The organism is Streptomyces longwoodensis (assembly GCF_001514125.1).
In the GTDB taxonomy this organism is placed as follows: Bacteria; Actinomycetota; Actinomycetes; order Streptomycetales; family Streptomycetaceae; genus Streptomyces; species Streptomyces longwoodensis.
Genome location: NZ_KQ948550.1, coordinates 870,283 through 927,590 on the forward strand (window position 1 = coordinate 870,283; position 57,308 = coordinate 927,590).

Annotated in this window: 45 protein-coding genes and 3 pseudogenes (1 of these 48 running past the window's edge); 24 read left to right on the forward strand and 24 right to left on the reverse strand. The window is 73.5% G+C overall.

Features of this window, described 5'->3' with window-relative positions; genetic code table 11:
* From AQJ30_RS39260 to tkt, 5 genes are all read right to left on the reverse strand, one after another.
* A partial coding sequence (locus AQJ30_RS39260) for a glucose-6-phosphate isomerase (RefSeq protein ID WP_483855233.1) occupies positions 1-618 on the reverse strand: 618 nt, incomplete at its 3' end.
* Positions 611-1,546 carry a glucose-6-phosphate dehydrogenase assembly protein OpcA gene (opcA, locus tag AQJ30_RS08680; protein ID WP_067230666.1) on the reverse strand — a complete coding sequence of 312 codons (936 nt, stop codon included), beginning with the start codon at positions 1,544-1,546 and terminating at the stop codon, positions 611-613. The genes opcA and AQJ30_RS39260, both read right to left, overlap by 8 nt.
* Positions 1,543-3,075 carry a glucose-6-phosphate dehydrogenase gene (zwf, locus tag AQJ30_RS08685; protein WP_067230669.1) on the reverse strand — a complete coding sequence of 511 codons (1,533 nt, stop codon included), beginning with the start codon at positions 3,073-3,075 and terminating at the stop codon, positions 1,543-1,545. The genes opcA and zwf overlap by 4 nt, the downstream gene beginning before the upstream one ends.
* Positions 3,072-4,220, reverse strand: a complete 1,149-nt coding sequence (gene tal / locus AQJ30_RS08690; protein WP_067230671.1) for a transaldolase — start codon at positions 4,218-4,220, stop codon at positions 3,072-3,074. The genes zwf and tal overlap by 4 nt, the downstream gene beginning before the upstream one ends.
* Before the next feature lie 18 nt (positions 4,221-4,238).
* Positions 4,239-6,314, reverse strand: coding sequence for a transketolase (gene tkt, locus AQJ30_RS08695; protein ID WP_067230674.1), 2,076 nt, complete (start codon positions 6,312-6,314; stop codon positions 4,239-4,241).
* A 219-nt stretch (positions 6,315-6,533) separates the two neighbouring features.
* Between tkt and AQJ30_RS08700 the strand changes: the two genes are divergently transcribed.
* On the forward strand, positions 6,534-7,448 hold the full coding sequence (locus AQJ30_RS08700) for a helix-turn-helix transcriptional regulator (protein WP_067231045.1): 915 nt from the start codon (positions 6,534-6,536) through the stop codon (positions 7,446-7,448).
* 125 nt (positions 7,449-7,573) lie between these two features.
* Here AQJ30_RS08700 and AQJ30_RS08705 read toward each other — a convergent pair whose 3' ends face one another.
* On the reverse strand, positions 7,574-8,965 hold the full coding sequence (locus AQJ30_RS08705; RefSeq protein WP_067230677.1) for a glycoside hydrolase family 16 protein: 1,392 nt from the start codon (positions 8,963-8,965) through the stop codon (positions 7,574-7,576).
* Positions 8,966-9,185: 220 nt separating this feature from the next.
* Complete coding sequence (locus tag AQJ30_RS08710; protein ID WP_079083921.1) at positions 9,186-10,139, reverse strand: helix-turn-helix transcriptional regulator; 954 nt, start codon at positions 10,137-10,139, stop codon at positions 9,186-9,188.
* A gap of 138 nt (positions 10,140-10,277) precedes the next feature.
* On the opposite strand from AQJ30_RS08710, the gene AQJ30_RS08715 reads away from it, so the two are divergent.
* Complete coding sequence (locus AQJ30_RS08715; protein ID WP_067230680.1) at positions 10,278-11,057, forward strand: NAD(P)H-dependent oxidoreductase; 780 nt, start codon at positions 10,278-10,280, stop codon at positions 11,055-11,057.
* A gap of 47 nt (positions 11,058-11,104) precedes the next feature.
* On the opposite strand, the gene AQJ30_RS08720 is transcribed toward AQJ30_RS08715, so the two are convergent.
* Complete coding sequence (locus tag AQJ30_RS08720) at positions 11,105-11,710, reverse strand: cadmium resistance transporter (protein ID WP_067230682.1); 606 nt, start codon at positions 11,708-11,710, stop codon at positions 11,105-11,107.
* Between the two features lie 340 nt (positions 11,711-12,050).
* Here AQJ30_RS08720 and AQJ30_RS08725 point away from each other — a divergent pair, with 340 nt between their 5' ends.
* A complete protein-coding gene (locus tag AQJ30_RS08725) occupies positions 12,051-12,221 on the forward strand; it encodes a hydrophobic protein (RefSeq protein ID WP_067230685.1) in 171 nt (56 codons plus the stop codon).
* A gap of 160 nt (positions 12,222-12,381) precedes the next feature.
* Here the strand turns inward: AQJ30_RS08725 and AQJ30_RS08730 are convergent, their stop codons facing one another.
* Together AQJ30_RS08730 and AQJ30_RS08735 are read right to left on the reverse strand one after the other, a co-directional pair.
* Positions 12,382-13,146 carry an alpha/beta fold hydrolase gene (locus AQJ30_RS08730; RefSeq protein ID WP_067230688.1) on the reverse strand — a complete coding sequence of 255 codons (765 nt, stop codon included), beginning with the start codon at positions 13,144-13,146 and terminating at the stop codon, positions 12,382-12,384.
* A gap of 176 nt (positions 13,147-13,322) precedes the next feature.
* Positions 13,323-13,904, reverse strand: a complete 582-nt coding sequence (locus AQJ30_RS08735; protein WP_067230690.1) for a snapalysin family zinc-dependent metalloprotease — start codon at positions 13,902-13,904, stop codon at positions 13,323-13,325.
* A gap of 352 nt (positions 13,905-14,256) precedes the next feature.
* On the opposite strand from AQJ30_RS08735, the gene AQJ30_RS08740 reads away from it, so the two are divergent.
* From AQJ30_RS08740 to AQJ30_RS37800, 4 genes and pseudogenes are all read left to right on the forward strand, one after another.
* On the forward strand, positions 14,257-14,439 hold the full coding sequence (locus tag AQJ30_RS08740; protein WP_067230693.1) for an SflA family class IV lanthipeptide: 183 nt from the start codon (positions 14,257-14,259) through the stop codon (positions 14,437-14,439).
* 179 nt (positions 14,440-14,618) lie between these two features.
* Complete coding sequence (lanL, locus tag AQJ30_RS08745) at positions 14,619-17,279, forward strand: class IV lanthionine synthetase LanL (RefSeq protein ID WP_067230696.1); 2,661 nt, start codon at positions 14,619-14,621, stop codon at positions 17,277-17,279.
* 43 nt (positions 17,280-17,322) lie between these two features.
* A pseudogene (locus tag AQJ30_RS08750) lies at positions 17,323-17,517 on the forward strand (hypothetical protein); the annotation flags it as partial.
* 119 nt (positions 17,518-17,636) lie between these two features.
* A pseudogene (locus tag AQJ30_RS37800) lies at positions 17,637-17,738 on the forward strand (dienelactone hydrolase family protein); the annotation flags it as partial.
* A gap of 54 nt (positions 17,739-17,792) precedes the next feature.
* Here AQJ30_RS37800 and AQJ30_RS08755 read toward each other — a convergent pair.
* Positions 17,793-18,167: a hypothetical protein gene (locus tag AQJ30_RS08755; RefSeq protein WP_067230699.1), complete on the reverse strand. Its 375-nt coding sequence runs from the start codon at positions 18,165-18,167 to the stop codon at positions 17,793-17,795.
* Positions 18,168-18,366: 199 nt separating this feature from the next.
* Between AQJ30_RS08755 and AQJ30_RS08760 the strand changes: the two genes are divergently transcribed.
* The 4 genes from AQJ30_RS08760 to AQJ30_RS08775 all read left to right on the forward strand — a co-directional run bounded on the left by AQJ30_RS08760 (position 18,367) and on the right by AQJ30_RS08775 (position 21,328).
* Positions 18,367-18,672 carry a hypothetical protein gene (locus AQJ30_RS08760; RefSeq protein ID WP_067230702.1) on the forward strand — a complete coding sequence of 102 codons (306 nt, stop codon included), beginning with the start codon at positions 18,367-18,369 and terminating at the stop codon, positions 18,670-18,672.
* Between the two features lie 455 nt (positions 18,673-19,127).
* Positions 19,128-20,150, forward strand: coding sequence for an SH3 domain-containing protein (locus tag AQJ30_RS08765; protein ID WP_211278943.1), 1,023 nt, complete (start codon positions 19,128-19,130; stop codon positions 20,148-20,150).
* A 299-nt stretch (positions 20,151-20,449) separates the two neighbouring features.
* A complete protein-coding gene (locus tag AQJ30_RS08770; RefSeq protein ID WP_159052312.1) occupies positions 20,450-21,046 on the forward strand; it encodes a hypothetical protein in 597 nt (198 codons plus the stop codon).
* A 111-nt stretch (positions 21,047-21,157) separates the two neighbouring features.
* Positions 21,158-21,328, forward strand: coding sequence for a hydrophobic protein (locus AQJ30_RS08775; protein ID WP_067230707.1), 171 nt, complete (start codon positions 21,158-21,160; stop codon positions 21,326-21,328).
* A gap of 259 nt (positions 21,329-21,587) precedes the next feature.
* Here the strand turns inward: AQJ30_RS08775 and AQJ30_RS08780 are convergent, their stop codons facing one another.
* A complete protein-coding gene (locus tag AQJ30_RS08780) occupies positions 21,588-21,896 on the reverse strand; it encodes a hypothetical protein (RefSeq protein ID WP_067230709.1) in 309 nt (102 codons plus the stop codon).
* 524 nt (positions 21,897-22,420) lie between these two features.
* On the opposite strand from AQJ30_RS08780, the gene AQJ30_RS08785 reads away from it, so the two are divergent.
* From AQJ30_RS08785 to AQJ30_RS08795, 3 genes are all read left to right on the forward strand, one after another.
* A complete protein-coding gene (locus tag AQJ30_RS08785; RefSeq protein ID WP_067230713.1) occupies positions 22,421-23,116 on the forward strand; it encodes a hypothetical protein in 696 nt (231 codons plus the stop codon).
* A 507-nt stretch (positions 23,117-23,623) separates the two neighbouring features.
* On the forward strand, positions 23,624-24,961 hold the full coding sequence (locus tag AQJ30_RS08790; RefSeq protein ID WP_067230715.1) for a 6-phospho-beta-glucosidase: 1,338 nt from the start codon (positions 23,624-23,626) through the stop codon (positions 24,959-24,961).
* 65 nt (positions 24,962-25,026) lie between these two features.
* Entirely contained in the window at positions 25,027-28,113 is a 3,087-nt protein-coding gene (locus tag AQJ30_RS08795; protein ID WP_067230718.1) for an alpha-mannosidase, read from the forward strand.
* A gap of 309 nt (positions 28,114-28,422) precedes the next feature.
* Here the strand turns inward: AQJ30_RS08795 and AQJ30_RS08800 are convergent, their stop codons facing one another.
* Positions 28,423-30,111, reverse strand: a complete 1,689-nt coding sequence (locus AQJ30_RS08800; RefSeq protein WP_067230721.1) for a carbohydrate binding domain-containing protein — start codon at positions 30,109-30,111, stop codon at positions 28,423-28,425.
* A gap of 185 nt (positions 30,112-30,296) precedes the next feature.
* A complete protein-coding gene (locus AQJ30_RS08805; protein ID WP_067230724.1) occupies positions 30,297-31,424 on the reverse strand; it encodes an ATP-grasp domain-containing protein in 1,128 nt (375 codons plus the stop codon).
* 287 nt (positions 31,425-31,711) lie between these two features.
* On the opposite strand from AQJ30_RS08805, the gene AQJ30_RS08810 reads away from it, so the two are divergent.
* Both AQJ30_RS08810 and AQJ30_RS08815 read left to right on the forward strand, forming a co-directional pair.
* Positions 31,712-32,653, forward strand: a complete 942-nt coding sequence (locus AQJ30_RS08810; RefSeq protein ID WP_079083922.1) for a metallophosphoesterase family protein — start codon at positions 31,712-31,714, stop codon at positions 32,651-32,653.
* Positions 32,650-33,351, forward strand: a complete 702-nt coding sequence (locus AQJ30_RS08815) for a 4'-phosphopantetheinyl transferase family protein (protein WP_067230730.1) — start codon at positions 32,650-32,652, stop codon at positions 33,349-33,351. The genes AQJ30_RS08810 and AQJ30_RS08815 overlap by 4 nt, the downstream gene beginning before the upstream one ends.
* 59 nt (positions 33,352-33,410) lie before the next feature.
* Here the strand turns inward: AQJ30_RS08815 and AQJ30_RS08820 are convergent, their stop codons facing one another.
* From AQJ30_RS08820 to AQJ30_RS08830, 3 genes are all read right to left on the reverse strand, one after another.
* A complete protein-coding gene (locus AQJ30_RS08820) occupies positions 33,411-33,683 on the reverse strand; it encodes a hypothetical protein (protein WP_067230733.1) in 273 nt (90 codons plus the stop codon).
* Positions 33,684-33,896: 213 nt separating this feature from the next.
* The gene (locus AQJ30_RS08825) at positions 33,897-34,439 is read right to left on the reverse strand and encodes a toxin-antitoxin system, toxin component (protein ID WP_067231048.1); all 543 of its coding nucleotides are present in this window, start codon (positions 34,437-34,439) and stop codon (positions 33,897-33,899) included.
* A 32-nt stretch (positions 34,440-34,471) separates the two neighbouring features.
* Positions 34,472-35,116 carry a helix-turn-helix domain-containing protein gene (locus AQJ30_RS08830; protein WP_067230735.1) on the reverse strand — a complete coding sequence of 215 codons (645 nt, stop codon included), beginning with the start codon at positions 35,114-35,116 and terminating at the stop codon, positions 34,472-34,474.
* Positions 35,117-35,357: 241 nt separating this feature from the next.
* On the opposite strand from AQJ30_RS08830, the gene AQJ30_RS08835 reads away from it, so the two are divergent.
* The 4 genes from AQJ30_RS08835 (at position 35,358) to AQJ30_RS08850 (ending at position 41,747) form a co-directional block, all read left to right on the forward strand.
* Positions 35,358-36,026, forward strand: a complete 669-nt coding sequence (locus tag AQJ30_RS08835) for an MmyB family transcriptional regulator (protein ID WP_067230738.1) — start codon at positions 35,358-35,360, stop codon at positions 36,024-36,026.
* A 394-nt stretch (positions 36,027-36,420) separates the two neighbouring features.
* Positions 36,421-38,577, forward strand: coding sequence for a discoidin domain-containing protein (locus tag AQJ30_RS08840; protein WP_211278944.1), 2,157 nt, complete (start codon positions 36,421-36,423; stop codon positions 38,575-38,577).
* A 232-nt stretch (positions 38,578-38,809) separates the two neighbouring features.
* The gene (locus AQJ30_RS08845) at positions 38,810-40,861 is read left to right on the forward strand and encodes a phosphocholine-specific phospholipase C (protein ID WP_067230744.1); all 2,052 of its coding nucleotides are present in this window, start codon (positions 38,810-38,812) and stop codon (positions 40,859-40,861) included.
* A 43-nt stretch (positions 40,862-40,904) separates the two neighbouring features.
* Positions 40,905-41,747, forward strand: a complete 843-nt coding sequence (locus tag AQJ30_RS08850) for an LURP-one-related family protein (RefSeq protein ID WP_067230747.1) — start codon at positions 40,905-40,907, stop codon at positions 41,745-41,747.
* Between the two features lie 53 nt (positions 41,748-41,800).
* Here AQJ30_RS08850 and AQJ30_RS08855 read toward each other — a convergent pair whose 3' ends face one another.
* Together AQJ30_RS08855 and AQJ30_RS08860 are read right to left on the reverse strand one after the other, a co-directional pair.
* Positions 41,801-42,814, reverse strand: a complete 1,014-nt coding sequence (locus tag AQJ30_RS08855) for a DMT family protein (RefSeq protein WP_067230750.1) — start codon at positions 42,812-42,814, stop codon at positions 41,801-41,803.
* Positions 42,811-43,653 (reverse strand): phosphatase PAP2 family protein, encoded by an 843-nt coding sequence (locus tag AQJ30_RS08860; protein WP_067230753.1) that lies wholly within the window; start codon positions 43,651-43,653, stop codon positions 42,811-42,813. The genes AQJ30_RS08855 and AQJ30_RS08860 overlap by 4 nt, the downstream gene beginning before the upstream one ends.
* A gap of 253 nt (positions 43,654-43,906) precedes the next feature.
* Between AQJ30_RS08860 and AQJ30_RS08865 the strand changes: the two genes are divergently transcribed.
* Positions 43,907-44,521 carry a TetR/AcrR family transcriptional regulator gene (locus AQJ30_RS08865; protein ID WP_067230755.1) on the forward strand — a complete coding sequence of 205 codons (615 nt, stop codon included), beginning with the start codon at positions 43,907-43,909 and terminating at the stop codon, positions 44,519-44,521.
* Between the two features lie 180 nt (positions 44,522-44,701).
* On the opposite strand, the gene AQJ30_RS08870 is transcribed toward AQJ30_RS08865, so the two are convergent.
* Positions 44,702-45,778: a DUF2510 domain-containing protein gene (locus tag AQJ30_RS08870; protein ID WP_067230758.1), complete on the reverse strand. Its 1,077-nt coding sequence runs from the start codon at positions 45,776-45,778 to the stop codon at positions 44,702-44,704.
* Positions 45,779-46,109: 331 nt separating this feature from the next.
* Between AQJ30_RS08870 and AQJ30_RS08875 the strand changes: the two are divergent.
* Positions 46,110-48,800: pseudogene (locus AQJ30_RS08875) on the forward strand (ATP-binding protein).
* A gap of 153 nt (positions 48,801-48,953) precedes the next feature.
* On the opposite strand, the gene AQJ30_RS08880 reads toward AQJ30_RS08875, so the two are convergent.
* Positions 48,954-49,991, reverse strand: coding sequence for a DUF3048 domain-containing protein (locus AQJ30_RS08880; RefSeq protein WP_107119515.1), 1,038 nt, complete (start codon positions 49,989-49,991; stop codon positions 48,954-48,956).
* Positions 49,992-50,170: 179 nt separating this feature from the next.
* Between AQJ30_RS08880 and AQJ30_RS08885 the strand changes: the two genes are divergently transcribed.
* Complete coding sequence (locus tag AQJ30_RS08885) at positions 50,171-51,361, forward strand: zinc-dependent alcohol dehydrogenase (protein ID WP_067230760.1); 1,191 nt, start codon at positions 50,171-50,173, stop codon at positions 51,359-51,361.
* 13 nt (positions 51,362-51,374) lie between these two features.
* On the opposite strand, the gene AQJ30_RS08890 is transcribed toward AQJ30_RS08885, so the two are convergent.
* Positions 51,375-52,439, reverse strand: coding sequence for an ATP-dependent DNA ligase (locus AQJ30_RS08890; RefSeq protein WP_067230763.1), 1,065 nt, complete (start codon positions 52,437-52,439; stop codon positions 51,375-51,377).
* 74 nt (positions 52,440-52,513) lie between these two features.
* Between AQJ30_RS08890 and ligD the strand changes: the two genes are divergently transcribed.
* On the forward strand, positions 52,514-53,527 hold the full coding sequence (gene ligD, locus AQJ30_RS08895; RefSeq protein ID WP_067230766.1) for a non-homologous end-joining DNA ligase: 1,014 nt from the start codon (positions 52,514-52,516) through the stop codon (positions 53,525-53,527).
* Between the two features lie 27 nt (positions 53,528-53,554).
* Here the strand turns inward: ligD and AQJ30_RS08900 are convergent, their stop codons facing one another.
* Both AQJ30_RS08900 and AQJ30_RS08905 read right to left on the reverse strand, forming a co-directional pair.
* The gene (locus AQJ30_RS08900) at positions 53,555-55,774 is read right to left on the reverse strand and encodes an OmpL47-type beta-barrel domain-containing protein (RefSeq protein WP_067230769.1); all 2,220 of its coding nucleotides are present in this window, start codon (positions 55,772-55,774) and stop codon (positions 53,555-53,557) included.
* Positions 55,771-57,308: the 3' portion of a ThuA domain-containing protein gene (locus tag AQJ30_RS08905; protein ID WP_067230771.1), read on the reverse strand. It continues 937 nt past the right edge of the window; only the last 1,538 of its 2,475 coding nucleotides appear in the window; its start codon lies beyond the right edge, outside the window; it ends in the stop codon at positions 55,771-55,773. The genes AQJ30_RS08900 and AQJ30_RS08905 overlap by 4 nt, the downstream gene beginning before the upstream one ends.

Below are 57,308 nucleotides of genomic sequence, written 5' to 3' on the forward strand. Positions count from 1 at the left end.
CGCGACGATGAACAGCGTCTCCGCCGGGTCCAGGTCGCGGGTCGCCTCGTGCAGGTCGGCGCCGTCGACGTTGGAGACGAACCGGACCGTCAACTCCCGGTCCGCGTAGGGGCGCAGCACCTCGTACGCCATCGCCGGGCCCAGGTCCGAGCCGCCGATGCCGATGTTGACGACGGTGCGGATCCGCCGGCCGGTGTGCCCGGTCCACTCCCCGGACCGCACCCGCTCGGAGAAGTCGGCCATCCGGTCCAGCACCGCGTGCACCGCCGGGACGACGTTCTCGCCGTCCACCTCGACCACCGCGTCCGCGGGAGCCCGCAGCGCGGTGTGCAGCACCGCCCGGTGCTCGGTGATGTTGATCTTCTCGCCGCGGAACATCGCGTCCCGCAGCCCGAACACGTCGGTGGCGGTGGCCAGTTCCTGCAGCAGCGACAGCGTCTCGTCGGTGATCAGGTGCTTGGAGTAGTCGATGCGCAGGTCACCGACGCGCACCACATAGCGCTCCGCGCGGCCGGGGTCCGCCGCGAACAGCTCGCGCAGGTGCGCCTGCCAGTGCGCGCGGTGGTCCTCCAGGGCGGCCCACTCGGGCCGGTGCGTGAGCAACGGGGTCTCAGACATGGGCGGGGGTCTCCTCGTGGGCCTCGCCGCGCAGGGCGACGGCGTACATCTCGTCGGCGTCGAGGCGGCGCAGCTCCTCGGCGATGAGTTCGGAGGTGGAGCGCACCTTCAGCGCGAGGGTGCGCGAGGGCTGGCCCGGCAGGGACAGCGTGGCGAGCGGGCCCTCCGGCCGGTCGATCACGACGTCGCCGTCGGCGGTGCCCAGCCGTACGGCGGTGACGACCGGACCGTCGGAGACCACCCGGTCCACCGGCACCCGCAGCCGCGCCTCCAGCCAGCGGGCCAGCAGCTCGGCGGCCGGGTTCTCCGCCTCGGCCTCCACCGCGGCGGAGACGACCGGCACCCGGGCCTGGTCCAGGGCCGCGGCCAGCATCGAGCGCCACGGGGTGAGCCGCGTCCACGCGAGGTCGGTGTCGCCGGGGGCGTAGGAGCGCGCCCGGTCCTCCAGGGTCCGCAGCGGGTTCTCCACCGCGTACAGGTCGGTGATCCTGCGCTGTGCCAGGGCGCCCAGCGGGTCCTTGGAGGGCACCCCGGGCGCGTCCACCGGCCACCACACGACGACCGGGGCGTCCGGCAGCAGCAGCGGCAGCACCACCGAGTCGGCGTGGTCGGACACCTCGCCGTAGGTGCGCAGCACCACCGTCTCGCCGGTGCCCGCCTCGGAGCCCACCCGGACCTCGGCGTCCAGCCGCGACCGGGTGCGTTCCCGGGGGGTGCGGGCGTGCCGCTTGATGACGAGCAGGGTGCGCGAGGGGTGCTCGTGCGAGGCCTCCTCGGCCGCCTTGAGGGCGTCGTAGGCGTTCTCCTCGTCCGTGACGATGACCATCGTCAGGACCATGCCCACGGCCGGGGTGCCGATGGCGCGGCGGCCCTGCACCAACGCCTTGTTGATCTTGCTTGCCGTGGTGTCGGTCAGGTCGATCTTCATGGCCTGCGCCAGCTCCGTCCGTCTCGTGCGAGCATCTCGTACGCTTCCTCGGGTCCCCAGCTGCCCGACGCGTACTGGGCCGGCCTGCCGTTCGTCGCCCAGTACTCCTCGATCGGGTCGAGGATCTTCCAGGACTCTTCCACTTCCTGGTGGCGCGGGAACAGGTTGGCGTCGCCGAGCAGCACGTCCAGGATGAGGCGCTCGTACGCCTCGGGGCTGGACTCGGTGAACGACTCGCCGTACGCGAAGTCCATCGTCACGTCCCGGATCTCCATGGACGTGCCCGGCACCTTCGAGCCGAAGCGGACGGTGATGCCCTCGTCGGGCTGGACCCGGATGACGATGGCGTTCGCCCCGAGCTCCTCGGTGGCCGTCGAGTCGAACGGCGAGTGCGGGGCGCGCTGGAAGACCACGGCGATCTCCGTGACCCGCCGCCCGAGGCGCTTGCCGGTGCGCAGGTAGAAGGGCACGCCCGCCCAGCGGCGGTTGTCCACGTTCAGCCGGACGGCGGCGTAGGTGTCGGTCGTGGAGGCCGGGTCGATGCCCTCCTCCTCCAGGTAGCCGGGCACCTGCGCGCCGCCCTGCCAGCCGGCCGCGTACTGGCCGCGCACGGTGTGCTCGCCCAGGTCCTCGGGCAGCTTCACCGCCTTGAGCACCTTCAGCTTCTCGGTGAGCAGGGAGGAGGCGTCGAACGACGCCGGTTCCTCCATCGCGGTGAGCGCCATCAGCTGCAGCAGGTGGTTCTGGATGACGTCCCGGGCCGAGCCGATGCCGTCGTAGTAGCCCGCCCGGCCGCCGATGCCGATGTCCTCCGCCATGGTGATCTGGATGTGGTCGACGTACGACCGGTTCCAGATCGGCTCGAACATCTGGTTGGCGAAGCGCAGCGCCAGGATGTTCTGGACGGTCTCCTTGCCCAGGTAGTGGTCGATGCGGAAGACCTGGTCGGGCGCGAAGACGTCGTGCACGATGGCGTTCAGCTGCTGGGCGCTGGCCAGGTCGTGGCCGAACGGCTTCTCGATGACCGCCCGCCGCCAGGAGCCCTCCGGCGCCTTCGCCAGGCCGTGCTTCTTCAGCTGCTCGACGACCTTGGGGAAGAACTTCGGCGGCACGGAGAGGTAGAAGGCGAAGTTGCCGCCGGTGCCGCGCGAGGCGTCCAGCTCCTCGACCGCGTCGCGCAGCTGCTTGAAGGCGGTGTCGTCGTCGAAGTCGCCGGGGATGAACCGCATGCCCTCGGCGAGCTGCTGCCAGACCTCCTCGCGGAACTCGGTGCGCGCGTGCTCGCGCACCGCGTCGTGCACGACCTGCGCGAAGTCCTGGTCCGCCCAGTCGCGGCGGGCGAAGCCGACCAGCGAGAAGCCCGGCGGCAGCAGGCCCCGGTTGGCCAGGTCGTACACGGCCGGCATCAGCTTCTTGCGGGACAGGTCGCCCGTGACCCCGAAGATCACGAGCCCCGACGGGCCGGCGATCCTCGGCAGCCGCCGGTCGCCCGGGTCCCGGAGCGGGTTGGTCCACACGGGGGTGGTCATTCCGCGTCAACTCCCTTGCTGTCGAGCGACTTCGTGACCGCGTCCAGCAGCTCCTGCCAGGCCGCCTCGAACTTGCCGACGCCCTCGTCCTCCAGGCGCCGCACCACCTCGTCGTAGGAGATGCCGAGGCGCTCGACGGCCGCGAGGTCGGCGCGGGCCTGCGCGTAGCCGCCGGTGACGGTGTCGCCGCTGATGACGCCGTGGTCGGCGACCGCGTTCAGGGTGGCCTCCGGCATCGTGTTGACGGTGCCGGGCGCGACCAGCTCGTCCACATACAGGGTGTCCTTGTACGCGGGGTCCTTCACCCCGGTGGACGCCCACAGCGGACGCTGCTTGGTGGCCTTCGCCCCCGCGAGCGCGAGCCAGCGCGGCCCGGAGAAGACCTCCTCGTACGCCGCGTAGGCCAGGCGGGCGTTCGCCAGGGCCGCGCGGCCCTTGAGCGCCAGGGCCTCCTCGCTGCCGAGGACGGTGAGCCGCTTGTCGATCTCGCTGTCCACCCGGGAGACGAAGAACGAGGCCACCGAGTGGATCGTGGACAGGTCCAGGCCCCGGGCGGCGGCCTTCTCCAGACCGGCCAGGTAGGCGTCCATGACCTCGCCGTAGCGCTCCAGCGAGAAGATCAGCGTCACGTTCACGCTGATGCCGAGGCCGATGACCTCGGTGATGGCCGGCAGGCCCGCCTTCGTCGCGGGGATCTTGACCATCACGTTGGGGCGGTCCACCAGCCAGGCGAGCTGCTTGGCCTCGGCGACCGTGGCCCGGGTGTCGTGCGCCAGGCGCGGGTCGACCTCGATGGAGACCCGGCCGTCCCGGCCGCCGGTCGCGTCGTACACCGGGCGCAGCACGTCGGCGGCGGCCCGCACGTCGGCGGTCGTCATCATGCGGACGGCCTCGTCGACGGTGACCCGGCGCGCCGCCAGGTCGGCCAGCTGCTCCTCGTAGCCCTCGCCCGAGCCGATGGCCGCCTGGAAGATCGACGGGTTGGTGGTGACGCCGACGACGCTGCCGGTGCGCACGAGCTCGGCGAGGTTGCCGCTCTCGATGCGCCGGCGCGACAGGTCGTCGAGCCAGATCGACACACCCTCGGCGGACAGCCGCTCGAGGGGCCCCGCGGTCGGCGCGGTGGATTCGGTCACTGTGATCATCTTCTTTCGGCGGTCGGATCAACCGCGGGTGGCGGCCAGGGATTCCCGGGCCGCGGCGGCGACGTTCTCGGGGGTGAAGCCGTACTCGGCGAACAGGGTCTTCGCGTCGGCGGAGGCGCCGAAGTGCTCCAGCGACACGATGCGGCCCGCGTCGCCGACGTAGCGGTACCAGGTCAGGCCGATCCCGGCCTCGACGGCGACGCGCGCCCGGACGGCGGGCGGCAGGACGCTCTCGCGGTAGGCGCGCGGCTGCTCCTCGAACCACTCCACCGACGGCATCGACACCACGCGTGTGCCGGTCCCCTCGGCCTCCAGCAGCTCACGGGCGGCGACCGCCAGCTGCACCTCGGAACCGGTGGCGACGATGATCACCTCCGGGGTCTCGGTGGACGACTCGCGCAGCACGTAGCCGCCCTTGGCCGCGTCCGGGTTCGGCGCGTACGTCGGCACGCCCTGGCGGGTCAGCGCGAGCCCGTGCGGGGCCGGGTGCGTGGCGTGCCTCTTCAGGATCTCGGCCCAGGCGGCGGCGGTCTCGTTGGCGTCCGCCGGGCGGACGACGTTCAGGCCCGGAATGGCCCGCAGCGCGGCCAGGTGCTCGACCGGCTGGTGCGTCGGGCCGTCCTCGCCGAGGCCGATGGAGTCGTGCGTCCACACGTACGTCACCGGCAGCTGCATCAGCGCCGACATGCGCACCGCGTTGCGCATGTAGTCGGAGAACGTCAGGAAGGTGCCGCCGTAGATCCGGGTGTTGCCGTGCAGGGCGACGCCGTTCATCTCCGCGGCCATGGAGAACTCGCGGATGCCGAAGTGGACCGTACGGCCGTACGGGCTCGCCTCGGGCAGCGGGTTGCCCTCCGGCAGGAAGGAGCTGGACTTGTCGATGGTGGTGTTGTTCGAGCCGGCCAGGTCGGCGGAGCCGCCCCACAGCTCGGGCAGGACCGGGCCGAGCGCCTGGAGGACCTTCCCGGAGGCGGCCCGGGTGGCGACGGACCCGCCCTCCTCGAAGACCGGCAGGGACTCCTCCCAGCCCTCGGGCAGCTGACCGGCCACGACCCGGTCGAAGAGGCGGGCGCGCTCCGGCTCGCCGCTGCGCCACCCGGCGAGCTGCTTGTCCCAGGCCGCGTGCGCCTCGGCGCCCCGGTCCAGGGCCCGGCGGGTGTGGGCCAGCACCTCGTCGGCCACCTCGAAGGTCTTCTCCGGGTCGAAGCCGAGGACGCGCTTGGTGGCGGCGACCTCGTCCGCGCCGAGCGCGGAGCCGTGGGCGGCCTCGGTGTTCTGCGCGTTCGGGGCGGGCCAGGCGATGATCGTGCGCATCGCGATGATGGACGGCCGGCCGGTCTCCGCCCGGGCCGCCGTGAGGGCCGCGTACAGGGCGTGCACGTCGACGTCGCCGTTCTCGGCGGGCTCGATGCGCTGGGTGTGCCAGCCGTACGCCTCGTACCGCTTGAGGACGTCCTCGGAGAAGGCGGTGGCGGTGTCGCCCTCGATGGAGATGTGGTTGTCGTCGTAGAGGAAGACCAGGTTGCCCAGCTTCTGGTGGCCGGCCAGCGACGACGCCTCGCCGGAGACGCCCTCCTGGAGGTCGCCGTCGGAGACGATCGCCCAGATCACGTGGTCGAAAGGCGACTCCCCGGCCGGGGCCTCCGGGTCGAACAGGCCGCGCTCGTAGCGGGCGGCCATCGCCATACCGACGGCGTTGGCGGCGCCCTGGCCGAGCGGTCCGGTGGTGGTCTCCACGCCGGCGGTGTGCCCGTACTCGGGGTGGCCGGGAGTCTTGGAGCCGTGGGTGCGGAAGGCCTTCAGGTCGTCGAGGCCGAGCTCGTACCCCGCGAGGTAGAGCTGCGTGTACAGCGTCAGCGAGGTGTGGCCGGGGGAGAGGACGAAGCGGTCACGGCCGGTCCACTCGGGGTCCGCCGGGTCGTGCCGCATCACCTTCTGGAAGAGCGTGTACGCGGCCGGGGCCAGGCTCATCGCCGTCCCCGGGTGGCCGTTGCCGACCTGCTGGACGGCGTCCGCCGCGAGCACCCGTGCGGTGTCGACGGCACGCCGGTCGATATCGGTCCACTCCAGGGTGTCGGGCGTCTGCGTGCTCATCTGGAAGCAGTCCCCTTCAAAAGGTTGTGGAACAGTGCGGTCTTGCTGGTCAGACGCGTTCGACCTTAAAAGTCAGACTTTTCGTTCGGTAGGTCGGGGTGTGTCAGCCTGTGGTGAAAGTGGGACACCCCCGCACCCGGACCCCGGCCGCACGGCGGCCCGAGCCCGTGCGAGGCGGTACGAGCGGCGTGAAAGCAGCGTGAGACGGATATGGCGGACATGGCGGACAGGCCGGGCTCCCGTGGGACCGCCCGGCCCGGCGGCCTCGCGCCTGACGGTGAGATCAGGACCTTCCCCTTCCCGGCCGACCTCAGCGTCGGCGGCGTCGGCATGCACGTCGGCCCGATGGGCACCGGCCGCACCTGGCGCGCCGCCGACGCCGCACCGGACCGTGTGCACCGGATCGACTTCCACGTCGTCATGCTGTTCTCCGCGGGACCCGTCCGGCACATGGTCGACTTCGCCGAGTACGAGGCGACCGCCGGGGACCTGCTCTGGATCCGGCCCGGACAGGTGCACCGCTTCTCCAACAGCGGGTACCGCGGAACCGTCCTGACCATGCAACCCGGCTTCCTGCCGCGCGCCACCGTCGAGGCGACCGGCCTGTACCGCTACGACCTCCCGCCGCTCCTGCGCCCCGGCCCCGACCAGCTCACCGCGCTGCGGGCCGCCCTGGCCTACCTGCAACGGGAGTACGAGGACGCCGCCACCCTCCCGCTCAGCCTGCACACGGCCGTCCTGCGCCACGCCCTGACGGCCCTGCTGCTGCGCCTCGCGCACCTCGCGGCCAGTTCCGCCGAGGCGGAGCGCCGCGCCGACACCACCTTCAGCCTCTTCCGCGAGGCCGTGGAGGAGGGCTTCCCCACCAACCACAGCGTCAGCGCCTACGCCGACGCGCTCGGTTACTCCCGGCGCACCCTGGTGCGCGCCGTGCGCGCCGCGACCGGGCTGACCCCCAAGGCGTTCATCGACCGGCGGGTGGTCCTGGAGGCCAAGCGCCTGCTCGCGCACAGCGACCTGCCGATCGGCCGGGTCGGCGCGGCGGTCGGCTTCCCCGACCCGGCGAACTTCTCCAAGTTCTTCCAGCAGCACACGGACCTGACGCCGGCGCAGTTCCGCGCGGAGATGCGCTGAGGGTGCGGCCGGCGGGAGTGGCCCCCGTACGCGCGGAACGGGCCCCGCTTCGGTGAGCGGGGCCCGTTCGGTGTGCGGGGAAGGGGTGCGGCGCCGGTGGGTGACCCGACGTCGGCCGCGGGAGGTCAGTGGCCGAAGGTGAACCAGTTGACGTTCACGAAGTCGGCCGGCTGGCCGCTGCTGAAGGTCAGGTAGACGTCGTGCGTGCCGGTCACCCCGCTGATGTTGGCCGGGACCGTCTTCCAGGTCTGCCAGCCACCGGTGTTGCCCACGGCGAAGCTGCCGATCGGCGCGTTGCTGCGGCTGTCCAGGCGCACCTCGACCAGACCGCTGACACCGCTCGCCGCGCCGCTCGCGACCCGGGCGGAGAACTGCCGGGCCGCGCTGGAGCCGAAGTTGACGCCCTTGTACAGGGCCCAGTCGCCGTTGGCCGCCCAGCCCACGTCCTGGCCGCCGCCGCTGTCGCTGGTGGTCTCGGTGCTCAGGCCGGACTGGCTGTCGTAGGACTCGGCCTGGATCGTGCCGTAGGCGTCACGGTTGCCCGACGGGGGAGGAGTGGTACCGCTCCCACCGCCGCCGGACTGGAGCACCTGCACGTAGTCCACGACCATCGGGTGGCCCGGCTGGGTGTCGTTGTCCAGGCCGCCGCCGAAGGCGTCCGGGAAGCCGCCGCCCATCGCCACGTTCAGGATGACGAAGTAGCCGTGGTTGGTGGCGTTGGCCCAAGTCGTCGCGTCCACCTGGTTGGCCGTCACGGTGTGGTAGGTAACGCCGTCGACGGAGAAGCGCAGCGCCTCCGGGCTCACCGAGCGGTCCCACTCCAGCGCGTAGGTGTGGAACCCGGACTGGCACGTCGTGTTCGGGCAGGCGACGTTGTTGCCGATGCCGGTCGTCTCGTTGCACGGGCCGCCGGGGTTGGTGCCGCAGTGCAGGGTCGCCCACACGCGGTTGAGGCCCTGGACGTTCTCCATGATGTCCATCTCGCCGACGGACGGCCAGTTCTGGTAGTTGCCGCGGTAGGGCGCGCCCAGCATCCAGAACGCCGGCCAGTAGCCCTCGGCGGCCGTGCCGGTGACGTTGGGCATCTGGATGCGGCCCTCGACGCGGAGCTTGCCGCCGGCCGGGGGCTGGAAGTCCGTGCGGACCGTCTCGATGCGGCCCGAGGTCCAGCGGCCCGAGGAGTCGCGCAGCGGCGTGATCTTCAGGTTGCCGCTGCCGTCGAGCGCGACGTTGCTGGTGCTGTTGGTCATCGTCTCGACCTCGCCGGTGCCCCAGTTGGGGGCGCCGCCCGGGTACGACGTGCCCAGGTCGTACTGCCAGTTGGAGGTGTTGACGCCGGTGCCGGCGGCGCCGTTGAAGTCGTCGAGGAAGACCTGCGTCCAGCCCGAGGGCGGGGTGGGGGCCGAGGCGTTGGCGGACGGGGTGACGCCGGTCGCGACGGCGGCCGCGAGGCCGAGCGTGGACAGCACGGCGACGAGGACGCGCCGCCGTCTGGGGGTGCGGGAGCTTGCGGACATGGGGAGTGCCTCCCGGTACGGGTGGGGTGCGCGGGTGGCTCGGAGAGCGGCCTGAGAGCGCTCTCAAAGCGACGCCAATGTGCTCCCCGACGGGCCGGTCGTCAAGACTTGAAACAAGGAAAGTGCCGTGGGGCGGGGCGAGTTCACCCGATGAAGGGCCGTATCGACCTGTTGCGGCACCGCGGCGCGGCCGGGCGCGTCACGCGCGGCAACGGAGCCTTCACCTGGGACTGCGGGTGGGGGGCGCGGGCACGTCGGCGGTGTCGGTCGTGCCGGCCGTGTTGGCCGGGCCGGTCGGGTCGGTCGGACCGGTCGGGTCGGTTCTGCCGGTCGGGCCGGTCGGGTCGGTCCTGCCAGTCGGGCCGGTCGGGCCGGTCGTATCGAGGCTCGCGAGCAGGCGCAGTCCGTCCTCGGCGGGGCTGCCGGGGGGCGCGGACAGCACGACCAGTTCCATGCCCGCCTCGTTCGGCAGGACGAAGTTCTCCTGGTGCAGTTCCAGCAGCCCGACCAGCGGGTGCCGGTAGGCCTTGCGCCCGTAGGTGCGGGCGCGCACGTCGGCGCGGGCCCACAGGCGGCGGAAGCGCTCGCTGCCCATCGCCAACTCGCCCACGCGGGATGCCAGTCGGGGGTCCTCGGGGTACTTCCCGGCGGCCAGGCGCAGGTGCCCGACCACGTCGAGGGTGCAGGTCTCCCAGTCCGCGTGGAGCCCGCGCTCGGCCTCCTCCAGGAAGAGGTGCCGTGCGGTGTTCAGGCCCGGCACCGGCCGGCCGTAGAGGAGCCCGGCGAGGCGGTTGGAGGCGAGCACGTCGAGGCGGTGGTTCGTGATCAGCGCGGGTCCGTCGGCCACCAGGTCGAGGACGCGCAGCAGTTCGGGGCGGACCCGCCCGCCCGGCACCTTCGCGCGGCGGCGCTGGCAGGCGAGCCGGTGGAGGTGCTCGCGCTCGGTCTCGTCGAGGGCGAGGACCCGGGCGAGGGCGTCGAGGACCTGGTCGGAGGGCTGGGTCGCCCGGCCCTGCTCCAGGCGGACGTAGTAGTCGACGCTGACGCCGGACAGGTGCGCGACCTCTTCGCGGCGCAGCCCCTTGACCCGGCGCCGGCTGTCGGTGGGGATGCCGACGGCCGCCGGGTCGACGCGGGAGCGCCGGGTCCGCAGGAAGCCCGCGAGATCGTCCATGGCCCCAGTATGGCCGCGGCGTCGCGGGTGAAGGTGGTCCTGCCGGTACCAGGAAGTCCCGTCCGACGGAACGCGGGCCCCTGAACGCCGGGCGCCGCGGCGTCCAGGATCGGAGGCGTCCGATCCGAAGGAGTTGCCATGAAGACGCTGATCGTCCACGCCCACCCGGAGCCCCGCTCCCTGAACGGCTCGCTGAAGGACCTCGCGGTGTCCACGCTCGAGGGCGCCGGGCACGAGGTGCGGGTGAGCGACCTGTACGCGATGAACTGGAAGGCGGTCGTCGACGCGGAGGACTACGGCCCGCACGCCTCCCGCCCGTTGCGGGTGGCCCGGGACTCGGGCCGCGCCTTCGACGCCGGGACGCTCACGCCGGACGTCCGTGCCGAGCAGGAGAAGCTGCTGTGGGCCGACACGGTCATCCTCCAGTTCCCGCTGTGGTGGTACTCGATGCCCGCGATCCTCAAGGGCTGGGTGGACCGGGTCTTCACGTACCACTTCGCCTACGGGGTCGGCGAGCACAGCGACACGCACTACGGCGACCGCTTCGGCGAGGGCACCCTCGCGGGCCGCAGGGCCCTGCTGTCGGTGACCGCCGGCGGCCCCGAGTCGCACTACGCCGCTCGCGGGATCAACGGCCCCATCGACGACCTGCTGTTCCCGATCCAGCACGGCATCCTCTACTACCCGGGCCTCGAGGTGCTCCCGCCGTTCGTGGTGTACGGCACGGACCGCGTCACCGACGAGGCCTACCCGGACATCGCCAAGGCGTGGCAACAGCGCCTGCTCACCCTGGAGTCGACCGAGCCGATCGCGTTCCGGCGCCAGAACGCCGGCGACTACGAGATCCCCTCACTGCAGCTGAAGGAGGGACTGGAGCCCGCGGGGCGCACGGGGTTCGGACTGCACGTCCGCGGCTGACCGGCCCCGCGGCGACGGGCAGCGGACGGGCCCGCCGCGCGGGGATCTCACAGGCCGAAGGCGCCGCCCTCGACGAGGATGAGCAGGCCGATGGTGACCAGCACCAGGGGCAGCAATACGTGTCCCCACCGGGCGAGGGCCGCGGCGACGACGGGGCGCGTGGCGAAGAACCGGCCGGCGGCGCACCACACCCCCACCAGGACGAGGAACACCACGGCGTACACGCTCATCCCGCCGGTGCCGGCCGTGGCGAACACCGGCACGTAGACGCCGATGTTGTCGCCGCCGTTGGCGAACGTGACGGCGGCGACCTCCAGGGGGCCGGGACCGCCCGCCCCGGACCGCCCGTCCCCTTCGTCCGTGCCGCCCTCACGGTGGTCCTGCCACGCCCGCCAGGCGGCCTTGAGGCCGAGGGCGAGCGGCAGCAGCCCGAGGTAGGGGAGGGCCGCCCCGGGGAGGAAGGTCGCCCCGAAGGCGGCGGCCACCGCCACCGCGAGGATCGCGGCGAACCCCAGGTACTGGCCCAGCACCACACGGCGGGCCGAGCCGCGGTGGCCGGCCCCCTGGGCGAAGAACAACGCCAGCACCACGAGGTCGTCGACGTTGGTGACGGCGAACAGCCCGACGGCCCGCCCGACGATGCCCAGGTCCACGAGCGGATGCCTCCTCCTGCGACGCCGGTGTCCCGGTGACGCTACCGGGAGCCCGGTCCGCGTCCTGCGCCGGGCCGGGACCGAGCAGCGCCGTCGGGCACGCCGACCCCGCGGACCGTCGTCGTGGCCGGCGTCCTGCGTCCTGTCCCGCAACCGCGGCTCACGGCCGGACCGACGCCCTGACCAGCCGGTCGCCGGTCGTGGTGCGTGCGGGGCGGGACCCGGGGAACGCTGCACAGCGGGCCGGCTGCATATGCCCCGAACCTCGTTCAACTAACTCACGTTTTATGTGCTTGTAGGGCCGAAGTAAGGGCATCCGAGGGCCAGGAGGTTGATAACGATGGTTCCCTTGCTTCTGGTTCTGCTGCTGGCCCTGATCCTCTTCGGTGCGGGCTTCGCCCTGAAGGCTCTCTGGTGGATCGCGGTGCTCGTCCTGGTCGTGTGGCTGCTCGGCTTCGTCGTCCGTTCCGCGGACGGTGCGGGCCGCAGGGGCCGCTGGTACCGCTGGTAGGGGCGGGACGCCCCGGCGCGAGGAGCGCGCCACGCACGACACGTGAATACGCACGACACGTGAAGGGGGCCCGGCCGGACACGGCCGGGCCCCCTCGGCGTGCGACCGCCACGTCGCCCCGTGACCGGGGAAGCGGGTCAGCCGCCGATCGGAGGGGCCGTCAGACGGGCGCGTTCCGCACCCCGTTCAGCACCTCCGCCGTGGCGTCCGGGTAGCGGTGCGGGAACGCGTGCGCCCCGCGTACGACCACGGCGCGGCCACGGGTGGCCCGCCCGGCCAGGTACCGCACCCACCCGGGCGGGCTGAGGACGTCGTGCTCGGCCCCCACCACGGTCACCGGGCAGGTCACCCGGTGCAGCACCTCCTCGGGGGCGTCCGCCTGCGCGGAGCGCGTACAGGCCAGCAGCCGCCGGGGCCCGGCCGCGAGGTACGACGGCAGCACGGCCGGTACGACGCCGGGCGACTCCTGGACGGCCGTGTGGAACGCAGCGCCCACCAGCGGGCCCATGCGGCGCAGCCGGGGCGGGAACGTCGGCGCCATCAGGACGAGGGCCCGTACGCGCCCGGGACGCAGCGCGGCGGCGTGCAGGGCCACCTGGGCGCCGGTCGAATGCCCGGCCAGCACCACGGGGCCGCCGGGCACGTCCGTCAGCCACCGGGCCACCGTGTGCGCGAGCGCCCCCAGCGTGTCCCCGCAGACGCGCCCGGCGGGGTCCCGGTGACCGGGGACGTCCAGCAGCCGCGCCGGACCCGACCGGGCACAGCGTTCCAGCGTCCGCAGCAGGTAGCCGGGCGCGCCCAGCCCCGGAACCAGCACCACGGGAACGCCCCCGGCGCCGAGTTCCGCGGTGCCCATGCTGCGCACCGCGGACGTCCCGGCCCGGTCGTGCGTGACGTACAGAAGTGTCTGCCCGTGCTGCGTCATGATCGACGAGTACCCGGTGGCGGGCGGTTACGGCGGCCTCGGCCTCCAAGTCGTCCGGCTCGGCGCCCTACGGCTCGGACCCGGGTCCACGGCAGCCGCGCCGCGCGCGACGGTCACCGCGCCCCGGGGACCTGCTCGCGGTCCCCGGGGCGCACGTCCGCTCGACGGCCGTGTGGTCAGGGCGCGTCGACGAGGGTCCGCCCGTCCACGGCCGCGAGCGCGGCGACGGCGCTCGCGTAGGTGGACTGCACGCGGGAGCGCTCGGCGGCGTTCGGTGTGGCGTTGGTGCAGGCGGTGCCGGCGCTCGACCCCGACATCAGCTGGGTGCAGGGGCCCGGCTTGGTGTCCGGCAGGCCGAGGCTGTGCCCCAGCTCGTGGGCGGCGATCCGGGTCTTGTTGTAGCCCTGGTCCACGGCCTGGCTGCCGAGTTCGACACGGACCTGGCGGCCCGGACGGACGGGACCGAGCGTGGCCTGCGGCCAGCCCGTGGTGGCGACGATCACGATCTCGGCCGCGGAGCCGGGTGCCGCCTCCACCAGACGGACGCTGCTCACGTTCGCGTTCCACGAGGCGACCCCGGCCGCGATCGCGGACTCCCAGCCCGCGGCGCGGCTGTCGTCGTAGCGGAGGGTCACCACCGCCGCCTGAGCGGTGGACGGCGTACTCGCGGGAACGGTGGCGGCGGTCGCGGTGCCCGCCATGCCGAGGACGAGCGCCGCGGCGGACGTACCTGCTCTGAACCAAGTGCCCAGGGGCATTGCTGCTCCTTCATCCGTGGGGGAGTCCGGCCCCGGCGGGGCCGGGTGCGCGAAGGAGCGGCACGGGTCGTCCGGTGGGGAGCCGGACACCGTGGACCGCCCCTCCGGGGCGCTGCGATGCTATGCCCCGCCCCGCTTCTCCGCCATGTACCTGCCACGCCGCACACCGGCCGTCACGTCCCGACAGGCGGTTCTCGGACAGGTCCAACTCGCCTGAGACCAATGTCATCTGACCTCTTGTCAGTCACTCGGCGGCCTCCCTACCTTGGTCCAGCGAGTCCTTGGCCAGGGGTCCGCCGCCCCCGTCGGCCATGCCCACTCTTCAGCGCACGACCGACCATGGAGGCGCCCGATGCCCGTAGCCGTGCCGCATCTTCTGGAAGCCGACCGATTCCGCGACGAGGGTCCGCTGGAGATCGACGACGAGGCGATCGTGTTCGAGGACGACGACCGCGAGGACCGCGAGCCCACGGCGTGTCTCGCCGACCCCTGGGTGACCGCCACGACCCGCTTCGCCTGTGATCTGAACTCCTAGGCCGTGTCCGCAAAGTCCCGCCTGCCCCGCGACGCCCGGCACGCACTCTCGCCGCACCGCGCGAACACCCGAGTACGACCAGTACGCGGGTGTCCGCCCGGCACGCCGAGAGCACGCACCGGACGCCGCAGGGCCCGCCCTCCGGGCGGACGGCGGGACTTTGCGGACACGACCTAGCGGTGACCGTGTCCCTCGCCGGCCGCAGCGGTGGGTCCGACGACACCTGGTCGTACCTGAACGATCCGCGGATGCCGGCGATGGAACACGGCTGGAAACTGCACGTCTCAGCCCGTCCGGGCGAACTCGACGAGGTGGTCCGGCTCGTCCTGCCGGTGCTGTCCCGGCACGTCTGCCACGCCAAGTTCGCCCGTGACCCCGACACGCTGCGCCGCCTCAACTCCGGGACGGCCGGCGCCGGAGCGGTCGGCAAGGCCGTCACCGTGTACCCCCTGGCCGGCACCGTGGTCCAGGTCGCCCGGGAACTCGCCGCCGTCCTGCGGGACCGGCAGGGCCCGCGGATCGTCAGCGACCGCCGGGTCGACCCGCGCGCCCCGGTCTACTACCGCTACGGCCCCTTCACGGGCGACTACCGCACCGGCCGGAGCGGGCGGCTCGAGTCCGTCATGACCGGACCGGACGGCCAGGTCTTCGACGGCCTGGCCGTCGGCCGCTACCGGTGCCCGCCCTGGGCCGAGGACCCCTTCACGCACGGCTCCGGGCCCGCCGAGTCGTCCGGACCCGTCGACGAACCGTCCGGCCCCGCCGCCGAGTCGTCCGGCCCCGCCGCCGAGTCGTCCGGCCCGGCCGCCGTGCCGTCCGCCGCCGGCTTCGGCGGTGGCCGCTACGAGGTCACGGCCGGCATCACGCGCTCCCCGCGGGGCAACGTCTACCGCGCGTACGACCGCACCCTCGGGCGGCCGGTCGTGGTCAAACAAGCGAGGGCCTTCGTCGCCGAGGACGAGGCGGGTACCGACGCCCGCCACCGGCTGCGCAACGAACGCACGGTCCTGACCGCGCTCGACGGCGTCACCGGCGTGCCCCGCGCACTGGACTACTTCGCCCACCGGTCGGACGAGTACCTGGTGATGACCAGCTGCGGCGACCGGGACCTGCGCCGCGAGGTCCTGCGCGACGGCCCCTACCGGGACGACGACCCCCGGCCGGGGCGCTCCCTGTCCCTGCTGGCGTCCCGGCTCCTGCACGTCCTCGACGCGATCCACGCCCGGAACGTGGTCGTCCGCGACCTCAAGCCCGACAACGTCGTGCTGGACGACTCCGGCCCCGGCCACTGCCACCTGATCGACTTCGGGATCAGTGAGCTGGACGGCGCCGGCCCGGGCGGGGCGACCCCCGGGTACAGCGAGCCGGTCCTGCCCGCCACCGGACCCGCCGCCCCCGCCGACGACCACTACGCCCTCGGCGCGACCCTCTTCTTCGCCGCCACCGGCCTGGACCCGGTGATCATCGACGCCGACCACCGGGTCAACCGGGACCGGACCCTGGCCTGCCTGGCGGCGGCACTGCCCGGCCGCGCCCACCGGACCGTACGGTCCGCCGTCACCGGCCTCATGGACCTCGACCCGGCCGTCCGGACGGCCGCCGCCGACCGCCTGCGCACCGGCACGGTCACCACCGTCCGCCGGCCCGCGCGTCCCCGGATCGACGGGGACCTGCTGGAGGAGGTGATCGCGCACACGACCGCCTTCTGCGTCGCCGAGGCGCAGGCGATCGTGGACCCGGCACGGGCCGCACGGCTGGCCGTCCCCACCTCGATCGACGTCTACGGCGGCAGCGCGGGACTGGGACTCGAACTCCTCCACCATGCGCACCGCCCCCACGTGCGCCCGGCCGTCGAGGCGTTGGCGCGGTGGACGGCCGAGCAGGCCAGGAACCTGCCGCCCGGCTTCTACACGGGACGCACGGGCGTCCAACTCTTCCTCGCCGAGGCGGGGTTCGGGGGGCAGGAGGCTGTGGGTGCGGACACGGACGTCGAGGCTGGGCCCGCACACTCCGACCTGCCGGACCGCACCCCGGACGGTGGACCCCCGGAGGCGGACCTGATCGCGGGCGCCGCCGGAGTCGGCCTCGGACAGCTGCTGCTCGCCCGGCACGCCCTTCGGGCAGGTCACCGGCACACCGCGGACCGGCACCTCGCCCTCGCCGCCGGCTGCGACCGGCTGCTGGCCTCGGGCACCGCCCGGCTCACCGCCACCGGTGCGGACACGGCGGGCAGGGCCGCACTCGGCGAGGGCCTGGCCCACGGCGAGGCGGGCGTCACCTGCTTCCTGCTGGAGTACGGCGGCGTGACCGGCGACCCCGACGCGATCAGCCGCTCCGAGAAGGCCGCCGCGCGCCTGGCCGCCGTGACGCCGGACATCGTCGCGGCGGCGACCGAGCCGGGGGCGACCCGCCGCTACGGCTCGTGGTGCCGGGGCCTGGCGGGCATCGGGACGGTACTCGTCCGGGCCGCCCGACGCCTCGACGAACCCCGGTACCTCGACCTCGCCCAGCGGGCCGCACGCACCTGCGCCGCACTGGCCCCCCGGATGCCGCTGGTCACGCAGTGCTGCGGACTGGCCGGGGTGGGGGAGTTGATGATCGACGTCGCGGAGGCGTCCGCGTCCGAGGAGTTCCGCCGGGCGGCCGAGACCGTCGCCCTGCTCATCCTGAGCCGCAGCGGCGGCAGTTGGTCCCACCCCGTGTTCCCGGACACCGGCCTGGCCCGGTCGAGCGCCACCTGGGCGGGCGGCTCCGCGGGCGTACTGGCCTTCTTCCGACGCCTGCACGCCGGGGGCGGCCCGCGACTGGGCGGCCCGTGGCTGGGCGGTCCGGCCGCCTGACCGCTGCCACGGGCGGGAGCCGGGGCTCGGGTGAGAGGATCCGTTCCGACTCACCACGCTCAACGTCCGGCTGCTCCCGGACGGACACCTCGCCGTGAAGGCATACGGCCGTCCGGTCGCCGGTGGGCGGGGCGCCTACGTCTCGTTCCCGGTCCCCGAACACCCGAAGCCGGCGGCCCTGGTGGCCGACGCGGCCAGCCGCGCCGGAGCCTTGTGGGCGGCCCACCGCGGCCTGTAGTCGCGCCCGCTCCGCCGATCGGAGGACGGTCCCCCGGGCGTCGTACACACCACTCTGCCGGCGGCAGAACACCGGTCCCGCCGGGCCGGCCGATCGCTACGGTCGCTCACATGACGACGGTGACGACGGTGACGACGCGCACGGTGGAGTACCCGGCCGACGGACTGACCATGATCGGGCACCTCGCGGTCCCGGCCGGGGCCGGCCGCGCACCGGGGGTTGGGTGAACCGCCGACTGGGGAGCGGGGGTGCCGGCGAGTGGACCCCTGCCGGTGTTACGCCGACCCGTCTCCCGCACCCGCGACGATGACCTCCCGGAGTCGCGGCCAAGACTCCCCGTCAGCCTCGGAGCCCCCGACGTTGTCCCACTCGTCGAGGACGCGGACCACGAACCGCCACTGCTCCCGGGTCAACGTCACCGTGGCACGTCGGTCGTCCGGGGGCCATCCGCCGGACCCGGGCACCTCGGCCGACCAGCCGGCCACCTGGCTCCAGCCGGCCTCGCGGACGGCGTGCCCGGCCTCGACGTCGTCGTCGCGGCCGTCCACGGCAGCCATCGAGACCTCATTGTCCACACTGCCGTCGATGAGGTGCCACTGCAGCACCGTCATCTCCACAGCAACGCCCTTGTCCAGCTCATCAGTTGTCATCCCGCGTCATCCTCGCCACCGGCTCGGCCCCGCGTCAACGCGGACCCCTCACGCCTCACAACTCGGGCCACTCGGGGCGGGTTCGGCCCGGCGGGGTGCCGGCACCCTCCGGCTGAAGATTGTCATGGGCACGGGTTGACGCTGTTCTTACCCGCAGAGCGCTCCAGGAGCTTCGCACGATGCGAGAGGTGCCTCCTTCATGAGCGCTGTGAACCCGGTCGGCAACGCAGGCCACCACGCGGGCACCGATGCGGCCGTCCACCGTACGCGCCGGCTGTCGACCGAGACGAAGGCCGCCTTCAAGACGACCGAGTTCTTCTCCTACGTCGCCGCGGTCGTCGCGGTGCTGATCGCCTCCATGGTCGTCGGGGACAACGACGGCCACGCCGACTACTTCCGCGCCGACAAGGCGTGGCTGTACATCGTGGTCCTCACCGTCGGCTACATGATCAGCCGGGGCCTGGCCAAGTACGGCAGCCGCGACCCCTACGACGAGTCCCGGTGAGCACCGATCACCGGTCTCACCCCTTGCGCGCCCGGCAACGCGATGGACCGCAGCGCCCGTTGCGCCTGCTGCGGACGGTCCCCGTACTCCTCGAGAGGCGGGGACCGTCCGCATGTGCCGGGGAGAGGATGCGGGGAAAGGGGGCGGCCCCGCCACGGGGGGAAGGTGGCGGGGCCGTAACGCTCGGAGGGGGAGCCGAGCCGTCGATGTGCTGGTGCCCCGGGACGGCAGGGGTATGCCTGCCGTCGCGCACATCTGTCGGCCGCCCTCCCGCGCGTCGTAGCAGAAGCGCGGCACTTCCTCTCCGGGGCCGTGGCGCGGACGGCGCAAGGAGCAGCGGTGATGACCCGGACGGCGGCATCCGGAACGCCCCGGGATGGCAGCGCGCGACCCCGGCCGGTAGGGCTTCGATCAGAGCCATCCGTTCCCGCGAAGCCCGATTGGGGAGATCCCTCGTGCCCTCCACCACCCGCAGACTCATACGCGGACTGTGCGCCCTGCTCGTCGTCGCCGGCCTCCCGCCCGCCACCGCCGGGGCCGCCGACGGTCCCGGCGCACCGTCCGCCGCCACGCAGCCGGCGGACGACTGGCCCGTGGACCTCGACGCCGCCACGGCCGACCAGCACAACACCGGCCACCGCCCGGACGGTCTCACCATCGCCGACCGCCGGGCGAGCACCCGCTCCGCCGCCGGCAAGGCGTACGCCGTGTACACCGCGCCGGCCCAGAGCCTCGGCCGCGAGGCGAGCACCTTCACCGTCAGCCGGCAGGCCGAGGTGCCCGCGGGCACCCAGCTGGTGACCGAGGTGCGCGGCAGCGCCCGCCCGGGCCGGTGGACGCAGTGGAGCACCCCCGACGCCGACGGGGGTCTGCGGCTGCCGGAGGTCGTCTCCGTCCTCCAGGTGCGGCTCACCCTGCTCGGCAGCGCCACCGCCTCCCCGGTCGTCTCGGACGTCACCGTGCACGCCGAACCGGACCGGTCCGACACCCGGCCGAACGAGGACACGACCGGCACGGAGCCCGCGACGTACCGGCTCTTCGCCACCCGCGAGGGCCTGACCGGGCAGACCACCGCCAACGGCCACGTCATCCGCTCCCGCGACCACTTCGTGGCACTGCCGTCGCGGCGGATGCTGGCCTCCAAGGGCGGCACCGAGTACCAGGTGCGGCTGTGCTACGCGCGCACCGGCCGGTGCGAGACGGCCCCCGTGTGGGACGTCGGCCCCTGGAACACCCGGGACGACTACTGGAACCCGCCCACGCAGCGGCAGTCGTGGTACGACCTGCCCCAGGGCACCCCCGAGTCGCAGGCGGCCTACCAGTCCGGCTACAACGACGGCCTCGACGAGTTCGGCCGCAGGGTCGCCAACCCGGCCGGCATCGACCTGGCCGACGGCACCTTCTGGGACGGCCTCGGCCTGACGGACAACGACTGGATCGACGTCACCTTCCAACCCGCCGACAGCGGCGGCAAGTAGACCGGGCACGACGCAGGGCCACTGCGCGACCCACCGATGCCGTCGACCGGCCGGAGGGACGCCGTGCGCGATCTGGGGAGTCACCGTGCGCACCGTGGTGCCCACGGGTGGCGGGCCACGCCTAGCGTCGACTGTGCGACCCGGACCGGGCAGGCAGCCGCACAGCGGCACGGCCGCACAGCCGCACCGAGGCCGTCGACCGCGGTGACCGCGCCGCCGATCAGGGCCGTCCCTTCCGGCATCACCGGCACGACAGGCGGGACCGAGTGGCCGCTCGGTCCTTCCGGAGGAGTCCGCACATGATCTCTGGAGAACGACAGCACCCGGGCCGTCGAGGGCGAGTTCGCGCCCGGGGCCTCGTGGCCGCGGCGGCGGGTCTTTCCGCCGTCCTGGCACTGACCGGCACGGCCACCGCCGAGGCCGCGCCGGTCCCCGCGGGTGGTTTCGCCGCGCAGGCCGAGGCGCTGGGACTGACCGCCGCCGAAGCGCACACGCTGCAGGACCGCGCCGATGCGTACCTGGCCGAGGTGGGCGGCACGCAGGTCGCCGCCAACCGCATCCGACTGGGAGCGGGAGCCGTCCTGACGCTGGCCCTGCCGACCACGGCCGGCGCGCGTCAGGGCGTCTCGCCCGGGGCGGCGGCGTACACCTGCGGCTACGGCCACTTCTGCGCCTACAGCGACCCCTACCGCTCCGGCGACGTCATCGACATGTACGCCTGCGCTTCGTACAAGATCCCCTGGTTCGGCGACGGATCATGGGAGAACAACCAGACCAGGGGAACGCGGGCCCAGTTCAGGGACAACCAGTTCATCGTCCGCTGGACCGACCGCGGCGCGTACGACAACGACGACGTCGCCGACTGGTCGTGGGTCCACTACGTGACCAACTGCTGAGCACCGCCGGGGGGCCGCCCGCACCTGCCCGGGATCCCGCAGAACTAACGCGCGTCCTGCGTGCTTGTGGTGCGGAAGCAAGGGCAGTGGTGGGCCAGGAGGTTGATGACAATGGTTCCCTTGCTTCTGGTTCTGCTGCTGGCGCTGATCCTCTTCGGTGCGGGGTTCGCGCTGAAGGCCCTGTGGTGGATCGCGGTGTTCGTCCTGGTCGTGTGGCTGCTGGGCTTCGTCGTCCGTTCCGCGGACGGTGGGGGCCGCAAGGGCCGTTGGTACCGCTGGTAGCGGGAGGACGCCCGGCGCGAGGAGCGCGCCCCGCGTGAGTCGTACGAAGCGAAGGGGCCCGGCCGGATGACGGCCGGGCCCCCCTCGCGTGCGAGGGCGCCGACACGCCCGTCGGGAGGGATCGGGCGTATCGGGCGTACCGCGGGGTACCTGAGCCATGCACCGGCCCCGCGGGCCCGCAGGGGAACCCTGCACCTCCTGCCTGCGGGGCCGCTGCGCGGGCGGGGCCCCTCACCCAGGCCGGGGGCCACCCCTTCGGCTACGACCCGAGGCGCGCCCTCGCCTCCAGCGCCCTCCGCAGCACCTTCTCCCGGTAGGGGTTCGCCGTGTCGAGGGCCTTCGCCACCTCCACGGCCTCGTCGAGCAGGGCCAGCCTGCGTTCGGGCAGCTCCCGCACCGAGGGTGAGCGGCTCTCCTCCACCAGGACGTACGCCAGTTTCGATCCGTACACCTCGGGCTCGACCCGCGTCAGCAGACGGTAGGCCCACAGCCCCTCGGTGCCCCGCACCACCCGCCGGTTGGCGCTGAGCAGCCTGACCTTCGCCAGCATCACCATGTCCTGGTCCATCGATCCCCTTCGTCCCCGCTCCCTCCGGCCGGCGCACGTCCCACGGCGGGACGGCACGGCGAACGCGCCGGCAGCCGATGACGGATGCCGGCACCTGGGCCGGAGGGAGGATGACGACGAGTCTGCGGTCGCGGCACCGCCCGCAACAAGGCCGTTCGGGCGTGCCCTTCGTCCTACCGGGACCCGCCCCCCAGCAGGCATGATGGACCTGACACTCTCCCGAGGCCCGCCCGCACGCGTCACACGCGGTGCCCTTGGCTCGCACGCGGTGCCCTCGGCGGGCTCTCCCGGGTGGAAGAAGACCGCTCCCCGCCCACACGACCGCGCCGTCACGCTAGGGTCAGCGGGCGAAAACAGGCCACCGTCGGAGGCGAAGGCGACGCGCGGTGCACGGCGACGTCCGTCCGACGGACGGCCAGGCGTGAACAACCCGCGCAGCCGTGCAACTGACGGCGGCCGAAAGTCGTCCTTTGCGGCGAGCTGTCGAGACACACCAGTACTGGGGACACCAGGGGGGACACCACATGAACGTGACACCGAAGAAGAGCCGCCGCAGACCGGGCGCCGTCCGGGCGGCCGCACTGGCTGCCTGCGCGGTGGGGGCGCTCGTCCTCACCGGCTGCAACGGCGACGACGTGGCGGGCGCGGGCGTGGACGCCGGCACGACCGCGAGCCCGACGAAGGCGGGGGGCGCCGGCACCAGCCCGACCGGGTCGGCAGGCACCGGCGGCAAGGGGGCGGCCACCGCCGCGGCGAGCAAGAAGCCGGCCGGCGGGGCGACTTCGGGCTCGGGGGGCGGCGCCGCCAAGTCCCCGGCATCGAGCCCGACCGCGTCACCCATCGCCGCGGGGTCCGGCGGGGACGACGACGGCTGTGACCACAAGATGCCGATCTCGCCCGACGAGGTCGCGGTCTACCGCTACACCCCCGAGGGCGGGTCCCTCAGCCTGATCGTCAAGCACGGCAACTGGGGCTGCGGATCGCCCGACTCCGACGGCCCGCCGTTCGAGACGGTCGGCAAGGAGACGTTCATCCCGATGGACCAGGCCGCGTACGTCACCGTGACCAACCCCATCGTGGAGAGCACCGAGAACCAGCACATCGGCGTGCAGGAGTTCCTCGACTGGCTGGAGGCCAACCCGAACTCCGGGCTCGTCTTCCAATATCACCTGGGTGCCGACGGCGCCATCGACCGCCTCGACGAGGTCTTCACCCCGTAGGCCGTGTCCGCAAAGTCCCGCCTGCCCCGCGACGCCCGGCACGCACTCTCGCCGCACCGGGCGAACACCCGAGTACGGCCAGTACGCGGATGTCCGCCCGGCACGCCGAGAGCACGCACCGGACGCCGCAGGGCCCGCCCTCCGGGCGGACGACGGGACTTTGCGGACACGACCTAGCGGCTCGTCCGGGTCCCCGGGCGCCCCGTGCGGCCGAGCGGCGGGCGTGCCCTTCGCCACCGAGAATCGAGGGACGCGTTCCCGCGGTGACGCCTAGGACCGGAGGAGCCAGGAACCAGAACCGGTCCGCTGGGCCGATGGCCCCGGTGCGCAGCTGGCCGCCGCCGTGCCGTGCAAGGATCGCAACGGTCATCCGGGTACCGGGACGGCGACGGTGCGCGGCCCCGAGGACCTGGACGTGCTGGTGACGAACGCCCCGGTGCACGCGGCGGCCCGGTCCTCCCCGCAGGAGGCGGGCGTCGAGGTGGCCGCGGCAGGAGAGGTGCAGGCGTGAAACTGACGATGCTGGGCGGCGGCGGGTTCCGGGTGCCGCTCGTGTACGGGGCGCTGCTGACCGACCGCGGCGAGGGCCGGGTGACGGAGGTCGTGCTCCACGACCTCGACGACGGCCGGCTGTCCGCGGTCGCCCGGGTCCTGGCCGAACAGGCGGCGGCCGTCGACGACGCCCCCCGGGTCACGGCGACCACCGACCTCGACGAGGCCCTGCGCGGCGCCGACTTCGTGTTCTCCGCCATCCGCGTCGGCGGCCTGGAGGGCCGCGCCGCCGACGAGCGGGTGGCCCTCGCGGAGGGCGTGCTCGGCCAGGAGACGGTCGGCGCGGGCGGCATCGCCTACGGTCTGCGGACCGTGCCCGTCGCCGTGGACATCGCCCGGCGGGTCGCCCGCCTCGCCCCCGACGCGTGGGTCATCAACTTCACCAACCCCGCCGGCCTCGTCACCGAGGCCATGTCCCGCCACCTCGGCGACCGGGTCATCGGGATCTGCGACTCCCCGGTCGGTCTCGGCCGCCGCATCGCCCGGGTGCTCGGCGCCGACCCGAAGCAGGCGTGGATCGACTACGTCGGCCTCAACCACCTCGGCTGGGTGCGCGGCCTGCGCGTGGCCGGCCGGGACGAACTGCCGCGGCTGCTCGCCGACCCGGCCCTGCTCGGCTCCTTCGAGGAGGGCAAGCTCTTCGGCGCCGACTGGCTCCGCTCGCTCGGCGCGATCCCCAACGAGTACCTGCACTACTACTACTTCAACCGTGAGGCGGTGCACTCCTACCAGCAGGCCGAACGCACCCGCGGCGCCTTCCTGCGCGACCAGCAGGCGCGCTTCTACGCCGAGGTCGGGAACCCCGGCACCAGCGCCCTGGAGCTGTGGGACCGCACCCGCGCCGAGCGCGAGGCGACCTACATGGCCGAGAACCGCGAGACGGCCGGCGCCGGCGAGCGCGACGCCGACGACCTCTCCGGCGGCTACGAGAAGGTCGCCCTCGCCCTGATGCGGGCCATCGCCCGCGACGAGCGCACCACCCTCATCCTCAACGTGCGCAACCGGCACACCCTGGCGGCCCTGGACCCGGACGCCGTGATCGAGGTGCCCTGCCTGGTCGACGCGAGCGGCGCGCACCCGGTCGCCGTCGACCCGCTGCCCGGCCACGCCACCGGGCTGGTCTGCTCCGTCAAGGCCGTCGAGCGCGAGGTACTCGCCGCGGCCGAGTCCGGCTCCCGCGCCACGGCGGTCAAGGCGTTCGCGCTGCACCCGCTCGTCGACTCGGTGAACGTCGCCCGTCGCCTGGTCGAGGGCTACCGGGCCGTCCACCCCGGGCTGGACTATCTGAAGTAGACCGCCGCGCGGACAGCGCTCTTCCCCGGTGGGTGCTCCCGCCGCCACCTCCCAGGAGGCCCCTCATGCACGACGAACGCCGCCGGATCGAGGCGCGTGTGGAGCGCCTCCACCAGCAGCGCATCAAGCCCGCGGTCCACGCGGCCACCGTCCCCCTGGACGTGCGGGCCTGGCAGGCGCCGGGCGAGCCGGTGCCCTTCGAGGAGGCCGCCGCCGCGCCCTACGAGCCGTTCGCCCCGGGAACCCCCTGGGGGCCGCCGTGGGGCACCACCTGGTTCCGGATGCGCGGCACCGTGCCCGCCGAGTGGGCCGGCCGGCGCGTCGAGACGGTCATCGACCTCGGCTTCGTGGGCGGCTGGCCCGGCAACCAGGCCGAGGCCCTGGTGCACCTCCCCGACGGGACCCCGCTCAAGGCGGTCAACCCGCTCAACCAGTACGTCCCGGTCGCCCACCCGGCGGCCGGCGGCGAGACCGTCGACCACCTCGTGGAGGCCGCCTCCAACCCCGACATCCTGGCCGACGGTTTCGCCGCGCCGACCCCGCTCGGCGACGTGCTGACGGCGGGCGACCGCCCGCTGTACACCTTCCGCCGCGCCGACCTCGCGATCCTCGACGAGGACGTCTGGCACCTCGACCTCGACGTGCAGGTGCTGCGCGAACTGATGCTGGAGCTGGGCGAGCACGACCCGCGCCGGCACGAGATCACGCACGCCCTGGACCGGGCGATGGACCTGCTCGACCTGGACGACGTGGCCGGCTCCGCGGCCGCCGTGCGCGAGTCGCTGCGGCCGGTGCTGGCCAAGCCCGCCCACGCCAGCGCGCACGTCGTCTCCGGCGTCGGCCACGCGCACATCGACTCGGCGTGGCTGTGGCCGGTCCGCGAGACCCGGCGCAAGACCTCCCGCACCTTCTCCAACGTCACCTCGCTGGCCGAGGAGTACCCGGAGTTCGTCTTCGCCTGCTCCCAGGCCCAGCAGTACGCGTGGGTCCGCGACCACTACCCCCAGGTGTGGGCCCGCATCCGGACGGCGGTCGAGAAGGGCCAGTGGGCGCCGGTCGGCGGCATGTGGGTGGAGGCCGACGGCAACCTGCCCGGCGGCGAGGCGATCGCCCGACAGCTCGTCCACGGCAAGCGCTTCTTCATCGAGCACTTCGGCATCGAGACCAAGGGCGTGTGGCTGCCGGACTCCTTCGGCTACACCGCCGCCTACCCGCAGCTCGCCGTGCTCGCCGGCAACGAGTGGTTCCTCACCCAGAAGATCTCCTGGAACCAGACCAACAGGTTCCCCCACCACACCTTCTGGTGGGAGGGCATCGACGGCACCCGCATCTTCACCCACTTCCCGCCGGTCGACACCTACAACGCCTCCTTCACCGGCGAGGAGATGGCCCGCGCGGTGCGCAACTACGCCGAGAAGGGCGGCGCCCACCGCTCACTGGCCCCCTTCGGCTGGGGCGACGGCGGCGGCGGCCCCACCCGCGAGATCATGGAGCGGGCCCGCCGCCTGCGGGACCTGGAGGGCTCGGCCAGGGTCGAGATCGAGCACCCCGACGCGTTCTTCGCCAAGGCCCGCGCCGAGTACCCCGACGCCCCCGTGTGGGTCGGCGAGCTGTACCTGGAGCTGCACCGCGCCACCTACACCTCGCAGGCCCGCACCAAGCAGGGCAACCGGCGCAGCGAACACCTGCTGCGCGAGGCCGAGTTGTGGGCGACGACGGCCGCGCTGCACGCGCCGGGCGGCTACGCCTACCCGTACGAGCGGCTGGACCGCCTGTGGAAGACGGTCCTGCTGCACCAGTTCCACGACATCCTGCCCGGCTCCTCGATCGCCTGGGTGCACCGCGAGGCCGAGGCCGAGTACGCCCGCGTCGCGGGGGAGTTGCAGGCGCTCACGGCCGAGGCGGTGGCGGCGCTCGGGGCGGGCGGCCCGCGGGTGTTCAACACCAGCCCCTACGACCGCGCCGAGGTGGTCCGCACCCCGGACGGCGCACCCGCGTACGTGGAGGTGCCCGCGAGCGGCAGCGCGCCGCTGACCCACGCCGCACCGCCGCAGCCGGTGACCGTCACGGCCTCGGGCGACGGGCGGGTGCTCGACAACGGGCTCGTCCGCGTGCGGGTCGCCGACGACGGCACCCTGGCGTCCGTGTACGACCTGCGGGCCGGGCGCGAGGTCCTCGCCGGCGTCGGCAACCTGCTGCGCCTGCACACCGACCTGCCGAACCACTGGGACGCCTGGGACATCGACAAGCACTACCGCAACCGCTGGACCGACCTGCTGGACGCCGCGCCGGTCACCGTCGTCGAGCAGGACCCGCTGGTCGGCGCCGTCCGCGTGGAGCGCGCCTTCGGCAAGGGCTCCCGGATCACCCAGACGATCACCGTCCGCGCGGGCAGCCCCCGCATCGACGTGGAGACCGACCTCGACTGGCACGAGGCCGAGAAGATCCTCAAGGCGGCCTTCCCGGTGGACGTGCGCGCCGCGCACTCCTCCGCCGAGATCCAGTTCGGCCACGTCCAGCGCCCCACCCACACCAACACCAGCTGGGAGGCGGCCCGTTTCGAGGTCTCCGGGCACCGCTGGGTGCACGTCGGCGAACCCGGCTACGGCGTCGCCGTCGTGAACAACTCCACGTACGGCCACGACGTCTCCCGCACGGTCCGCGAGGACGGCGGCACGACCACCACCGTCCGGCTCAGCCTGGTGCGCGCCCCGCGCGTCCCGGACCCGGGCGCCGACCAGGGGCGCCACCGCTTCACGTACGCGCTGCTGCCCGGCGCGAGCATCGCGGACGCCGTCGCCGAGGGCTACGCGCTCAACCTGCCGCTGCGGGTGGCCGAGGCGGCCGGCGCCCCCGCACCGGTGGTCTCGGTGGACGGCGGCGGGGTGACGGTCGAGGCGGTCAAGCTCGCCGACGACCGGTCCGGGGACGTCGTCGTGCGGCTCTACGAGTCGCGTGGCGGCCGGGCCCGGGGTGTCCTGCGCACCGGGTTCCCGCTCGCGGGCGCCGAGATCACCGACCTGCTGGAGCGGCCGCTGCCCGGGGACGGGGCCGGGGCGGACGTCGCCACCGGCGACGACGGCGGGGTCCGGATCGCCCTGCGCCCCTTCCAGATCCTCACGCTGCGGCTGCGCCGCGCCGAGAAGGGCTGACCGGGAGGTCGTGCGGCACCGCCCGGGGGCGGACGCACCTCCGGGTCGGCCGGTCGCTCCCCGTGACAGCGACCGACCGACCCGGCCCCCCGTTTCCCCCGTTCCCCCCTCGGGTGGTGCTTCCCCCTGGTCCCCCGTGGTTTCCCCCGTAGGCCCCCCGTGGACCCGTTCCCCCGTGGTTCCCCCGTGTTCTTCACTCCTATGAGCACCGGCCCCGGCCCCTGATACACCTTCCGCGAAAAAACCGCGAAAAAAAGTTCCCCCGGTCCTGGGACCGGGGGAACCGCTGTGCGGGGAGGGGGTTCCGGCTCAGCCGGTGAAGCCCGCCGTGATGGAGGTGAACTGCCAGTTGTTCTGGCTGATGCCGGAGCAGTTGGAGGTCACCCCGCCGCCCGGGCAGGGCCGGTCACGGTTGACGGACCAGAAGGCGAGCCGGGCGATGTGGTGCGCGTTGGCCCAGTCGCGGATCTGGGTCCAGATCGCGGTGGTGGTGTTCTCCTGCTGGTCGGACAGGCCGTTCATGCCGGAGATGCCGATGTGTGCGTAGGCGGTGGCGTCGTCCCAGCCGAAGGTGGACTTCAGCTTGTTCTTCAGCCCCTCCGCCGCGTTGACGGTGTTCCCGTACATGTCCGAGCCGCCGCCGAAGTCGAACGGCATGATGGTGAAGACGTCGATGTCGGCGTTCAGCGACTTGGCCTGCTCGATGAGCCGGTTGCCGTAGTAGCTCGGGCCGGTCGTCGAGGTGCCGAAGGTGACGATGGTCCGCAGACCGGGGTTGTTGGTCTTCACCGTCTTCAGCGCGGTGAGGATCTTCGCCTGGACGGCCTCGTTCTCGAACTCGTCGGTGTTCTCGACGTCGAAGTCGATCGCCTTCAGGCCGTAGGCGTCGATCACCTTCTGGATGGCCCCGGCGAGGGCGCTCGCGGAGGAGCAGTTGGCGCCGAGCTTGCTGCCCGACCAGCCGCCGAACGACGGGACGATGTCACCGCCGGCCGAGCGGATCTGGTTGATCGCCGTCTGGTCGACGCCGCCGGTCAGCGGCCGGCTGCCGTCCCAGGCGGGGGTGCAGCCGCCGGAGTCCAGCACGAAGGCCATGGTGAACCACTTGATGCCGGTGGCGCTCATCACCGTCGCCGGGTTCGGCGGGTCGCCCCAGCCCTCGTAGAGGTACGGCGCCGCCTGCTTGAAGCCGGTGCCGCCCCCCGTGCCCGCGTTGGTCGTCACGGTCACCGAGTTGGACGCCGGGGAGGTGTTGCCGGCGGCGTCGCGGGCCTTGACGGAGAACGTGTAGCCCGTGCTCGGCGACAGCCCGCTGACCGTGGCGCTGGTCCCGGACACGCTCAGCACCTGGCTGGAGCCGCTGTAGACGTCGTACGCCGTGACGCCCACGTTGTCCGAGGCCGCACCCCAGGACAGCGAGACGCTGGAGGAGGTCTTGCCGGTGGAGGTCAGGCCGGTGGGCGCGGTCGGCGCCTGGGTGTCGGAACCGCCGCCCCCGCCGGGCCCGTCGAGGCTGATGTCGTCGGCGTAGTAGGTGCCCTGGGCGTACCAGCCGTGCACGTAGATCTTCGCGCTGGTCTGCGAGGCGCCGGTGGTGAAGGACACCGACAGCTGGCTGTACGCCGACGGCGACGACGTCCAGCTCGAGGCACCGCCGTCGACGCCCAGGTAGACGTAGGAGCCGCGCACCCAACCGGTCAGTGCGTACGTGGTGTTGGGCTTGACGGCGACGGTCTGGCTGCACTGGGCGATGTCGCTCGACGTGACGGCCCCGGCGAGCGCCTTGGAGCCGCCGTGCACGGGGGAGGAGACGACCGAGCCGAGGTTGCCGGTGCAGGACCAGGGGGACAGACCGCCCGACTCGAAGCCGGGGTTGGACAGGACGTTGGCCGCCTGGGCGGTGCCGGGCAGGGCCACGGCGCCGCCGACGGCGAGGGCGGCCGCGCCGAGCAGGCCGAGGATCCGGCGCACGGGGCGTCTGGGGGGTATGGAGCGCACGCGATCTCCCTGGAGACAGTGGGGTGGTTCGGGAGTGCACGGAAGTGCGAGGTGGCACGGGGGCCGTGCCGAGTGGTGCGCAACCAAAGTGGTATGGACCAATCCAGGTGTCAAGCGTCAGGACGGGATTGGTCCATACCGGTGGGCGAAGTGCCGAAGAAGCGTCTTTTGAGCCGTCCTCGGGATCAGAGCGGGAGCGGCGCCTGGGCGGCCGGCTCCACCGCGTCGGCGGGCGCGGGGACCGCGGGCAGCAGGGGCCCGGTCTCCGCCGTCCGCTGCTGCGGCAGCGTCACCGGGCGCAGCGGGCGGGCGCCCGAGACCACGGTGTAGTCCTGCCCGAGGAACGGCGGCTCGACGGTGCCGGGGTCCTCGCCCAGCGCCAACTGCACAGCCGCCCAAGGGGCGTTGACGCCGCACAGGGCGAGCTGGTGCAGTCCGCCGGCCGGCCGGGTGTTGACGTCCATCAGGACCGGGCGGTCACCGAACATCCGGAACTGGACGTTGGACAGGTGGTGCAGCCCGAAGCCCTCGGCGATGCGGCGGGCCGGCTCCAGCCACTGCTCGTGCAGCGTGAACCCGCGCCGGCGCCCGTTCTTGGTGCGGCCGATCGCCATCCGCAGCACGTTGTCGCGGCCGGTGAGGCAGTCCACCGACACCTCGGGCTGCTCCAGGCGCGGCATCACGATCCAGTTCACCGGCTCGTCGGCCGACCGCAGCGCCTCGACCACCAGGTCGAGCGGGACGTACGGGCCGGGGAAGCCGGTGAGGTGGGTGAGCGAGAAGGGCGTGCGGGTGACCACCCGGAAGCCGACCCCGCCCGCGCCCGACGCGGGCTTGAAGCACGCCTTGTGCCCGGCGCCCTCCAACTCCTCGACGGCGGCGACCAGTTCGTCCGCGGTCCGGACCCGCCACCACGGCGGCACCGGCACCCCGATCGCCTGCACGGCCTCGTAGGCGACGACCTTGTCCTCGAACAGCGCCACGGCCTCCGGCGGCGGCGCGAGCAGGGCCGTGCCGGCCGCGGCGAAGTCCGCACGGTGCGCGACGATCGCCGCCTGGTGCAGCCGGGGCACGAACACGTCGATCGAGCGGCGCCGGCACTGGTCGAGCGCGTACTCGACGTAGGCGGCGGGGGACAGGCCCTCCGGCTCCAGGTCGGCGGTGTCCGCGGCGGCCAGCACCGGCGAGTCCGGGTCGCCGTGGGTGGCGTGGATCTCGACCGCACGATCGCTGGGATTCCTCCGCAGCTGATCCATGAAGAACACGTTCTCCGCGTACGTGCGGTTGAGCCAGACGCGTACGCGAGAGACCATGCAGGCCGCCTTTCACGGTCGGCGGGCAGGGCGAAGCAGGCCCGGCCCGGGCAGGGGGAAGTGGAGGTGCACCGAACCGCCTGCGGGAAGGAAGCGGGAGGCGGTGGTGTCGGGGCGATCATACGACCTCCCGGACGGTGCGCGTGCAACGCGCGTGTTACGGATTCGCCCGGCGTACCGCCCGCCCCCGGCCTGATCCACTCTTGTCGCGGGCCCGTGGATGTGTTGTCGTGGTGGCATATGTGTGCCCACGAGGGGCGCCTGGGATCGTCTGCGGGGGGCGCGAGGTGGGGTCGACGGGCGTGGGCGCCGGAGAACTGCTGGCCATCAGTGACCTGCACATCGGCTACCCGGAGAACCGGGCCCTGGTCGAGGAGATGCGCCCCGGGTCGGACGAGGACTGGCTGCTGGTGGCGGGGGACGTCGCCGAGACCGTGTCCGACATCAGGTGGGCGCTGAAGACCCTCGCGAGCCGCTTCCGCAAGGTCGTCTGGGCGCCGGGCAACCACGAGCTGTGGACCCACCCCAAGGACCCCGTCACCCTGCGCGGCACCGAGCGCTACGCCCACCTGGTCGACGTCTGCCGCGACCTGGGCGTCACGACCCCGGAGGACCCGTACCCGGTCTGGGAGGGCCCCGGCGGACCGGTCGCCGTCGCCCCGCTGTTCCTGCTCTACGACTACTCCTTCCTCCCGGCGGGCTGCGCCACCAAGGAGGAGGGGCTGGCGTACGCGCACGGCACCGGCGTGGTGTGCAACGACGAGTACCTGCTGCACCCCGACCCCTACCCGACCCGGGACGACTGGTGCCGGGCCCGGGTCGCCGAGACCGAGGCCCGGCTGGCCGCGCTGCCCGCCGACCTGCCCACCGTGCTCGTCAACCACTACCCGCTGGACCGGCACCCGACCGAGGTGCTCTGGTACCCGGAGTTCGCCATGTGGTGCGGCACCCGGCTCACCGCCGACTGGCACCGCCGCTTCCGCGTCGCCGCCATGGTCTACGGCCACCTGCACATCCCGCGCACCACCTGGCACGAGGGCATCCGCTTCGAGGAGGTGTCGGTGGGCTACCCCCGCGAGTGGCGCAAGCGCCCCGGCCCGCCAGGACGGCTGCGCCGCATCCTGCCCCACACACCGGATCGGGCCCCGGCGGATGCTCGTCGTACCACCAGTGACGGCGCGGACGGTGGCCGTACGGACGGTGGCCGTAAGGACGGTGGCCGCGCGTGATCGAGGACCTGCTGCCCCAGTCCGTCGTCGCCGTGGAGGCGTACGGCGGTGAGGTCGACGGCGTGCCTGCCGAGGCGGCGCTGTACCCCGAGGAGGAGGCGCTGGTGGCGCGGGCGGTCGCCAAGCGGCGCCGCGAGTTCACCCTGGTCCGCTCCTGCGCCCGGCGCGCGATGGAGAAGCTGGGCGTGCCGCCGCAGCCCGTGCTGCCGGGGGAGCGGGGCGCGCCGACCTGGCCGCAGGGGCTGACCGGCAGCATGACCCACTGCGAGGGCTACTGCGCCGCCGCGCTGGTGCGCGCCGCGGACCTGGCCTCGCTCGGCATCGACGCCGAACCGCACGACCGGCTCCCGGAGGGCGTCCTGTCCGCCGTGGCGCTGCCCGCCGAGGCCGAGCGGCTGGACCGGCTGGCGGCCGAGCGGCCCCAGGTCCACTGGGACCGGCTGCTGTTCAGCGCCAAGGAGTCCGTCTACAAGGCGTGGTTCCCGCTCACCCGGCTGTGGCTGGACTTCTCCGAGGCGGACATCGAGATCACGCCGGCGCCCGGCGCGGCCCCCGGCCTCCCCCCGCACGGCACGCTGCACGCCCGCCTGCTGGTCCCCGGCCCGGTGGTCGGCGGCCGCCGCGTCGACCGCTTCGAGGGCCGCTGGACGGTCCGACAGGGCCTGGTCGCGACGGCGATCACGGTGCCGCACGGCTGACCGAGCGGACCCCGACCCGGACGCGCGCGGGCGCTCCCGGTCCGGGGGCGCCCGCCCCGTCAGCCCTCCGGGCACCAGCTCCCCAGCAGGCGGAAGAACGCCTCCTCGTTGCCCGTCAGGCCCGCCCGCTCCAGTGCCTGTTCGGCCTCCGCGAGCACCGAGGGCGGCACCACGGGCGGCAGCCGGTACGGGGGCGGACCGGACGCCTCGGAGCGGTCGTCCCCCGGGATCTCGTCCTGGGTGTCCCCGAACGCGGCGCGCACCGTGTGCAGCAGGCGCAGGTAGGCCTGGACGGCGGTGCGCTCGCGATCGGTCAGTACGGCAGTGGGCATCGGTCGGCTCTCCCCGCGTCGGCATCGGCTCCCACGCGCCCGGACGGCGCGTACGCCGCGACACGACGGCGCACCCCCCAGCTTGCCGCGCCCCACTGACAATGCCCCTCGCGCTCGCGCCGGTTCACCCGCCCGACGCAGCCGAGAAGGGAAGGAAACCGCAGGTGAGGAGGGGTCAGGTGGGTGCCGGCACCCCTCGGGTGGCGCGGGCCGTCAGCCCAAGTACCCCAGCGACGCCTCGATCCGTCCCGCGAGGTGGTCGCGCCGGCCGCGCTCGCGCGGGGCCGAGTCCGTGAGCCAGGTGCGGCACTTGCTGGCGAGGAGCAGGCCGAAGCTCTCGGCCTCCTTCTCGTCGGCCCGGTCGAAGCGGGTGCGGGCGGCGACCCGGCGCACGGTCTCCGCCAGTTCCTCCGGGTGCGCCTCCGGTCCGGCCCCGCCGGCCGGACCGCGCGCGGCGACCGTGGCGCCCCCGAGGTCGTGGCCGTGGTGGCCGGCCTTCATGTGCCACAGCTCGTGGCCGAGGATCACCAACTGGTGGTCGGGCGCGGTGCGTTCCTCGACGACGACCAGGTCCCGGTCGGTCAGGTCGAGCCACAGCCCGCTCGCGGTGCCGGCCGGGAAGGCGGCCGTACGGAAGTGGACCGGGCGGCCGCGGCGCCGGCTCATCGCGGCGCACAGCGCGCCGTAGAGCGCCTCCGGGGGCGCCGGCGCGGGCAAATCCAGCTCCGTGACCAGCTCGTCGCACAGGCGGCGCATGTCCCTGCCGATGCCCACGGTCCTCCCCCGGATCACGTCTCGGGCCGCTTCACGCTCTCCAGGAGCATGTCCAGCCACTCGGCGACCTTGTCGCGGTGCTGGTCGGTGGGCAGTTGGGCGGCGCGCCAGGCGATCCCGCGCACCCCGTGGTCCTGGAGCAGCCGCTCCAGCGGGTCGTCCGGGGCCCCCTCGCGCTCCGCGAGCCGCTGCAGCAGCTCCTGCTCGGTGTGCTGCAGGGCGCCGGCCAGCGCCTCGGGGTCCTCGGCGGTCAGGAACCCCGCGTGCACCCGGAAGAAGCGCTGGAGGGCGTCGCAGTGCTCCATGGTGGGGCGGCGGTCGCCGTTGATGAGGGCGCCCGCCTGCTGCCGCGACATGCCGGCGCCGTCGGCGATCTCCTGCTGGGTGTACTTGCGCCCGTTGGGCTTGAGCCGGGTGCGGCGCAGCAGGTCCAGCCGCTGCAGGAAGCGCGCCTGCACGTCGGGCTCCCCGGCGGGCCGGCCGCTCAGCAGGGCCTTGACCACGGACTCCGGCACACCGGAGGCGACGGACAGCCGGCCGGTGTCGAAGACCTCCGCGTGCGGCACGCCGAGCCGGTCGGCGAGCGCGGTGACACGGGTGACGACGGCCGACAGCGAAGCCGTCGCCGTGGCGTCCGGAACCTCAAGGTCATCCGTCACCGACAGGTCTCCTACGTCTCTCACCACCCGCTCACCGGCACGCGCCAGGCGCGGACGGCCGCCGTGAACTGCCCGGAGAGTAACGGGTGTTCCCGACCCGCAGCCAGGTCTCGCCACAACTGTGGCCAATTTCAGCCGTCAACAAGCGCCGAATGCCACGATAGTTGACATGCCTTGCGTCGGGGCAGCAGGATCGGGGCGCCGCGAGAAGGCCGCATCAGGCAAGAGGGGTGACCTCCCGATGGCATATCAGGCAGGTGAGCAGCGGCCCGCGCCGCGGCTCGTCCCCGTGAGCCCCGAGGCCGAGGCGTACCTCCAGGACTACGCCGCGCTGCTGGAGGCCGTCCCCTTCCCCTCCGTCGTGCTCGACCAGCGCTGGGACGTCGTCCTGGCGAACACCGCTTTCGAGTCACTTTTCCGTGAGGTCGGTCCGCATCCGACGGCCATGCCGGGCGACAACTTCCTCCGGTTCGTCCTCTTCCACCCGGACGCCGCCGGGGTCCTCGGGGCGTTCGAGTCGAGCTGGTTCCTGCCGGCGCTCGCGCAGTTCGCGTCCGCCGTGGAGACGCACGGCCAGGACCACGGGCTCCAGGCCATCCGCCGGGAGATCGCCCAGGACCCGATCATGGAGGCCGCCTTCCGGCAGGGCCTGCCGCACTGGATCCGCGCGGTCGGCGCCGCGGCCGTGGAGCACGACGGCGCCGTCCGCCCACTGGTGCACCCCGACCCGCGCTGGGGTGCCACCGAGTGCCGGGTCGTCGAGGAGACGCCGCCGGCCCTGCGGGCCCTGGGCTGTACGCGGCTGACCCTGGTCCTGCGCGAGACCCGCCCCGCCCCCGCCCGGCGGGGAACCCGCCGCCCGCGCCGTCGCGCGAGCCACCTGACGGTGGTGCCCGCCACCGGAACCTGACCGGGCACCGTCGGCGTTCAGGTCGCCGACGGCGCCTCGGTCGGCGCCCCGCCGTCCGGTGAGCACCCCTCCCTCCGCGCAAGCCGTTTGCGCTTCTTGCGTCGGTGTCGTGGTCCCGATGTGTCGGCTTGCGCAAATCCCTGACACAGGTGGAGCCAGCGCGCCTTCTGCCGTCCGAGCGTCTGCGCGCATCCGCACACTGTCGGCAAATTACAAACTTCACGCGACATCTTGCGGACTCCTGTCGCCGGTGCTTGAGTATGCGTCGCCCGTCGCGGCCACCCCCCTCCCGCTTCCCACCCCTCGCACCCGTGCGCGTCCGTACCCCCACCCCCGAAGGGACCAGCACATGCCCCGCTCCCCTCATGGCTCCCAGCGTCCGCCTGTCAGGCGCATGACAGCACTCACCTCAGCCGGGGCGGCCGTCGCCCTCGCGGCCGGCACCCTCGTCGCGCTCGGCTCGGTGCCCGCGCAGGCGGCCGCCGGCGCCACCCTGCCGTTCACCTCGGTGGAGGCCGAGTCGGCGACGACCACCGGCACCCGCATCGGGCCCGACGTCACGCAGGGCTCCCTCGCGTCGGAGGCGTCCGGCCGGCAGGCCGTACGGATCACCGCCGGGCAGCGCGTCGAGTTCACCGTGCCCCGCACGGCCAACGCGCTGAACCTCGCCTACAGCGTCCCGGACGGCCAGTCCGGCACCCTCAACGTCTACGTCAACGGCACCCGGCTGAGCAGGACCCTCGCCGTCACCTCGAAGTACTCCTACGTCGACACGGGCTGGATCGCGGGCTCGCGCACCCACCACTTCTACGACAACGCCCGCCTGCTGCTCGGGCAGACCGTCCAGCCCGGTGACAAGGTCGCCGTGGAGTCCACCGGCACCCAGGTCACCGTCGACGTCGCCGACTTCGAACAGGTCGCCGCGGCCGCCGGCCAGCCCGCCGGGTCCGTCTCCGTCACCTCCAAGGGCGCCGACCCGAGCGGCCAGGGCGACTCCACCCAGGCCTTCCGCGACGCGATCGCCGCCGCCCAGGGCGGCACCGTGTGGATCCCGCCGGGCGACTACCGGATCACCTCGTCCCTCAGCGGCGTCCAGAACGTCACCCTCCAGGGCGCCGGCAGCTGGTACTCCGTCGTGCACACCTCCCGCTTCATCGACCAGTCGAGCTCGGCCGGCACCGTCCGCATCAGGGACTTCGCGGTGATCGGCGAGGTTACCGAACGCGTCGACTCCAACCCGGACAACTTCGTGAACGGCTCGCTCGGCCCGAACTCTTCGGTCTCCGGCATGTGGATCCAGCACCTCAAGGTCGGGCTCTGGCTGACCGGGAACAACGACAACCTGGTCGTGGAGAACAACCGCATCCTCGACACCACCGCCGACGGCCTCAACCTCAACGGCAACGCCCGCGGCGTGCGGGTCCGCAACAACTTCCTGCGCAACCAGGGCGACGACGCGCTCGCCATGTGGTCGCTGTACGCGCCCGACACCAACAGCAGCTTCGACAACAACACCATCACCCAGCCCAACCTGGCCAACGGCATCGCCGTCTACGGCGGCACCGACCTCGCGGTGCGCAACAACCTCGTCTCCGACACCAACGCCCTCGGCAGCGGCATCGCCATCTCCAACCAGAAGTTCCTCGACCCGTTCTCCCCGCTGGCCGGCACCATCACGGTCGACGGCAACACCCTCGTGCGCACCGGCGCGATCAACCCCAACTGGAACCACCCGATGGGCGCGCTGCGCGTCGACTCCTACGACAGCGCGGTCAACGCGACGGTGAACATCACCAACACCACGATCACCGACAGCCCCTACAGCGCCTTCGAGTTCGTCTCCGGCGGGGGACAGGGACACCCCGTGCGCGGGGTCACCGTGAGCGGCGCCACGGTCCGCAACACCGGTACGGTCGTCGTGCAGGCCGAGGCCCAGGGCGCCGCGACCTTCCGCGACGTCACCGCCACCCAGGTCGGCGCGGCCGGCGTCTACAACTGCCCCTACCCGGCGAACTCCGGTGCCTTCACGCTCACCGACGGCGGCGGCAACTCCGGCTGGAGCAGCACCTGGTCGGACTGCTCGACCTGGCCGCAGCCCGGCCAGAGCAACCCCCAGCCCGACCCGAACCGCAACCTCGCCAAGGGCCGGCCGGCCACCGCCACCGGCTCGCAGGACGTCTACACGCCGGGCAAGGCGGTCGACGGCGACGCGAACAGCTACTGGGAGTCCGCCAACAACGCCTTCCCGCAGTCCCTCACCGTCGACCTCGGCTCCCCGTACGCGGTCCGGCGGCTGGTGCTGAAGCTGCCGCCGTCCTCCGCGTGGGGCGCCCGCACCGAGACGGTCGCCGTCCTCGGCAGCACCGACGGGTCGTCGTTCAGCACGGTCGTCGGCGCCCAGGGCTACCGCTTCGACCCGGCGACCGGCAACACCGCGACCGTCACCCTGCCCGCGAACACGAACCTGCGCCACCTACGCCTGACGGTCACCGGCAACACCGGCTGGCCGGCGGGCCAGTTCAGCGAGGTGGAGGCCTACCTGACCTCCTGAGCCCCTGAACCCCGCGCTCGGCCGCCCGGATCCGCCTGCGGACGCGGACCCACGGACCGGCGGAGCGCGGGGTCACGTCCTGTCGCTCCGCACCCCTCGCGTACCGCCGGACTTCACGCCCGCGCCACCGCACCCTTCCGTGGCGTTCGGTGCCGCTGGAACACTCCTTGCGCGCGCATCCCGTCAGAACCCGGTCGGTTCGCAGCCCGTCAGGACGAGAGGTCCACCAGCCATGCCCGAAGTCAACCGGCGCCGATTCCTCCAGCTCGCGGGCGCCACCACGGCGTTCACCGCGCTCAACGCCAGCATCGAGCGCGCCGCCGCCCTGCCGGCGAACCACCGCACCGGGTCGATCGAGGACGTCGAGCACATCGTCGTCCTGATGCAGGAGAACCGTTCCTTCGACCACTATTTCGGCCGCCTCAGAGGCGTCCGCGGCTTCGGCGACCCGCGCCCGGTCACCCGCCCCGACGGCACCTCGGTGTGGCACCAGTCCGACGGCACCAAGGACGTCCTGCCCTTCCGCCCCGACCTGGACGACCTGGGCCTCGCCTTCATCCAGGACCTCCCGCACGGCTGGAACGACGGACACGCCGCCTTCAACGGGGGCAAGTACGACAAGTGGGTGCCCTCGAAGGGCTCCACGACGATGGCGTACCTGGAGCGGCGCGACATCCCGTTCCACTACGCCCTCGCGGACACCTTCACCATCTGCGACGCCTACCACTGCTCGTTCATCGGCTCGACCGACCCCAACCGCTACTACCTGTGGACAGGTTACACCGGCAACGACGGCAAGGGCGGCGGGCCCGTCCTCGGCAACGACGAGGCCGGCTACAGCTGGACGACCTACCCCGAGCGGCTGGAGGAGGCCGGGGTGTCCTGGAAGATCTACCAGGACGTCGGCGACGGACTCGACGCCCAGGGCTCCTGGGGCTGGATCCCCGACGCCTACCGCGGCAACTACGGCGACAACTCGCTGCTGTACTTCACCCAGTACCAGAACGCCCGCCCCGGCGACCCCCTCTACGACAAGGCCCGCACCGGCACCGACGCCCGCACCGGCGAGGGCTTCTTCGAGCGGCTGAGGTCCGACGTCACCGGCGGCAGGCTGCCGCAGATCTCCTGGATCGTCGCCCCCGAGGCCTTCACCGAGCACCCCAACTGGCCCGCCAACTACGGCGCCTGGTACATCGCCCAGGTCATCGAGGCGCTCACCGCCGACCCGGCCGTGTGGGCGAAGACCGCCCTGTTCATCACGTACGACGAGAACGACGGCTTCTTCGACCACCTCGTCCCGCCGTTCCCGCCGGCCTCCGCCGCGCAGGGCAGGTCCACAGTCGACGTCGGCCCGGACGTCTTCACGGGCGGCACCGGTCACGTCGCCGGTCCCTACGGGCTCGGGCAGCGCGTGCCGATGCTCGTCGTCTCGCCCTGGAGCAAGGGCGGCTGGGTGTGCTCCGAGACGTTCGACCACACCTCGGTCATCCGGTTCATGGAGCGCCGCTTCGGTGTGCACGAGCCGAACATCTCCCCGTGGCGCCGCACCGTCTGCGGCGACCTGACCGCCGCCTTCGACTTCTCCCGCGGCGACACCCGGCCGGTCTCCCTGCCCGAGACCGACGGCTACGCGCCGCCGGACCGCCTGCGCCACCCCGACTACGTGCCCACCCCGCCCGCCCACGGCGTGCTGCCCAAGCAGGAGCGCGGGCTGCGGCCCGCCCGGGCGCTGCGGTACGTCCCCTCCGTGGACGCCACCGTCGACGCGGCGGCCGGCAAGCTCACGCTCACCTTCGCCTCCGGCCCGCACGCCGGTGCCGCCTTCCTGGTCACCTCCGGCAACCGCACCGACGGCCCGTGGAGTTACACCACCGGGGCCGGGCGCACCGTCTCGGACACCTGGAACTCCGCCTACTCGGGCGGCGCGTACGACCTCACCGTGCACGGCCCCAACGGCTTCGTGCGCTCCTTCGCCGGGGCGAACCGGTCCGCGGGCGCCGAGGTCGTCGCACGGCACGTCGGCGACGACGTCGAGCTCACCTTCACCAACAAGGGCACGGGGACGGCCCGGTTGACGGTGACGGACGGATACCGGGGCCGCCGCACCACGGTGCGGGTGCGGCCCGGGGACGTGCTGAAGCGGGTCGTCGACCTCAGCGCCAGCAAGCGGTGGTACGACCTGACCGTCACCTCCGACGCCGAGTCGACCTTCGTGCGGCGCTTCGCCGGGCACGTCGAGAACGGCCGGCCGGGCGTCAGCGACCCCGCGATCGTGACCGAGTGAGGACGGCGGTGGGGATCCGCCCGGGCCGGGGTAGTGTGCCCCGGTGACCACGCATTCGAACACACCTGCTGGTTGGTACCCGGATCCGCACGGCGCGGCCAAGACGCTGCGCTACTGGGACGGCGCCCGGTGGACCGACCACACCCACGCCGACCAGCAGGCCCAGGCCGCGCCCGCGCAGCCCCCGGCCGCGCCGCACGTCCCGGCCCAGCCCGCGGCACCCGACCCGCGGGTGCAGCGCCAGGTCCAGCAGCAGGCCGGGGTCGCCGCGGGCGGCCCCGGCGGCGGCACCCTGTTCAGCGAGCCGGTGCTGGTGGTGAACCAGAAGGCCAAGCTGATCGAGCTGACCAACGAGTACACGGTCATGGACCAGCACGGCAACCAGCTCGGCTCCGTCGTCCAGGTCGGCCAGAGCGCCCTGCGCAAGGTCGTGCGCTTCCTCGCGAGCATCGACCAGTACCTGACGCACAAGCTGGAGATCCGCGACGCCCACGGCCGGCCGGTGCTGCGGCTGACGCGGCCCGCGAAGTTCCTGAAGTCGCGGGTGATCGTGGAGCGGCCGGACGGCCAGCCGGTCGGCGAGATCGTCCAGCAGAACGTCTTCGGGAAGATCAACTTCGCGATGACGGCGAACGGGCAGCAGGTCGGCGCGATCAAGGCGGAGAACTGGCGGGCCTGGAACTTCGCGATCGTCGACCACGCGGACAACGAGGTCGCCCGGATCACCAAGACCTGGGAGGGCCTCGCGAAGACGCTCTTCACGACCGCGGACAACTACGTCCTGCAGATCCACTACCAGCTGCCCGAGCCGCTGCTGAGCCTCGTCGTCGCCACGGCCCTGACCGTCGACACCGCGCTCAAGCAGGACTCCCGCGGCCTCGGCTGAGCCCCGGCCCCCCAGTGCTGGGGGCCCGGCCCCGGTGGTGCGAGGGGCCCGGCCTACAGCGGCGTGAGGTGCCCCGGTCCGGTCGCGGGCCGGGGCACCGGCACGGGGTCGGGCGGAGCCGACGCCGCGTCGAGCGCCAGCACGGCGGCGACGGGGTGCTCCTCATCGAGGCCGACGGCCGTCCCGTCCTCCGCGGCGAGCGCGCCCCCGTCGGCCGCACCGGCGGCGCGCCCCCCGTCGGGCACCGGCTCCGGCGCCGTACGCGACAGTAGCACCACGCCCCACGACGCCAACGCCGCCCCGGCCAGGGCCAGCAGCACGCCGGTCGGACCGCCGCGCAGCCGCTCGCCGAGCAGGGACAGGCCGATCACCGCGGCGGCCAGCGGGTTGGCGAGCGTGACCACGGCCAGCGGGGCGCCGAGCCCGTCCCGGTAGGCCGTCTGCGACAGCAGCAGCCCGCCGGCGGCGAACGCGGCCACCAGCAGCGCCACGCCGACCACTTGGAAGCCCAGCACCGACCCGGAGCGGTCCGTGGCGGCCACCGTGACCGTCTGGGTGAGCGCCGAGGCCACGCCGGAGGCGAAGCCGGACGCGGTCGCGTGCCGCAGCCCGGGACGCGCGCCGGGCCGGGCCAGCAGGCCGATCAGCGCGGCCGTGCTGCCCGCGACCGCGATCGCCTCGGGCACGCTGAGCACGTCGTCGGGCGCCGGACCCGAGGCCGCGACCAGGATCACGGCGAGGCCCAGCAGGGTGTACGCGGTGCCCCGCCACTCGGCCGCGCCGACCCGCCGGCCCGCGACCCGGGCGCCCAGCGGCACGGCCGCGACCAGGGTGAGCGCGCCCAGCGGCTGCACCACGGTCAGCGGACCGTACTTCAGCGCCACCACGTGCAGCAGCGCGGCGGAGGCGTTGAGCACCACCGACCCCCACCACGCGCCGCTGCCCAGCATCCGGACCAGGCCGACACCGGGGGAGCGGGAGGCCAGGCGCTCCTGGGCGACCGCGGCGGCCGCGTAGGCGACGGCGGAGAACAGCGACAGGACGACGGCGACGGCCAGGACGCTCATCGCCCCGCCCCCACGAGTGTCCGGCCGCCGGCCGGCTGCGTGCCCGCCGGTGCGGGGGTCGGCTCCGGCCGGGCGCCGTCGTCGTCGCCGTCGCCGTCGCCGTCGACGCCGGCCGCCGCGCGGTGCGGCGGGCGGATGACGGCCAGGGCCAGGCCCAGCAGGGCGCCCGCCACGAGCGCGTCGAGCCAGTAGTGGTTGGCGGTGCCCACGATCACGGTCAGGGTCAGCAGCGGGTGCAGCAGCCACAGCCAGCGCCACCGGGAGCGGGTGGCGACGACGAGCCCGATCGCCACCATCAGGGCCCAGCCGAAGTGCAGCGACGGCATCGCGGCGAACTGGTTGGACAGGTGGTCGCTCTGCGGCGGCCCGTACACCGAGGGGCCGTACACGCGCGCGGTGTCGACCAGGCCCGCCTCGGCGAGCATCCGCGGCGGGGCCAGCGGGAACGTCAGGTGCAGCACCAGCGCGGCGGCGGTGACCGCGGCCAGGACCCGGCGGGCCCAGACGTAGTGCGCCGGGCGGCGCAGGTACAGCCAGACCAGGAAGGCCGCCGTGGCCGGGAAGTGGACGAGGGCGTAATAGGTGTTCGCGCCGTGCACCAGGGCGTCACCGTGCAGCAGGAGGGACTGCAGCGAGCCCTCGCCGGGCAGGTGGAGCCATCGTTCGGCGTCCCACACGTCATGGGCGTTGCGGTACGCCTCGCCGGTGTGCCCGGTCGCGAGCCCGCGGCCGGCCTTGTAGACGAGGAAGAGCCCCGCGACCAGCAGGAGCTCTCGGACTATGGGCGGCCGCGGTGTCGCGTCGGACTCCGCTTCGGCAGGCTCGGTGCGGGCATTCATCCCCCGGCCCCTTCGCTGACGTGGTGCGTGTGGTGGTGCATCTGGTGGTGCCTGTGGTGCGCGTGGTGCGCGCGCTGCTTCGTGGTGCGGTCATCTGATCGATACGAGATCGTACCGATACGCCAGTGTACCGATACGATCGGGTACCGGTACACTGGCGTATCGATTGATGTGCGCCACACTGGAGGCACGCACGACGACCGGCGCGAGGGCCGCCCGGTCGGGACCGGACGAACAGCGAGGAGACAGACCGATGACGTCGCAGGCCGCGGACGGACCGGACTCGGTCGCCGCGTCGCGCCGCTCCAAGCTCACGCCCGAGCGCGAGCAGGAGTTCTTCGACGCCGTCCTCGACCAGATCCGCGAGTGCGGGTACGACGCCGTCACCATGGAGGGCGTCGCGTCCACCACCCGGTGCAGCAAGTCCACGCTCTACCGGCAGTGGAAGACCAAGCCGCAGTTCGTCGCCGCCGCCCTGCGCTCCTGCCGCCAGGTGCGGTTCGCCGGCATCGACACCGGCAGCCTGGCCGGCGACCTGCGCGAGGCCGCACGCGCGGGCGGCCAGTGGGCCGGCAACGACACCCAGCTGCTCCAGGCCCTCGGCCACGCGGTCATGCAGGACCCGGAGCTCCAGCGGGCGCTGCGCGACGCGCTCGTCGAGCCGGAGGTCGCGGCCCTGAAGGACATCCTGCGGCGCGGGGTCGAACGCGGCGAGGTGCCGCCCGACCACCCGGCGCTGGAGTTCGTGCCCGCCCAGTTCTACGGCGTCCTGCGCGTGCGCCCCGTGCTCGACGGGAAGTACGCCGACGCCGACTTCCTGGAGCGGTTCGTGGAGGCCGCGGTGCTCCCCGCGCTGGGCCTCACCTAGGACCGGGTCGCCGTCCACGGGATGACTGGACGGTGACCTGCTCGCGCCGCACCGTGGGGACGGGGGCGGCGCGCACCCCCCGGCCGGGTGGGGCTCCCTTTTGAGCGGAGGGGAACCCCACCCGGCCGGACCTTTCCCGGCCGGGGCCCGGGCCGGGACGCGGTGGCCGGCGGGCGGCCGTCAGACGGTCCGGCCGTCCCCGCCGCCCTTCGACACCTTGATGCCCCGGGTGATCGTGTCGATGACCGACACCTCCTGGTCGGCGTCCAGCCCGAACCGCAGCACCACCAGCCGGCTGCTGTCGGCGGGGGCGGGGAACGCCAGCGACTCGACGTAGCCGTCGGCGCCCTTGCTGGTGACCGCCTTCCAGCGCACCAGGTAGCCCTTCTGCCCGGCCACGGTCACGGCCTTGGAGGCGAGCACCTGGTGCGACGTGATCTTCCCGTAGGTGGTGCCGCCGTAGGACTCCTCGGCGTTCGCGGCGATGTCCGCCTTGGCCACCTGCTCGGCGGTGCTGCCGGCCGTCTTCAGCAGCTCGGCCGGAGCGGAGTACACCCCGCCCTTGGTGCAGGACTTGGAGGCGTCGCCGGGGCAGTCGTACGTCGTGTCGGACGTCACCTGCGCGCCGGGCCCGCTCTGCTGCCCCGTCCAGCCGTCCGGGATGGGGATGCTGATGCCGTTCACCGGGTCCGGCACCGCACCGCTCTTGAGCTTCGGCGCCTCGGACCCCTCGGGGGAGGGCGACGCGCCGCCGGAGCCGCCCGGACCGCCGTTGCCCCCGGAACCGCCGTTGCCCCCCGAACCGCCGTCGCCGGGACCGCCGTTGCCGCCCGATCCGCCCGAGTCGCCGAACGGACCGCCCGGGCCGCCGGGTCCGCCCCGGCCGCCCGGTCCCTGCGCGGTGCCCGGCCCGGAGTCCCCGCCGTCGTCCTTGGTCAGCGCGTACACGCCGACCCCGATGCTCGCCAGCACCGCCACGGCGACGGCCACGGCTATGCCGGTGCGCAGCCCGCGCTTCGGGGCCGGCCCCACGGGCTGGGCGGGGTACCCGGGATGGACCGGATACGCCGTGATCGTGGGGTGGTCGGGCGCCGGTCCCGGGGCCGGCGTCTGCGCCGGCGGACCCCATGCGGCGGCCGCGCCCGCGGGGCGGGTCCGGTCCGTCCACGCCCTGCCGTCCCACCAGCGCTCGGTGGCGGGACCGTCACTTGTCTGCCCGGGGTCGGGGTACCACCCGGGGGGAGTCACCTGCGTCATGCCCCCACCGTATGAGGCGTCGGTGAAAGACGGATGAGAGGCCCGGTCGGCGCGGCCCGGCGGACGCCGGCGGAGCCACGACCCAGGTGGCGTCCCGCTGGGTCCCGTTCCGCCCCGGCCGCGGGTGTGCCGGACGGCGGGCCGGTCGTCAATTGCGCGCCATGCGCGCCGCGTTGACGACGCCGGCGGTCCCGCGCAGGCCCGGGCCGCGCCGGCCCGTGCGGATGTCACCCGTCGAGGCACCTCCTCGCCGGACCGTGCTCCGCCCGGACCCCCGGGCGGCTACGCTCGGGTTCTGTACGTCGTTCGGGCGATGCGGGGAGGTAGCGGGATGACGGAGGTACGGCCCGCGGGGGCCGCCCCGGGTTCCCTGTGGGAGCGCGACACGGAGGTCGCGGCCATCGTGCAGGCGGTCCGGGAGCTGCGCACCGACCGGTCGTCCTCGGGCCGCCTGCTGGTGTTCCGCGGCGACGCGGGCCTCGGCAAGACCGCCCTGCTGGCCGAGACCCAGCGCGTCGCCGAGGCCCAGCACTGCACCGTGTGGTCCGCGCGCGGCGGCGAGACCCTGAAGTCCGTCCCCTTCAACGTCGTGCGGCAACTCCTCCAGCCCGCGCTGCTGTCGATGCTCCCCGAAGAGGCCCGCGAGTACCTGGGCGACTGGTACGACATCGCCGGTCCCGCCCTCGGCATAGCGGACCCCGGCGAGTAGGCGCCCGACCCGCAGGGCGTCACCGACGGCCTGGTCGCCGCCGTGCGGCGGCTGGCCCGGCGCGAGTGGCCGCTGGTGCTGCTGATCGACGACGCGCACTGGGCCGACCTGGAGACCCTGCGCTGGCTGTCCGCGTTCGCGCAGCGCCTGGACGACCTGTCGGTCCTGGTCGTCCTCGCCTGCCGCAACGGCGAGGCCGCGGGCGAGCGCGCCCGGCACCTCGAGGCGGTCTCGGCCGTCGCCGGCCGGTCCGTGGCCGCCCTGAGCGCGCTCACCCCCGACGCGGTCGCCGGGCTCACCCGCGCCACGGTCGGCGAGCACGCCGACGCCCCCTTCTGCCGCGAGGTCTGGGCGGTCACCGGCGGCAACCCGTACGACACCGTCGAACTCCTCGCCAAGGTGCAGGACAGCGAGCTGGAGCCGACCGAGGCGTCCGCGCCCGAACTGCGCCCGCTCAACAAGTCGGCCCGCGGCGGCGGACTGGTCGCCCGCCTGGAGGGGCTCGGCATCGACGCGACCCGGTTCGCCTGGGCGGCCGCCATCCTCGGCGCCGGGATCACCGTCGAACAGGTGGCGCTGCTGGCCGGCATGGGGATCGACGACGCCCACCGCTGCGCCCAACTCCTGCAGGGCGCCCGCATCCTCACCACCCCCGACCTCGCGGCCGGCCCGGTCGACGACGGCGACCTGGTCTTCGTGCACCCGCTGATCGCCAGCGCCGTCTACAACTCCGTGCCCGACGCGCTGTGCCGTGCGATGCACGGCATCGCCGCGCAGGTCGTCACCGACGCGGGCAAGGGCCTGGCCGCCGCCTCCCGGCACCTGCTCCAGGTCCACCCCGACGGCGACGAGGAACTCGTCGCCCAACTGCGCGAGGCCGCCGCCGAACACCTCGCCGTCGGCGCTCCCGACGCGGCCCTGCGCTGCCTGGAACGCGCCCTCGCCGAGCCGCCCCCGCCCGACGTCCACGCCCGCGTGCTCTACGAACTCGGCTGCGCCACCCTGCTCACCGCGCCCTCCCGCACCATCGCCCACCTCCGGGCCGCGCTGTCCATGCCGGGCCTGGACGGGCCCGAGCGGGTCGACGCCGTGCACCGCCTGTCCCAGGCGCTGCTGCACAACGACCAGTTGGAGGAGGCCGTCCGCACCGTCGAGGCGGAGGCCGCGCGCCTGGGTCCCGGACCGGCGCGGATGCGGCTGCAGGCCGTGCAGTTCATGTGGGAGGGCCTGTACGCCGGTGAGAACAGCGGCCCCGGCCGCTCCGAGCGGCTCGCCGAACTGGCCTCCACCTGCACCGGCCGCGACAACGCCGAGCGAGCGCTGCTGATCCTGCGCGGCTTCGACGCCATGACCCACGGCGAGAGCGCCGAGGAGGTCGTGGAACTGTGCGACCGGGCCCTCGTCAACGGCCGCCTGGCGCCCGGCCTCGACTGGACCGACAAGGAGTGGGGCCTGGAGCTGCCGATGATGCTGGCCAGCTCCTACGCCTACGCCGACCGGCTGGACCGCGCCGACGCCCTGTTCACCGACGCGCTGCGCGCCTACGACTCGGCCGGCTGGGGCGGCGGCCACCTCGCCCTGGCCCACGCCTACGTCGGCCTCGGGCACCGCAGGCGCGGCCGGCTGCGGGCGGCCGAGACGTCCCTGCGCGAGGCGCTGCGGCTGGCCGAACGCGTCGGCCGCGGACTGCCGTTGTACTGGTCGGCGACCTGCAACCTGGTCGACACGCTCATCGCGCGCGGCCACGTCGACGAGGCCTGGCGGGTCGCCGAGCAGTCGGGCTTCGCGCCGCCGTACCCGTCCACGATCGTGCTGCCCGACCCGCGCTCGGTGCGCGGCCGGCTGCTGCTCGCCGTCGGCCGCGCCCAGGAGGGGATCGACGAACTCCAGGAGGCGGAGAAGGCGGCCGCCGCCCGCGGCCACCTCAACCCGGTGGTGGTGCCCTGGGCCGTCGACCTGGCCCGCGCCCTCGCCACCGAGGACCCGGAGCGCGCCGGACGGCTCGCCGCCGACGTCCGTCGGCAGGCCGAGCGGTTCGGCACCGACACCGCGATCGGCGAGGCGCTGCGCTGTGCCGCCGCACTGGAGACCGGGCGGCGCGCGGTCGGGCTGGCCGCCCAGGCGGTGGCCTACCTGGAAGCGTCACCCTGCCAGTACGAACACGCGGCGGCCCGCGTCGAGTACGGCGTCCTGTCCCGCTCGGCCGCGGAGCTCAACCGGGGCCTGACCCTGGCCCGTTCGTGCGGCGCCGACGCCGTCGCGGTCCAGGCGGAGCGGGCGCTGGCGGGCCTGGGAGCACTGGAACACCACTGACCGGCACGGCCACACCTCCCCGGCCGCGCCCCGGGCGACCCGCTCCTGGTACGCGTCGTGCTCGGCCGCGATCTCCTGTCCGGTCTGCGCAAGCCCGCGGCCGCCATGACCGGCGCACCCGCGCCCGCCTCCGTCGAGGCATAGCCCCCAGGACTAGCGGGAGCCACCCCCGCCCGGCGCCGCCGCGAGCACGACCCACACCTGCCCCGGGGCGAACGTCATCGCCGCGCCGTCCGGGGTCGTGAAGCGGGTGCCGTCCGTGGCCGTCGGGCGCTCCCAGCGGGCGGCGTCGAAGGCCCGGCCGTCGCGCAGCACCATGGCCCGTCCCGAGCCGACGGTCCGGGTGTACGGGGTGGTGTTGCCGAGGAAGTCGTGGAAGCGGGAGCCGCGGACCGTCACGTACTGCACCACCACCGTCGCCGCGGCCACCCGCCGTCCGCCGGAGGTCACGCTCGCCCGGCCGTCCATGGCCACCAGCCAGCGGGCCCGGTCCGGCGACCAGGTGAAGGTGAACCGCGCCGCCGGGAAGCGCACGCTGCGGGTTTTCTCGGGGGTGCCGCCGGGCGGCGCGGCGCCGTAGCGGAAGCCGGTGGTGAGCGCGGCCGCGCCGGGCGGCGAGGGGACCAGGGCCTTCGGCCGCAGGAACAGGTTGTGCGGGGCGGCGCGGTCCGCGCCCCGGTAGAAGGCGCCGGACGACTCCTCGGGCGTCACCGCGGTCAGCGGGGCCCGGTCGATCAGCGGCAGCAGCTTGCCCTGCGCGCCGGAGAACGCCAGCACCGGCCGGGTGAACTGGCCCAGCAGCTCCAGGTCGGACTCCCGGGCGCTGCGCACGGGCCCGACGGCGGGCGGCAGCTTCGTCGCGTAGAGCGCCATCAGCCGGCTCAGGCCGCCCTCGACCTGCTCGGCGTAGACGACGTCGGCGGCGTCCAGGCCGGTCGGCGGGCGGGCGGCGGGCGCGTTGTCGATCTTCACGGCCAGGACCGGGCCGGGCGGGGGCGTGCGGGGCGAGGGACTGGCGGACGCGGAGCTGCTGGCGGCGGGGGAGCGGCTGCCGCCCGGCTTGTCCTGGAGCGCGCCCCGGGAACTCGTGCAGCCGGCCGCCAGGCCGAGGGCCAGCGCGGCGGCCAGCAGGGCCGGCCCGAACGTGCTCCGCCGCGTGCGCGGTCCGTGTGCCTTGTCCACCGGCGTCACCCCGTTGGTGGTCGTGGTGTCGATTGTGCGCTCGGGTGACGCTTTCTGGCCATACCGGATCAGTCGTGATCGCTCACCGGCCGCGGCGCCCCGCGGTTCGGCAGCCGGACCCGTGGGTACCCGGCGACACCCGGAACCCGGTGATCCGGGCCCCGACTCGGCGGAGGGAGCACGGCGCGATGAAGGCAGTGACCTGGCAGGGAAAGCGGGACGTAAGGGTCGAGGAGGTGCCCGACCCGAGGATCGAGGAGCCGACGGACGCGATCATCCGCATCACCTCCTCGGGGCTGTGCGGATCCGACCTGCACCTGTACGAGGTGCTCACGCCGTTCATGACCCCCGGCGACATCCTCGGCCACGAGCCCATGGGCATCGTCGAGGAAGTGGGCGCGGGTGTGCCGGACCTCGCCGTCGGTGACCGGGTGGTGGTGCCGTTCCAGATCGCGTGCGGCACCTGCTGGATGTGCCTGACCGGACTGCCCACGCAGTGCGAGACCACCCAGGTCAGGAGCCAGGGCATGGGCGCGCCCCTGTTCGGCTACACCCGCCTGTACGGCGCGGTGCCGGGCGCCCAGGCCGAGTACCTGCGCGTCCCGCAGGCCCAGTTCGGCCCGATCAAGGTGCCCGAGGGGCCGGCCGACGACCGGTTCGTCTACCTGTCCGACGTCCTGCCCACCGCCTGGCAGGCGGTCGCCTACGCGGACGTCCCCCAAGGCGGCAGCGTCGCCGTGCTCGGCCTCGGGCCGATCGGCGACATGGCCTGCCGCATCGCCCAACTGCGCGGTGCCGGGCGGGTGTTCGGCGTCGACCTGGTGCCCGAGCGGCTGAGCAGGATGCGCGCGCGGGGCGTGGAGACGTTCGACCTCAGGTCGTTCGACAGCGAGAAGGAACTGGTCGAGGCGATCCGCGACGAGACCGACGGGCGCGGCCCGGACGCCGTCATCGACGCGGTCGGCACCGAGGCCCACGGCAGCGCGATCGCCAAGCTGGTGCAGAACGCCGCCGCCGTCATGCCGCGCAAGCTGAGCGGCCCGATGGCCGAGCGCTTCAGCGTCGACCGGCTCGCCGCCCTCCACACCGCCATCGAGCTGGTGCGCCGCGGCGGCACCATCTCCCTCTCCGGCGTCTACGGCGGCATGGCGGACCCCCTGCCGCTGCTGACCATGTTCGACAAGCAGATCCAGCTGCGGATGGGCCAGGCCAACGTCCGCCGCTGGGCCGACGACATCCTCCCGTACCTCACCGACGAGGACCCGCTCGGCGTCGACGAGTTCGCCACCCACCGGGTGCCGTTGTCCGAGGCCCCGCAGGCCTACGAGATGTTCCAGCGCAAGCAGGACGGCGCGGTCAAGGTGCTGATGCAGCCCTGAGCCCCCGGGCCGCTCAGGTGCCCAGGATCTCCGCGAGGTCGTACCGGACCGGCTCCTCCAGCTGCGCGTAGGTGCAGCTCTCGGGGGTCCGGTCCGGGCGCCAGCGGCGGAAGCGGGCGGTGTGCCGGAACCGCTGCCCGTTCTCCATGTGGTCGTACGCCACCTCGGCCACCCGTTCGGGCGACAGCGGCACCCACGACAGGTCCTTGCGGCCCGACCAGCGGCTCGGCGCCCCCGGCAGCCGTGCCGTCTCGTGCGCGGACTCCTCGGACCAGGCGGCCCACGGGTGCCCCGAGACGTCGTCCAGGCGCAGCGGCTCCAGCTCCTCGACCAGCTCCGCCCGCCGCTTCATCGTGAAGGCGGCGGACACGCCCACGTGCTGGAGCGTGCCCCGGTCGTCGTACAGGCCGAGCAGCAGCGAGCCCACCACAGGACCGCTCTTGTGCAGCCGGTAGCCGGCGACCACGACGTCCGCGGTGCGCTCGTGCTTGACCTTGAACATGGCGCGCTCGTCCGGCCGGTACCGGACGGTCAGCGGCTTGGCGATCACCCCGTCCAGGCCCGCCCCCTCGTACTCCTCGAACCAGCGCCGCGCCACCTCGATGTCGGTGGTCGCGGGCGCCAGGTGCACGGGGGCCGCCACCCCCGACAGCTCCCGCTCCAGCCGCTCCCGCCGCTCGGTCAGCGGGGCGGTCATCAGCGACTCGTCCCCGAGGGCCAGCAGGTCGAACACGACGAGGGACGCCGGTGTGCGCTCCGCCAGCGTCCGCACCCGCGAGTCGGCCGGGTGGATCCGCTCGGTCAGCGCGTCGAAGTCCAGGTGCCCCTCCCGCGCGATCACGATCTCCCCGTCCACCACGCACCGCCGCGGCAGCCGCTCCCGCACCGCCGTCACCAGCTCGGGGAAGTACCTGGTCAGGGTCTTGCCGGTGCGGCTGCCGAGCTCCACCTCGTCGCCGTCGCGGAACACGATCGCGCGGAAGCCGTCCCACTTCGCCTCGTACTGCATGTCCGCGGGGATCGACGCGACCGCCTTGGCGAGCATCGGCAGGACAGGGGGCATCACCGGGAGATCCATGCGTCGATTCTGCGCCCGTACCTCCCCTGGCGCCCGATGTGCGAGGTATGCGGGGTACGCCTACCGTGGCTCGCATGGGTGACGCGGTGGAACTGGAGGTCGGCGGCCGGACCGTACGGCTGTCCAGCCCGGACAAGGTCTTCTTCCCCGAGCGCGGTTTCACCAAGCTGGACCTCGCCCGCTACTACATCGCCGTCGGCCCCGGCATCCTGCGCGCCCTGCGCGACCGGCCGACCACCCTGGAGCGCTACCCCGAGGGCGTGGGCGGGGAGAACTTCTTCCAGAAGCGGGCGCCGAAGAACATGCCCGACTGGATCCCGACCGCCCACATCACCTTCCCCAGCGGGCGCAGCGCCGACGAGATGTGCCCGACCGAGGCCGGAGCGGTGGTGTGGGCCGCCCAGTTCGGCACGCTCACCTTCCACCCCTGGCCGGTGCGCCGCGACGACGTCGACCGTCCCGACGAACTGCGCATCGACCTCGACCCGCAGCCCGGCACCGACTACGACGACGCCGCCCGCGCCGCCCACGAACTGCGGGCGGTGCTCGACGAGTTCGGCGGGCTGCGCGGCTTCCCCAAGACCTCCGGCGGCCGGGGCCTGCACGTCTTCGTGCCCATCGAACCGCGCTGGACCTTCACCCAGGTCCGCCGCGCCGCCATCGCCGTCGGCCGGGAGATGGAACGCCGCATGCCGGAGCGGGTCACCATCAAGTGGTGGAAGGAGGAGCGGGGCGAGCGGATCTTCATCGACTACAACCAGACGGCCCGCGACCGCACGATCGCCTCCGCCTACTCCGTGCGCCCCCGCCCGCACGCCCCCGTCTCCGCGCCCCTGCGCTGGGAGGAGGTCGGCGTCGCCCACCCGCAGGACTTCGACCTCGCGACCATGCCCGCGCGCTTCGCCGAACTCGGCGACGTGCACGCGGACATGGACGACCACCGCTACTCGCTCGAGGCCCTGCTCGACCTCGCCCGCCGCGACGAGCACGACCACGGCCTGGGCGACCTGCCGTACCCGCCGGAGTACCCGAAGATGCCGGGCGAGCCCCGACGGGTCCAGCCGAGCCGGGCCAGGAAGGACTCCTGAACCCGACCCGGCCCGACTCCTCGGCGTCTACAGCTCCTTGATCCGTACGTCGCGGTACGACACCACGTCCGACGTGCTGTGCACCTGGAGCCCGACGTAACCGGAGGCGAAGCGCCGCCCGTCCGTGCCGGGGTCGTCCGCGCGCGGCGGACTGAACTCCTGCCCGCCGAGGTTGTCGAACTCGTTGATCAGCACGCCGTTGCGGTAGACCGAGTAGTGCTGGCCGACCACGCGGACCTCGTAGTCGTTCCAGGTGCCCTTCTGGGTCACACCCGCGCCGGCCAGACCCACGCGGTCGAAGCCGTAGACCGAGCCGGTCTTGTAGGCGTCACCGTCGGGCTGGTCGAACACCTGCACCTCGTGCCCGAACTTGATGGCGACCCACTCGGGCCGTGACTCCTCCGGGTGGTCGTGGACCCAGGGGAACCGCACGAAGACACCGGAGTTGGCGTTGCCGGTGCCCGGCGCGTCGTCCCGCCACTGGAGCCTGAGCGAGAAGTCGCCGTACTTGCGCTTCGGGTACCACAGCATGCCCAGGCCGGGCGCGGTGGTGCCGCTGGTGACCGAGCCGTCGGCGTTCCGCGCGAACGAGCCGCCGCCCACCTGCTCCCAGCGGGCGAAGGACTCCGGGGTGGCGTCCAGGATCGTGCGGTAGCCCTCGGTGTGGCCCGGCGTGCCGATGCCGGACCTGCGGGCCGCCTCCTGGACGGCGTCGTACTCGCGCCGGTCGAGGGCGCCCTCGCGCAGCAGCCGGTCCAGCACGGTCGTCACGTGCTTGAGGAACAGCGCCTGGGACGTCCACTCCTTCTCGTCCTCGACGAGTTCGCCGATCCGGCACCGGTTGTCGGTGACCCGGTTGCGCACGCCCGAGTCGACCGTGCCGACCACGACCGTCAGCCGCTCGTCGTGCTCGGGGCAGGGCGGCGCGGGGACCCCGCCGCCGGCCACCACGGTGAAGCCGACCGTGCGGGCCGCGGAGGTGTTGCCGGCCTTGTCGGTGGCCCGGTACGCCACCGTGTGGGCCCCGGCCCGGTCGACCACCAGCGGTCCGCCGTACGCGAGGTAGGGGCCGCCGTCGAGCGCGTACTCGATCCGGTCGACCCCCGACCCGCCGCCGTCGGTCGCCGCCACCGTGACCCGTGCGCTGCCGACGTACGCCCCGTCGGAGTCGCGCGTGCCCTCCACGGTCGCGCCCGTGACCGGCGGCACGGTGTCCCGCGGCGGTGTGGCCACCACCGTGAACGCGACGCTCTTCTCGGCGGAGGCGTTGCCCGCCTTGTCGGTGGCCCGGTACCGCACGGTGTGCGCGCCGACCTGATGGACCATCACCGGCTGGGTGTACGGACGCCAGGAGCCGCTGTCGACCGCGTACTCCACGGTGTTGACGCCGGACCCGGTGTCCGAGGCGGACACGGTGACCGTCGCCATGTCGAGGTAGGCACCGTCGGCGTCGCGCTCACCCGTCACGGTCGCCGAGGTCTCCGGCGCCGTGGTGTCGTCGGAGGGCGGGGCGACGACGGTGAACGTCACGCTCTTCTCCGTGGAGGCGTTGCCCGCCTTGTCGAAGGCCCGGTGGCGCAGCGTGTGCGAGCCGACCGTGTCGACCACGACCGGCGCGGTGTACGGCTGCCAGGTGTCCGCGGCGTCGAGCGCGTACTCCACGCGGTCCACGCCGGAGCCGCCCGCGTCGGTCGCGGTGAGCGCGACGGACGCCGAACCTACGTACGCGCCCTGGGCGTTGCGCGTGCCGGTCACCGCCGCCGACGTCTCGGGCGCCGTGGTGTCCTCGCCGCCGCCCTCGGTCACCACGAGGACGCCCTGCATCTGTCCGTGGCCGGGGATCGTGCAGTGGTAGAGGTAGCGGCCCGGGCTCAGCGTGACCTCGGCGGTGTGGCGGCCGCCCCGGTCGTCGTTCGGGTTGGCCAGGATGTTGAGCTCCACGTCGGCGTTGAACTCGGGATCGCTCGTCACGAACGTCAACGTGTGCGGCATGCCCGTGGTGCTGCCGGTGGCCGCGCTGTTCTCGAAGACGATGGTCGCCGGACCCGCGACGGCCGTCGCGGGCACCGACGCGTACCGGGTGATGTCGTCGCCCGCGGTCCAGGTGAGGACCTGCTGGGCCGCGGCGGGCGCCCCGGGTGCTGCCGCGCCGGGAGCCTCCGGCCCCGCCTCGGCGGCGGCGGGCAGGCCGAGCAGCAGCAGGAGACCGGCCAGCAGGGCCGTCAGGACTCTCCGGTGACCCCTCACTGTCCCGCTCCCCTCGCGAGTTGGCCCGCGGCCGGTGTCGGACCGCCGCCCGTGTACGTGACCCGCCACAGCGCCGACCTGGCGTCCGAGGTGAAGAAGCCGCGCCCGTAGTCGAGGACGTACAGGGCGCCGTCGGGGCCGAACTTCCAGTCCATGAGGTTCTTGATGCCGTCGTTGCCGACGGGCACGATCCGCTTCAGCGACTCCGCGTGCACCGGCAGGCCGCCGTCGCCCTGGGTCGCCGGGTCCATGAGGACGGCGTTGCGCGGCTGGTCCGCGTCGTAGAAGTCGCCGACGAACCACTTGCCGTCCCAGTACGCCGGCCACTTGGCCGGGCCCGCGGCGGCGTCGTACCGGTAGACCGGGCCGTTCATCGCCGCCTGGCCGCCGCCCTTGAGCCAGGGCAGCCGGTAGGTGGCGTCCGCCGGCCGGTACGTGGGCACCCCGTTCGCGTCGCGCGGGTAGTCCGGGCCGCCGCCCTGCGGCGAGTACCAGATGTTGTTGCCCGTCACCGGCGGCAGGTTCACCAGGCCGTCGTTGTTCGGTGACTCGTTCTTCGGGTGGTCGCAGTCGTACCAGCCGAGCGGCTTCGACGGGTCGGGCAGGTTGCGGTCCCGGTAGGGCTGCTTGTTGCCCATGCAGTACGGCCAGCCCCGGTTGCCCGCCCGGGTGATGACGGCGAAGGTGTCGTACTTGGCCGGGCCCCAGACGGGGGAGGGCGCCGAGGCGTCCGGGCCGACCCAGCCCGCGTAGAGGACGTCGGTCGACTTGTCGACGAAGATGCGCGCCGGGTTGCGCACCCCCATCACGTAGATCTCACCGCGCGTCCTGCCGCCGCCCTCGGCGGTCTCCCGGCCCGTGAAGAGGTTGCCCTCGGGCAGCGTGTACGTCCCGTCGGGCTCCGGGTGGATGCGCAGGATCTTGCCGTTGAGGTTGTGGGTGTTGCCGGCGGTGCGGCGCGCGTCCGCGAAGGACACGCCCTTGTAGTTCGGCTGCGGGTTGTTGCCCGAGTAACCGTCGCTGAAGCCGCTGGAGTTGTTGTCACCGGTGGCGATGTACAGGTTGCCCTGGGAGTCCCAGGCCATCCCGCCACCCGCGTGGCAGCAGCTGTGGATCTGCACCGGCCAGGCCAGCAGCACCTTCTCGCTGCCCGGGTCGAGCCGGTTCGTCGCGAGGTCGAGCGTGAAGCGGGACACGCGCCGCTCCGCCATCTGCGTCGCGCGGTCGATCCGCGCGTGGGGCGTGTAGTGCAGGTACACCCAGCCGTTGCGCTCGAAGCCCGGGTCCAGCTCGATGCCGAGCAGCCCTTCCTCCACCTTGACCAGCTCGTCGCCGCCGCCCTTGTTGCCGAAGACCGTCAACTCCCCGGCCAGGGTGACCTTCCCGGTCCTCGGGTCGTAGACGTGGACCTGCCCCGTGCCCTTGCCGACGGCGGGGTCGTTCCAGTCGGTGACCACCGCCTGCGAGGCGTCGGCGCCGCCGCGGCCGATGTACAGCACGCGTCCGTCGGGTGCGGTGACCAGGCCGTGCGGCT

Excerpts from the sequence above, each read along its gene's own strand:
- opcA (WP_067230666.1), bottom strand. The coding sequence starts at position 1,546 with ATGAAGATCGACCTGACCGACACCACGGCAAGCAAGATCAACAAGGCG.
- zwf (WP_067230669.1), bottom strand. The coding sequence starts at position 3,075 with ATGACCACCCCCGTGTGGACCAACCCGCTCCGGGACCCGGGCGACCGG.
- tal (WP_067230671.1), bottom strand. The coding sequence starts at position 4,220 with ATGATCACAGTGACCGAATCCACCGCGCCGACCGCGGGGCCCCTCGAG.
- tkt (WP_067230674.1), bottom strand. The coding sequence starts at position 6,314 with ATGAGCACGCAGACGCCCGACACCCTGGAGTGGACCGATATCGACCGG.
- AQJ30_RS08700 (WP_067231045.1), top strand. The coding sequence starts at position 6,534 with ATGGCGGACAGGCCGGGCTCCCGTGGGACCGCCCGGCCCGGCGGCCTC.
- AQJ30_RS08705 (WP_067230677.1), bottom strand. The coding sequence starts at position 8,965 with ATGTCCGCAAGCTCCCGCACCCCCAGACGGCGGCGCGTCCTCGTCGCC.
- AQJ30_RS08710 (WP_079083921.1), bottom strand. The coding sequence starts at position 10,139 with ATGGACGATCTCGCGGGCTTCCTGCGGACCCGGCGCTCCCGCGTCGAC.
- AQJ30_RS08715 (WP_067230680.1), top strand. The coding sequence starts at position 10,278 with ATGAAGACGCTGATCGTCCACGCCCACCCGGAGCCCCGCTCCCTGAAC.
- AQJ30_RS08725 (WP_067230685.1), top strand. The coding sequence starts at position 12,051 with ATGGTTCCCTTGCTTCTGGTTCTGCTGCTGGCCCTGATCCTCTTCGGT.
- AQJ30_RS08730 (WP_067230688.1), bottom strand. The coding sequence starts at position 13,146 with ATGACGCAGCACGGGCAGACACTTCTGTACGTCACGCACGACCGGGCC.
- AQJ30_RS08735 (WP_067230690.1), bottom strand. The coding sequence starts at position 13,904 with ATGCCCCTGGGCACTTGGTTCAGAGCAGGTACGTCCGCCGCGGCGCTC.
- AQJ30_RS08740 (WP_067230693.1), top strand. The coding sequence starts at position 14,257 with ATGCCCGTAGCCGTGCCGCATCTTCTGGAAGCCGACCGATTCCGCGAC.
- AQJ30_RS08755 (WP_067230699.1), bottom strand. The coding sequence starts at position 18,167 with ATGACAACTGATGAGCTGGACAAGGGCGTTGCTGTGGAGATGACGGTG.
- AQJ30_RS08760 (WP_067230702.1), top strand. The coding sequence starts at position 18,367 with ATGAGCGCTGTGAACCCGGTCGGCAACGCAGGCCACCACGCGGGCACC.
- AQJ30_RS08770 (WP_159052312.1), top strand. The coding sequence starts at position 20,450 with ATGATCTCTGGAGAACGACAGCACCCGGGCCGTCGAGGGCGAGTTCGC.
- AQJ30_RS08775 (WP_067230707.1), top strand. The coding sequence starts at position 21,158 with ATGGTTCCCTTGCTTCTGGTTCTGCTGCTGGCGCTGATCCTCTTCGGT.
- AQJ30_RS08780 (WP_067230709.1), bottom strand. The coding sequence starts at position 21,896 with ATGGACCAGGACATGGTGATGCTGGCGAAGGTCAGGCTGCTCAGCGCC.
- AQJ30_RS08785 (WP_067230713.1), top strand. The coding sequence starts at position 22,421 with ATGAACGTGACACCGAAGAAGAGCCGCCGCAGACCGGGCGCCGTCCGG.
- AQJ30_RS08795 (WP_067230718.1), top strand. The coding sequence starts at position 25,027 with ATGCACGACGAACGCCGCCGGATCGAGGCGCGTGTGGAGCGCCTCCAC.
- AQJ30_RS08805 (WP_067230724.1), bottom strand. The coding sequence starts at position 31,424 with ATGGTCTCTCGCGTACGCGTCTGGCTCAACCGCACGTACGCGGAGAAC.
- AQJ30_RS08820 (WP_067230733.1), bottom strand. The coding sequence starts at position 33,683 with ATGCCCACTGCCGTACTGACCGATCGCGAGCGCACCGCCGTCCAGGCC.
- AQJ30_RS08825 (WP_067231048.1), bottom strand. The coding sequence starts at position 34,439 with ATGCGCCGCCTGTGCGACGAGCTGGTCACGGAGCTGGATTTGCCCGCG.
- AQJ30_RS08835 (WP_067230738.1), top strand. The coding sequence starts at position 35,358 with ATGGCATATCAGGCAGGTGAGCAGCGGCCCGCGCCGCGGCTCGTCCCC.
- AQJ30_RS08840 (WP_211278944.1), top strand. The coding sequence starts at position 36,421 with ATGACAGCACTCACCTCAGCCGGGGCGGCCGTCGCCCTCGCGGCCGGC.
- AQJ30_RS08845 (WP_067230744.1), top strand. The coding sequence starts at position 38,810 with ATGCCCGAAGTCAACCGGCGCCGATTCCTCCAGCTCGCGGGCGCCACC.
- AQJ30_RS08855 (WP_067230750.1), bottom strand. The coding sequence starts at position 42,814 with ATGAGCGTCCTGGCCGTCGCCGTCGTCCTGTCGCTGTTCTCCGCCGTC.
- AQJ30_RS08860 (WP_067230753.1), bottom strand. The coding sequence starts at position 43,653 with ATGAATGCCCGCACCGAGCCTGCCGAAGCGGAGTCCGACGCGACACCG.
- AQJ30_RS08865 (WP_067230755.1), top strand. The coding sequence starts at position 43,907 with ATGACGTCGCAGGCCGCGGACGGACCGGACTCGGTCGCCGCGTCGCGC.
- AQJ30_RS08870 (WP_067230758.1), bottom strand. The coding sequence starts at position 45,778 with ATGACGCAGGTGACTCCCCCCGGGTGGTACCCCGACCCCGGGCAGACA.
- AQJ30_RS08885 (WP_067230760.1), top strand. The coding sequence starts at position 50,171 with ATGAAGGCAGTGACCTGGCAGGGAAAGCGGGACGTAAGGGTCGAGGAG.
- AQJ30_RS08890 (WP_067230763.1), bottom strand. The coding sequence starts at position 52,439 with ATGGATCTCCCGGTGATGCCCCCTGTCCTGCCGATGCTCGCCAAGGCG.
- ligD (WP_067230766.1), top strand. The coding sequence starts at position 52,514 with ATGGGTGACGCGGTGGAACTGGAGGTCGGCGGCCGGACCGTACGGCTG.